The sequence below is a fragment of the Rhizobium leguminosarum bv. trifolii WSM2297 genome, assembly GCF_000271845.1.
The window spans coordinates 532,025-587,836 of record NZ_JH719395.1; the positions used below are offsets into that span (position 1 = coordinate 532,025).

General features: G+C 60.3%; 52 protein-coding genes and 2 pseudogenes (1 of these 54 running past the window's edge). 31 read left to right on the plus strand and 23 right to left on the minus strand.

The genetic code is table 11. The features are described from left to right. The 5 genes and pseudogenes from RLEG4DRAFT_RS17845 to RLEG4DRAFT_RS17865 all read left to right on the plus strand — a co-directional run. Positions 1-539: pseudogene (locus tag RLEG4DRAFT_RS17845) on the plus strand (TOBE domain-containing protein); the annotation flags it as partial. Positions 540-554: 15 nt separating this feature from the next. Continuing rightward, on the plus strand, positions 555-2,093 hold the full coding sequence (locus RLEG4DRAFT_RS17850; protein WP_003578706.1) for a GMC oxidoreductase: 1,539 nt from the start codon (positions 555-557) through the stop codon (positions 2,091-2,093). 9 nt (positions 2,094-2,102) lie between these two features. After that, positions 2,103-3,758: a GMC family oxidoreductase gene (locus RLEG4DRAFT_RS17855; protein WP_003578708.1), complete on the plus strand. Its 1,656-nt coding sequence runs from the start codon at positions 2,103-2,105 to the stop codon at positions 3,756-3,758. A gap of 12 nt (positions 3,759-3,770) precedes the next feature. Then, positions 3,771-4,940: a Gfo/Idh/MocA family protein gene (locus RLEG4DRAFT_RS17860; protein WP_003578710.1), complete on the plus strand. Its 1,170-nt coding sequence runs from the start codon at positions 3,771-3,773 to the stop codon at positions 4,938-4,940. A 5-nt stretch (positions 4,941-4,945) separates the two neighbouring features. After that, on the plus strand, positions 4,946-7,030 hold the full coding sequence (locus tag RLEG4DRAFT_RS17865) for an FAD-dependent oxidoreductase (protein ID WP_003578712.1): 2,085 nt from the start codon (positions 4,946-4,948) through the stop codon (positions 7,028-7,030). 20 nt (positions 7,031-7,050) lie between these two features. Here the strand turns inward: RLEG4DRAFT_RS17865 and RLEG4DRAFT_RS17870 are convergent, their stop codons facing one another. The 3 genes from RLEG4DRAFT_RS17870 to RLEG4DRAFT_RS17880 form a co-directional block, all read right to left on the minus strand. Beyond that, the gene (locus RLEG4DRAFT_RS17870; RefSeq protein ID WP_037093830.1) at positions 7,051-7,233 is read right to left on the minus strand and encodes a hypothetical protein; all 183 of its coding nucleotides are present in this window, start codon (positions 7,231-7,233) and stop codon (positions 7,051-7,053) included. 86 nt (positions 7,234-7,319) lie between these two features. Beyond that, the gene (gene xth / locus RLEG4DRAFT_RS17875; protein WP_003578717.1) at positions 7,320-8,114 is read right to left on the minus strand and encodes an exodeoxyribonuclease III; all 795 of its coding nucleotides are present in this window, start codon (positions 8,112-8,114) and stop codon (positions 7,320-7,322) included. Positions 8,115-8,142: 28 nt separating this feature from the next. Continuing rightward, a complete protein-coding gene (locus RLEG4DRAFT_RS17880; RefSeq protein ID WP_003578719.1) occupies positions 8,143-8,640 on the minus strand; it encodes a hypothetical protein in 498 nt (165 codons plus the stop codon). Between the two features lie 312 nt (positions 8,641-8,952). Here RLEG4DRAFT_RS17880 and RLEG4DRAFT_RS17885 point away from each other — a divergent pair, with 312 nt between their 5' ends. Then, on the plus strand, positions 8,953-9,477 hold the full coding sequence (locus tag RLEG4DRAFT_RS17885; protein ID WP_003578720.1) for a hypothetical protein: 525 nt from the start codon (positions 8,953-8,955) through the stop codon (positions 9,475-9,477). Between the two features lie 33 nt (positions 9,478-9,510). Here RLEG4DRAFT_RS17885 and RLEG4DRAFT_RS17890 read toward each other — a convergent pair whose 3' ends face one another. From RLEG4DRAFT_RS17890 to RLEG4DRAFT_RS40900, 3 genes are all read right to left on the minus strand, one after another. Continuing rightward, the gene (locus RLEG4DRAFT_RS17890) at positions 9,511-10,134 is read right to left on the minus strand and encodes a response regulator (protein WP_003578722.1); all 624 of its coding nucleotides are present in this window, start codon (positions 10,132-10,134) and stop codon (positions 9,511-9,513) included. Between the two features lie 2 nt (positions 10,135-10,136). Beyond that, positions 10,137-11,525 (minus strand): sensor histidine kinase, encoded by a 1,389-nt coding sequence (locus tag RLEG4DRAFT_RS17895; protein ID WP_003578723.1) that lies wholly within the window; start codon positions 11,523-11,525, stop codon positions 10,137-10,139. A gap of 63 nt (positions 11,526-11,588) precedes the next feature. Further along, a complete protein-coding gene (locus RLEG4DRAFT_RS40900) occupies positions 11,589-11,765 on the minus strand; it encodes a hypothetical protein (RefSeq protein ID WP_003578725.1) in 177 nt (58 codons plus the stop codon). A 162-nt stretch (positions 11,766-11,927) separates the two neighbouring features. Between RLEG4DRAFT_RS40900 and RLEG4DRAFT_RS17905 the strand changes: the two genes are divergently transcribed. The 3 genes from RLEG4DRAFT_RS17905 to RLEG4DRAFT_RS17915 all read left to right on the plus strand — a co-directional run bounded on the left by RLEG4DRAFT_RS17905 (position 11,928) and on the right by RLEG4DRAFT_RS17915 (position 16,645). Beyond that, on the plus strand, positions 11,928-12,773 hold the full coding sequence (locus RLEG4DRAFT_RS17905; protein ID WP_003578727.1) for a class I SAM-dependent methyltransferase: 846 nt from the start codon (positions 11,928-11,930) through the stop codon (positions 12,771-12,773). Positions 12,774-12,890: 117 nt separating this feature from the next. Next, positions 12,891-13,889 carry a FecR domain-containing protein gene (locus RLEG4DRAFT_RS17910; protein ID WP_003578729.1) on the plus strand — a complete coding sequence of 333 codons (999 nt, stop codon included), beginning with the start codon at positions 12,891-12,893 and terminating at the stop codon, positions 13,887-13,889. Beyond that, positions 13,886-16,645, plus strand: a complete 2,760-nt coding sequence (locus tag RLEG4DRAFT_RS17915; RefSeq protein ID WP_003578731.1) for an EAL domain-containing protein — start codon at positions 13,886-13,888, stop codon at positions 16,643-16,645. The genes RLEG4DRAFT_RS17910 and RLEG4DRAFT_RS17915 overlap by 4 nt, the downstream gene beginning before the upstream one ends. On the opposite strand, the gene RLEG4DRAFT_RS17920 is transcribed toward RLEG4DRAFT_RS17915, so the two are convergent. Continuing rightward, entirely contained in the window at positions 16,634-16,936 is a 303-nt protein-coding gene (locus tag RLEG4DRAFT_RS17920) for a hypothetical protein (protein ID WP_003578733.1), read from the minus strand. The genes RLEG4DRAFT_RS17915 and RLEG4DRAFT_RS17920 overlap by 12 nt on opposite strands. A 198-nt stretch (positions 16,937-17,134) precedes the next feature. On the opposite strand from RLEG4DRAFT_RS17920, the gene RLEG4DRAFT_RS17925 reads away from it, so the two are divergent. The 6 genes from RLEG4DRAFT_RS17925 (at position 17,135) to RLEG4DRAFT_RS17945 (ending at position 20,912) form a co-directional block, all read left to right on the plus strand. Next, positions 17,135-17,530 carry a DUF1236 domain-containing protein gene (locus RLEG4DRAFT_RS17925; RefSeq protein WP_003578736.1) on the plus strand — a complete coding sequence of 132 codons (396 nt, stop codon included), beginning with the start codon at positions 17,135-17,137 and terminating at the stop codon, positions 17,528-17,530. 147 nt (positions 17,531-17,677) lie between these two features. Then, on the plus strand, positions 17,678-17,845 hold the full coding sequence (locus RLEG4DRAFT_RS40905) for a hypothetical protein (protein ID WP_003578738.1): 168 nt from the start codon (positions 17,678-17,680) through the stop codon (positions 17,843-17,845). After that, complete coding sequence (locus RLEG4DRAFT_RS17930) at positions 17,842-18,423, plus strand: BA14K family protein (RefSeq protein ID WP_003578740.1); 582 nt, start codon at positions 17,842-17,844, stop codon at positions 18,421-18,423. Before RLEG4DRAFT_RS40905 ends, RLEG4DRAFT_RS17930 begins: the two co-directional genes overlap by 4 nt. 103 nt (positions 18,424-18,526) lie before the next feature. Beyond that, positions 18,527-18,841 (plus strand): hypothetical protein, encoded by a 315-nt coding sequence (locus tag RLEG4DRAFT_RS17935; RefSeq protein ID WP_003578742.1) that lies wholly within the window; start codon positions 18,527-18,529, stop codon positions 18,839-18,841. Between the two features lie 106 nt (positions 18,842-18,947). Continuing rightward, a complete protein-coding gene (locus RLEG4DRAFT_RS17940; protein ID WP_003578744.1) occupies positions 18,948-19,832 on the plus strand; it encodes a hypothetical protein in 885 nt (294 codons plus the stop codon). A 78-nt stretch (positions 19,833-19,910) separates the two neighbouring features. After that, positions 19,911-20,912 (plus strand): L,D-transpeptidase family protein, encoded by a 1,002-nt coding sequence (locus tag RLEG4DRAFT_RS17945; protein WP_171898219.1) that lies wholly within the window; start codon positions 19,911-19,913, stop codon positions 20,910-20,912. 45 nt (positions 20,913-20,957) lie between these two features. Here RLEG4DRAFT_RS17945 and RLEG4DRAFT_RS17950 read toward each other — a convergent pair whose 3' ends face one another. Further along, positions 20,958-21,749, minus strand: coding sequence for a phenylalanine 4-monooxygenase (locus RLEG4DRAFT_RS17950; protein WP_003578748.1), 792 nt, complete (start codon positions 21,747-21,749; stop codon positions 20,958-20,960). A 125-nt stretch (positions 21,750-21,874) separates the two neighbouring features. On the opposite strand from RLEG4DRAFT_RS17950, the gene RLEG4DRAFT_RS17955 reads away from it, so the two are divergent. Then, entirely contained in the window at positions 21,875-22,336 is a 462-nt protein-coding gene (locus tag RLEG4DRAFT_RS17955) for an Lrp/AsnC family transcriptional regulator (RefSeq protein WP_037094662.1), read from the plus strand. A 53-nt stretch (positions 22,337-22,389) separates the two neighbouring features. Here RLEG4DRAFT_RS17955 and RLEG4DRAFT_RS17960 read toward each other — a convergent pair whose 3' ends face one another. Continuing rightward, positions 22,390-22,890 (minus strand): Lrp/AsnC family transcriptional regulator, encoded by a 501-nt coding sequence (locus tag RLEG4DRAFT_RS17960; protein ID WP_003578752.1) that lies wholly within the window; start codon positions 22,888-22,890, stop codon positions 22,390-22,392. A 130-nt stretch (positions 22,891-23,020) separates the two neighbouring features. On the opposite strand from RLEG4DRAFT_RS17960, the gene hppD reads away from it, so the two are divergent. Genes hppD through maiA form a run of 4 tightly spaced genes read left to right on the plus strand, consistent with a single transcriptional unit; the run spans position 23,021 to position 27,206 of the window. Continuing rightward, the gene (gene hppD, locus RLEG4DRAFT_RS17965; RefSeq protein ID WP_003578755.1) at positions 23,021-24,130 is read left to right on the plus strand and encodes a 4-hydroxyphenylpyruvate dioxygenase; all 1,110 of its coding nucleotides are present in this window, start codon (positions 23,021-23,023) and stop codon (positions 24,128-24,130) included. Positions 24,131-24,171: 41 nt separating this feature from the next. After that, positions 24,172-25,533 carry a homogentisate 1,2-dioxygenase gene (hmgA, locus tag RLEG4DRAFT_RS17970; protein ID WP_003578756.1) on the plus strand — a complete coding sequence of 454 codons (1,362 nt, stop codon included), beginning with the start codon at positions 24,172-24,174 and terminating at the stop codon, positions 25,531-25,533. Between the two features lie 18 nt (positions 25,534-25,551). After that, positions 25,552-26,577: a fumarylacetoacetate hydrolase family protein gene (locus RLEG4DRAFT_RS17975; RefSeq protein ID WP_003578759.1), complete on the plus strand. Its 1,026-nt coding sequence runs from the start codon at positions 25,552-25,554 to the stop codon at positions 26,575-26,577. Next, positions 26,574-27,206, plus strand: a complete 633-nt coding sequence (gene maiA / locus RLEG4DRAFT_RS17980) for a maleylacetoacetate isomerase (protein WP_003578761.1) — start codon at positions 26,574-26,576, stop codon at positions 27,204-27,206. Before RLEG4DRAFT_RS17975 ends, maiA begins: the two co-directional genes overlap by 4 nt. Positions 27,207-27,242: 36 nt before the next feature. Here maiA and RLEG4DRAFT_RS17985 read toward each other — a convergent pair whose 3' ends face one another. Beyond that, the gene (locus RLEG4DRAFT_RS17985; protein ID WP_003578762.1) at positions 27,243-27,713 is read right to left on the minus strand and encodes an MEKHLA domain-containing protein; all 471 of its coding nucleotides are present in this window, start codon (positions 27,711-27,713) and stop codon (positions 27,243-27,245) included. A gap of 194 nt (positions 27,714-27,907) precedes the next feature. Here RLEG4DRAFT_RS17985 and RLEG4DRAFT_RS17990 point away from each other — a divergent pair, with 194 nt between their 5' ends. From RLEG4DRAFT_RS17990 to RLEG4DRAFT_RS18005, 4 genes and pseudogenes are all read left to right on the plus strand, one after another. Next, a complete protein-coding gene (locus RLEG4DRAFT_RS17990; protein ID WP_003578764.1) occupies positions 27,908-29,053 on the plus strand; it encodes an SH3 domain-containing protein in 1,146 nt (381 codons plus the stop codon). Positions 29,054-29,070: 17 nt separating this feature from the next. After that, positions 29,071-30,387 (plus strand): annotated as a pseudogene (locus RLEG4DRAFT_RS17995) (hypothetical protein). A gap of 83 nt (positions 30,388-30,470) precedes the next feature. Beyond that, the gene (locus RLEG4DRAFT_RS18000; RefSeq protein ID WP_003578766.1) at positions 30,471-31,739 is read left to right on the plus strand and encodes a patatin-like phospholipase family protein; all 1,269 of its coding nucleotides are present in this window, start codon (positions 30,471-30,473) and stop codon (positions 31,737-31,739) included. 156 nt (positions 31,740-31,895) lie between these two features. Continuing rightward, positions 31,896-32,429, plus strand: a complete 534-nt coding sequence (locus tag RLEG4DRAFT_RS18005; RefSeq protein WP_003578767.1) for a YegJ family protein — start codon at positions 31,896-31,898, stop codon at positions 32,427-32,429. Between the two features lie 230 nt (positions 32,430-32,659). Here RLEG4DRAFT_RS18005 and RLEG4DRAFT_RS18010 read toward each other — a convergent pair whose 3' ends face one another. The 6 genes from RLEG4DRAFT_RS18010 to RLEG4DRAFT_RS18035 form a co-directional block, all read right to left on the minus strand. Continuing rightward, positions 32,660-33,049 (minus strand): hypothetical protein, encoded by a 390-nt coding sequence (locus RLEG4DRAFT_RS18010; RefSeq protein ID WP_003578768.1) that lies wholly within the window; start codon positions 33,047-33,049, stop codon positions 32,660-32,662. Between the two features lie 646 nt (positions 33,050-33,695). After that, entirely contained in the window at positions 33,696-37,511 is a 3,816-nt protein-coding gene (locus tag RLEG4DRAFT_RS18015) for a vitamin B12-dependent ribonucleotide reductase (RefSeq protein WP_003578771.1), read from the minus strand. Between the two features lie 589 nt (positions 37,512-38,100). Beyond that, positions 38,101-38,688 (minus strand): hypothetical protein, encoded by a 588-nt coding sequence (locus tag RLEG4DRAFT_RS18020; RefSeq protein WP_003578773.1) that lies wholly within the window; start codon positions 38,686-38,688, stop codon positions 38,101-38,103. Between the two features lie 183 nt (positions 38,689-38,871). Beyond that, positions 38,872-39,366, minus strand: coding sequence for a xanthine phosphoribosyltransferase (gene gpt / locus RLEG4DRAFT_RS18025; protein WP_003578775.1), 495 nt, complete (start codon positions 39,364-39,366; stop codon positions 38,872-38,874). Between the two features lie 220 nt (positions 39,367-39,586). Further along, positions 39,587-40,429, minus strand: coding sequence for a universal stress protein (locus RLEG4DRAFT_RS18030; protein ID WP_003578777.1), 843 nt, complete (start codon positions 40,427-40,429; stop codon positions 39,587-39,589). A gap of 108 nt (positions 40,430-40,537) precedes the next feature. Continuing rightward, positions 40,538-41,311, minus strand: coding sequence for a competence/damage-inducible protein A (locus RLEG4DRAFT_RS18035; RefSeq protein ID WP_003578779.1), 774 nt, complete (start codon positions 41,309-41,311; stop codon positions 40,538-40,540). 910 nt (positions 41,312-42,221) lie between these two features. Here RLEG4DRAFT_RS18035 and RLEG4DRAFT_RS18040 point away from each other — a divergent pair. Beyond that, the gene (locus RLEG4DRAFT_RS18040) at positions 42,222-44,150 is read left to right on the plus strand and encodes a hypothetical protein (RefSeq protein ID WP_003578781.1); all 1,929 of its coding nucleotides are present in this window, start codon (positions 42,222-42,224) and stop codon (positions 44,148-44,150) included. A gap of 24 nt (positions 44,151-44,174) precedes the next feature. Further along, positions 44,175-44,393 carry a hypothetical protein gene (locus tag RLEG4DRAFT_RS18045; protein ID WP_003578782.1) on the plus strand — a complete coding sequence of 73 codons (219 nt, stop codon included), beginning with the start codon at positions 44,175-44,177 and terminating at the stop codon, positions 44,391-44,393. Positions 44,394-44,865: 472 nt separating this feature from the next. Here the strand turns inward: RLEG4DRAFT_RS18045 and RLEG4DRAFT_RS18050 are convergent, their stop codons facing one another. Further along, positions 44,866-45,222 (minus strand): hypothetical protein, encoded by a 357-nt coding sequence (locus RLEG4DRAFT_RS18050; protein WP_003578785.1) that lies wholly within the window; start codon positions 45,220-45,222, stop codon positions 44,866-44,868. Positions 45,223-45,403: 181 nt separating this feature from the next. Here RLEG4DRAFT_RS18050 and ilvA point away from each other — a divergent pair, with 181 nt between their 5' ends. The 3 genes from ilvA to RLEG4DRAFT_RS18065 all read left to right on the plus strand — a co-directional run bounded on the left by ilvA (position 45,404) and on the right by RLEG4DRAFT_RS18065 (position 48,545). Beyond that, positions 45,404-46,654: a threonine ammonia-lyase gene (gene ilvA, locus RLEG4DRAFT_RS18055; protein WP_003578787.1), complete on the plus strand. Its 1,251-nt coding sequence runs from the start codon at positions 45,404-45,406 to the stop codon at positions 46,652-46,654. A 37-nt stretch (positions 46,655-46,691) separates the two neighbouring features. Continuing rightward, on the plus strand, positions 46,692-47,018 hold the full coding sequence (locus tag RLEG4DRAFT_RS18060; RefSeq protein ID WP_003578788.1) for an HlyU family transcriptional regulator: 327 nt from the start codon (positions 46,692-46,694) through the stop codon (positions 47,016-47,018). Positions 47,019-47,276: 258 nt separating this feature from the next. Beyond that, complete coding sequence (locus RLEG4DRAFT_RS18065) at positions 47,277-48,545, plus strand: GGDEF domain-containing protein (RefSeq protein ID WP_003578790.1); 1,269 nt, start codon at positions 47,277-47,279, stop codon at positions 48,543-48,545. A 204-nt stretch (positions 48,546-48,749) separates the two neighbouring features. Here RLEG4DRAFT_RS18065 and RLEG4DRAFT_RS18070 read toward each other — a convergent pair whose 3' ends face one another. Beyond that, entirely contained in the window at positions 48,750-49,526 is a 777-nt protein-coding gene (locus RLEG4DRAFT_RS18070; RefSeq protein WP_003578791.1) for an SDR family oxidoreductase, read from the minus strand. A gap of 105 nt (positions 49,527-49,631) precedes the next feature. On the opposite strand from RLEG4DRAFT_RS18070, the gene RLEG4DRAFT_RS18075 reads away from it, so the two are divergent. Beyond that, a complete protein-coding gene (locus tag RLEG4DRAFT_RS18075) occupies positions 49,632-50,207 on the plus strand; it encodes a TetR/AcrR family transcriptional regulator (RefSeq protein ID WP_003578792.1) in 576 nt (191 codons plus the stop codon). A gap of 52 nt (positions 50,208-50,259) precedes the next feature. Here the strand turns inward: RLEG4DRAFT_RS18075 and RLEG4DRAFT_RS18080 are convergent, their stop codons facing one another. Beyond that, entirely contained in the window at positions 50,260-50,874 is a 615-nt protein-coding gene (locus tag RLEG4DRAFT_RS18080) for an FMN-dependent NADH-azoreductase (protein ID WP_003578793.1), read from the minus strand. A gap of 138 nt (positions 50,875-51,012) precedes the next feature. Here RLEG4DRAFT_RS18080 and RLEG4DRAFT_RS18085 point away from each other — a divergent pair, with 138 nt between their 5' ends. Continuing rightward, the gene (locus tag RLEG4DRAFT_RS18085; RefSeq protein ID WP_003578794.1) at positions 51,013-51,981 is read left to right on the plus strand and encodes a LysR family transcriptional regulator; all 969 of its coding nucleotides are present in this window, start codon (positions 51,013-51,015) and stop codon (positions 51,979-51,981) included. A gap of 37 nt (positions 51,982-52,018) precedes the next feature. Here RLEG4DRAFT_RS18085 and RLEG4DRAFT_RS18090 read toward each other — a convergent pair whose 3' ends face one another. From RLEG4DRAFT_RS18090 to RLEG4DRAFT_RS18105, 4 genes are all read right to left on the minus strand, one after another. Continuing rightward, complete coding sequence (locus tag RLEG4DRAFT_RS18090; protein ID WP_003578795.1) at positions 52,019-54,007, minus strand: bifunctional 2',3'-cyclic-nucleotide 2'-phosphodiesterase/3'-nucleotidase; 1,989 nt, start codon at positions 54,005-54,007, stop codon at positions 52,019-52,021. A 327-nt stretch (positions 54,008-54,334) separates the two neighbouring features. Continuing rightward, positions 54,335-54,736, minus strand: a complete 402-nt coding sequence (locus tag RLEG4DRAFT_RS18095; RefSeq protein WP_003578796.1) for a PilZ domain-containing protein — start codon at positions 54,734-54,736, stop codon at positions 54,335-54,337. Between the two features lie 84 nt (positions 54,737-54,820). Then, a complete protein-coding gene (locus RLEG4DRAFT_RS18100) occupies positions 54,821-55,699 on the minus strand; it encodes a DMT family transporter (RefSeq protein WP_003578797.1) in 879 nt (292 codons plus the stop codon). A gap of 71 nt (positions 55,700-55,770) precedes the next feature. After that, positions 55,771-55,812, minus strand: the 3' portion of a protein-coding gene (locus tag RLEG4DRAFT_RS18105) for an Lrp/AsnC family transcriptional regulator (protein ID WP_003578798.1). It continues 420 nt past the right edge of the window; the window shows 42 of its 462 coding nt (coding positions 421-462); its start codon lies beyond the right edge, outside the window — the gene reads right to left on this strand; the stop codon is at positions 55,771-55,773.

Here is a 55,812-nt window from a genome sequence, read left to right on the forward strand (position 1 = left end):
ACCAGATCGAGGCGATGACGCTGGCGACCAAGATCGCCGTGCTGAAAGACGGGGTGCTGCAGCAGTTCGGCACCCCGGCCGAGATCTATAACAGCCCGGCCAATCTCTTCGTTGCCGACTTCATGGGATCGCCGGCAATGAACCTGCTCAACGCCACCGTCGAGACCGGCACCAGCGGGCTGGAGGTCTCGCTGGAGCGGGCCAATGCCGCGCCGCTCCGGCTGCCGGTGGTCTCAGGCAATCACGGCCTGTCCTCCTATGCCGGCAAGCAGGTGATCTTCGGCATCCGCCCCGAGGCGCTGACTGATCCCGACGGCGCCGACCGCAAGGCGCGTTCGCTGACCGAAGGCGACTGCCTGATCGAGGTGGTCGAACCGGCCGGCTCCGATACCTTCGCCGTCACCAAGCTCGGCGGCAAATCCGTCGTCGCCCGCCTGCGCGCCGATGCCGGCATTGCTCCCGGACAAAGCACACGCCTTGCCTTCAATCTCGACAAGGCCGTGTTCTTCGATCCGCAGAGCCAAGTGCGGATCGTGTGACGGCCAGGTGCTGATATGAGCCGTTCACCAGACATCGTCATCATCGGCTCGGGCGTCGGCGGCTCCACCGTCGCGGCCGGCCTGGCAGCGACCGGCGCTGAGATCTTGATCCTCGAAGCCGGCGATCATATCGCCGACCTTCCCGTCAATCGCGACCAGCGCGCCATCTTCCAGCGGGGGCATTTTCGCCCGAGGGAAATCTGGTACGAGGCGGACGGCAAGGGGTTCAATCCCGGCAATTATTACAATGTCGGCGGCAATTCGAAGTTCTACGGCGCCGTCTTGTCACGCTACCGCAAGGAGGATTTCGACGTCATCCAGCATCGTGAAGGCGTGTCGCCGGCCTGGCCGTTTCCTTATGAGGAGCTGGAGCCGTGGTACTCAAAGGCGGAGCAGATGTACCAGGTTCACGGCAGCCTGGGCGAAGATCCCACCGAACCATTCCATTCGGCTGGCTACCCGTACCCGCCCGTGCCCGACGAGGCGCCGATCGCCGACATCCGGGCGCGCCTCAAGGAAAAGGGCCTGCATCCGTCTTCGTTGCCGCTCGGCCTCGACCTCGACGCCTGGCTCTCCAAGGCACCAACGCCATGGGATGCGCATCCGAACGCACGCGACGGCAAGATGGACGCCGAGACCGCCGCCCTTGCTATGGCGCTGAAACATGAAAACGTGCGGCTCGAAACCAATGCGCGGGTGACGCGGCTCGACACCGGGGCGGGGAGCCGGATCGGCCGGGTCACCTATGTCCAGAATGGGCAGACGCTGACGGTTTCGCCTGAGATTGTCATCCTTTCGGCTGGCGCGGTCCAGTCGTCGGTGCTGCTGCTGCGTTCTAGGAACGAGCGTTTCCCAAGAGGGCTGGCGAATTTCTCCGACCAGGTGGGCCGCAACTTCATGAACCACAATGCCTCCGCCGTCATCGGCGTTTCGCCACTATTCAGGAACACCGCTATCTACCAGAAGACGTTTGCCTTCAACGACTTCTATCTCTCTGACGGGGAGGGAGGACCGCCGCTCGGCAACGTCCAACTGCTCGGCCGCATCTCCGAAAAGGTTCTCAAGGGTTCGCTGCCGCAGGCGCCGGAATGGCTGCTGCGTTTCGTCACCAACCATGCGATCGACTTCTATGCGATGAGCGAGGACGTTCCCAATCCCGAAAGCCGCGTCATGGTCGATGGCGATCGGATCATTCTCCAATGGCAACGAACCAACTGGGACGCGCATCTGGCGCTCGTCGCCAGGCTGAAGGCGATCCTGAAGTCGATCGGATTTCCAATCGTGCTGTCGCGGCCCTTCGACAAGCGCACGCCCTCGCATCAGTGCGGAACGGTCCGCATCGGAAACGACCCCGCGACGGCGCCGCTGGATCCCTACTGCCGTTCCTATGATCACGAAAATCTCTTCGTCGTCGACGCCGGTTTCCTGCCGACATCGGCCGCGGTCAATCCCGCGCTCACCGTCGCCGGCCAGGCGCTCAGGGTTGCCGATCACATCGCATCGAAGGACTTGCAGGCATCAGCAGATCCACTGGCGTCGGCCGGGCACAAATAGGACGGTAAAATGGGCTTCGACTATATCATCACAGGCGCCGGTCCCGCGGGATGTGTTCTTGCAAACCGGCTGAGCGAAGATCCTGATGTCAGCGTCCTCCTGCTCGAAGCAGGCGGCGGCGACTGGAATCCTCTCTTTCACATGCCGGCCGGCTTCGCCAAGATGACCAAGGGCGTGGCCAGCTGGGGATGGGAAACCGTTCCCCAGAAGCACATGAAGGGCCGGGTGCTCCGTTATACCCAGGCGAAGGTCATCGGTGGCGGCTCGTCCATCAACGCCCAGCTTTATACGCGCGGCAATGCCGTTGATTATGACCTCTGGGCCAATGAAGACGGCTGCGAGGGCTGGGACTACCGCTCGATCCTTCCCTATTTCAAACGTGCGGAGGACAACCAGCGCTTCGCCGACGACTACCACGCCTATGGCGGCCCGCTGGGTGTCTCGATGCCGGCGGCACCGTTGCCGATCTGTGACGCTTATATCCGCGCAGGCCAGGAACTCGGCATTCCCTATAATCACGATTTCAATGGTCGCCAGCAGGCGGGCGTTGGATTTTATCAGCTGACGCAACGCAATCGCCGCCGGTCTTCGGCGTCGCTCGCCTATCTCTCGGCGATCAGGGACCGGAAGAATCTGACGGTGCGGACCGGCGCGCGTGTCGCTCGCATCGTGCTGGAAGGAAGCCGTGCCGTCGGCGTCCAGATCGCCACGGCGCGCGGCGTGGAGATCGTCCGCGCCGAACGTGAAGTCCTGGTTTCGTCGGGCGCGATCGGATCGCCGAAGCTTCTTCTGCAGTCCGGCATCGGGCCGGCCGATCATCTCAAATCGGTGGGCGTCAAGGTGCACCACGATCTGCCCGGTGTCGGCGGCAATCTGCAGGATCACCTGGATCTTTTTGTCATCGCCGAATGCACCGGCGATCACACCTATGATGGCGTTGCAAAACTCCACCGCACGCTTTGGGCCGGCATTCAATATGTTCTGTTCCGCACCGGGCCGGTTGCCTCCTCGCTGTTTGAGACCGGCGGTTTCTGGTACGCCGATCCCGATGCGCGGTCTCCCGATATCCAGTTCCATCTTGGGCTCGGATCGGGCATCGAAGCCGGCGTCGAGCGGCTCAAGAATGCGGGCGTGACGCTCAACTCCGCCTATCTGCATCCGCGCTCGCGGGGAACAGTGCGGCTGTCATCGTCCGACCCGGTTGCTGCGCCCTTGATCGACCCCAATTACTGGTCCGATCCGCACGACCGGACGATGTCCCTGGAGGGGCTGAAGATCGCCCGAGAGATCATGCAGCAGGCGGCGCTGAAACCCTATGTGATGGCCGAAAGGCTTCCGGGACCGAAGGTCATGAGCGACGAGCAGCTGTTCGACTATGGTTGCGCCAATGCCAAGACCGACCATCATCCTGTGGGCACCTGCAAGATGGGAACGGGGACTGAGGCGGTTGTCGGGCTGGATCTCAAGGTCCATGGCCTCGAGGGCCTCAGGGTCTGCGATTCCTCGGTCATGCCGCGTGTGCCGTCCTGCAATACCAACGCTCCGACGATCATGGTCGGCGAAAAAGGATCGGACCTCATTCGGGGTCTGCCTGCGCTGCCGTCGGCAATCTTCGCCTATGAACGCAACGATACCAGGCCTCGGGCCCGCGCCGAAATCCGCTAGGGAGTAACGACAATGTCTGAAGTGAGAGTTGCAGTGCTTGGTGCCTCGGGCTGGATGGGCAAGGTCCACACCATGGCCTATCAGACCTTTCCGCATTTCTTCGGCGTGTCGGACGGAACGGCGCGGATCGTGGCGCTTGTCGATAGCAACCCTGACCAAGCCGAGGATATCAGCAACAGGGCGCCGGGCGCCAGGATCTATCAGGACTGGAAGCTGGCGGTGGCCGATCCCGAGGTCGATCTGATCGATATCTGCCTGCCTGACCACCTTCACTATCCGGTGGCCAAGGCAGCCTTGCTGGCCGGCAAACATGTCTACTGCGAGAAGCCATTAGCCAACACCGCCGATGAAGCGCGGGAACTGGCCGAGATCGCCAGAGAGAAGGGTGTCATCACTCGTGTCGGACACGCCTTTCCCCGCAATCCCGTCCATGATCTGGCGAAAGACATCATAGATTCCGGCGAAATCGGCGAGATTAAGCTGTTTCGCGGCTGCCAGCATGTCGACATGTATGGCGATCCGAACGCGCCGTTCATGTGGCGCGCCGACGGCAAGCTGGCGCCGACCGGGATCGTCGGTGATACCGGCTCGCACATTTTCAGCTTCATGGATTTCCTGGTCGGCCGCGTCAGTTCCCTGATCGCCGACAATCTCATCGTCACGCCGCGCCGGCCCGTCGTCGAAGGCCTTGCCTATGGCGAAGAGGTGAAACTGACAGGCAACGAGGAATGGGCCGATATCACCAACCCCGACGCCACGAACCTGCTTTGCCGCTTTGCCAACGGCGCCGGCGGCATCGTCGATTTCAGCCGTGTCGCAACTGGCCGCAAGTTCATGCAGACCTACGAAGTCTACGGAACCAAGGGCAGTATCGCTTATAGCTATGACGAGATAAACCGGCTGCGCTTCTATTCCAACGACGACCGGACGGGACGGCGCGGCTTCCGGGAGATCGACGTAGGGCCGGAAAATCCCACCTTCAGGGCTTTCCTTCCGCTGCCGAATTTCGGCATCGGCTATAATGAAAGCAAGATCATCGAGGTGGCCGAGGTGATCCGCTCGATCGTTGCAATGAAACCGATGTGGCCGACCTTCGATACGGGCCACCACATCTGCCAGATCGTCGACGCATGCATGGAGTCCTCCCGGCAGAAGCGCTGGGTCGACATCCCGCTGGGTTGAACGAGATGGTCAAAGCTGTTCCGCAGGAAATTCTCGACGCGCTGACCGATGTCGATATGCCCAAGCTTCCCCCCGAGGCCGTCGCATCGGAAGCGATCCGGCTCGCCGGCATCGAAGTGCCGGTCTATCGCGCCGGCTGTGTCGTCGTCGGATCGGGTGCCGCAGGTCTGCGTGCGGCGGTGGAAATGAAGCGGCGCGGCGACGACGTCGTCATCGTCAGCCAAAGCGCCTGGGGTGGAACCTCGGCCTGCTCGGGATCCGACAAGCAGACCCTGCACACAGCAAACACTGCCGATCAGGGCGACAATTACAAGGCGATGGCCCGCGCCATCCGCAGCGGCGGCGCGATGAACGAGGACACCGCCTATGTCGAGGCGGTCGGTTCGTCCCGAATGATGGCGTCGCTGCAGTTCCTCGGCCTGCCGCTGCCTCAGGATCCGCTGGGGGGAACGCTGAGATACCAGACCGATCATGACGAGGTCGGCCGCGCCACCAGCTGCGGCCCGCGCACCTCGCGCCTGATGGTCAAGGTACTAGCCGAGGAAGCGATCCGACTGGGGGTGCCGTTCTACAACCAGACCACCGCGGTCAAGATCCTCACCGAAGGCGAGGGAGCGGACCGTCACGTCGCCGGCATGCTCGCCATGCGCGCTGGCGACCGTACGGAAGAGAACCCGCTGGGCATTGCCTTGTTCGTCGCTGACGTCATCGTGCTTGCGGCCGGCGGACCGGGCGAGCTCTATCGCGACAGCGTCTATCCCAATGGCTGTTTCGGCTCCCTCGGATTGGCGCTCGAGGCAGGTGTCGAACTCGTCAACCTGACAGAAAGCCAGTTCGGCATCGGAACGCGCAGGGAAGGGTTCCCGTGGAATCTGTCGGGCACCTACGTCCAGGCGATCCCGCATATCTACTCGGTCGATGCCGACGGCGCCGAACACCATTTCCTGGCGCAATATTACCGCACGACGCAGGAGATGGCGTCGAACGTCTTCCGCAAGGGTTATCAGTGGCCATTTCATGCAACGCGCATGCTGGATTTCGGCTCGAGCCTGGTGGACCTCGCCATCACATGCGAAACCGCCGCGGGGCGGCGTGTCTTCATGGACTTCAACCGCAATCCGCTGCCGGTGCCGGGCGACCTGCCGTTCAGCTTGCAGAGGCTTGACGAAGACGTCCGCCTCTATCTCGGCAAGGCCGGCGCCGACCACGACATGCCGATCGATCGGTTGAAACACATGAACCCGCTCGCGATCGAACTCTACCGCCGCTACAAGATCGACATTGCCGTTGAACCGCTAGAATTCGCCGTCAACAATCAGCACATGAACGGCGGCGTGATGGTCGACACCTGGGGCCGCAGCAATCTCACCGGCTGTTACGCTGTTGGAGAAGCAGCCGGCACACACGGCGTGACGAGGCCCGGTGGAGCAGCACTCAATGCCGGCCAGGTCTTCGGGACCCGGGCGGCCGAGCACATCAGCGCGAGTGGCAGGGCGAAGCGTGCCGCCACGGGCGATATGTCAGGTGTCGCAGAGGCCGGCATCACAGAACTCCTCGCGGTTCTTCGCACCGGGAGCCCCTTTACGGTCAAATCGATCCGCCCAGACGTGCAGGCGCGAATGAGTGAGAAGGCCGGCATCATCTGCGATCAGCAGAGCGTCGCCCGGGCCTTGATCGAGGCGCGAAAGTTGAATGCCGACATTCGCGCTCATGGCGTCGCCTACGGGCGTGCAGCCGAGGCGGTCCGCGGCGTGCAATGGCGACACATGGCGCTCGCCTCGGAAGCGGTTCTCAGCGCGCTCGACTTCTTCATTCGCAACGGCGGCGGCAGCCGTGGAGCACGGGCGATCTGCGACGCTGAGGGCGAATCCCTTCCACAGGCGAGCGCAGGCCCATTAGAGGAATATCGCTTTCGCAGGGAACGCGAAGCCGATCGGAACGAACAGATCGTCGTGCGGCTCGACGGCGATGAAGTCAGGCTGTCGACGCGTGCAAACCGCACTTTCGATGAGAGCGCCAGATCCTTCTTCGAGCGGGATTGGCCGGCCTGGCTGACAGGCCGCATCTATGATCTCGACGCGGATATCTGAGACCGCCCCGCGGCGAGCAGTCAATCGGGATTCGAAACTGGGGGCGGAACCCGGACGCGCTCTGTATCGTCGGAGCCCTCGGCGATAGCTTCCTCGCTTCTGCGCACCCGCCTCGGTGGATCCTTGCCTTCGACAGGCTTCGGCGACAACTGGTCATCCGCCTGGATTTCGTCGGTGTTCAGATAATTCTTGCTCTCGTTCATAACGGTCACTTCCCTTTGCAAGGAAACTCCCGGCGATATGACGAGGTTCCCTCGTTCCTATGGGCGCGGCGCCTGGGCATCGCGGCTCATACCCCGGTCCGAACTTCGGGAATGTCGAGTTCGATCATGACGGGCGCGTGATCGCTCGTATGCTCCCAGCCTCGCGGTTTTCTTCGGACGGTCGCCGATCGAAGCCATGGCGCGACGGCGGGACTGAGCAGGAAGTGGTCGATCCGCAGCCCGGCGTCGCGCTCGAAGCTGTTGCGCCAGTATTTCCAGAAGGTGTAGATACGCTCTCCCGGATGCAGATGCCTGACGGCGTCGGTCCAGCCCTGGCCGACGAGATCGGCATAGGCCTTGCGAACCTCCGGCCTGAAAAGCGCGTCGTCCAGCCAGCGCTCCGGCTTGTAGACATCGATCTCCGTCGGCATGACGTTGAAGTCACCGGCCAGGATCGCCGGCACATCCAGTTCGAGCAGTTCGGCGGCGTAGTCGTGCAAGCGACGGAACCAGCGGAGCTTGTAGTCGAACTTGGCGCTGGGGAATGGATTGCCGTTCGGCAGATACAGGCATCCGATCACCATGCCGTCGATGACAGCCTCGATATAGCGGCTGTGGGTGTCGTCGGGATCGCCGGGAAGACCGCGCCGCGTCAGGATCGGTGTCTTGCCCCTCGCCAGGATGGCAACGCCGTTCCAGGATTTCTGTCCGTGCCAGACGGCGCCGTAGCCGGCCCGTTCGATCTCCTTTCGCGGAAACCCGGCATCGTCGGTCTTCAGTTCCTGGAGGCAGACCACATCGGGGGCGTCCTCCTTCAGCCAGCGCAACAGGATGGCCAGCCGTCCATTGATCCCGTTGACGTTATAGGTCGCGATTTTCACGGGGCTCTCGGACGACCAGGCCGGCTGCTCAACGCGTCGCGCCGAAGACGAAGGCGATGCTGGCGACGATCGCGACCGCGGTCAGCGGCTGCCGGCGTATGCGATCCTCGAGGTCCTGGACCAAGCTGCGCGCTTCCGCCTTTGCCAGGCGGGCCGTTCCGGAAGCGAGTTCCGAAGCGGATTCCGCCACTCGGCCGGCTTCTTTCTGAAGCGCGCGCCGTTCGCCGCGATCGCCGTCGAAGCCTGCCGAGGAGCCGCCGGTTTCGCCGGTCGCGTGCAGGGCTCGGTCGACGAGAGGAAACGTCTCGTCGAGCCTGGTGGGATCAGGCTCCCGCTTGACGCGCTCAGCCGCCTCGATATCGCTGCGGCCAGCCGGAATCGAGGTGTGGGTGGCCGACACTGGGTCGGAGGCCGGGAAGGTGCCCTCGATACCTCTGTCGAGCTCACCCTTTCGAGCCTTCCTTTGTTGCTCTGCCTGCTCTTTTCGCAGCGACTGGACTGCGGGGGATTCGTTCGGGTCTACCATCGGGGTTTCCTCTGTTGCTCTTCGACAATCAAAATCGGCGACGAGGAAAGAAGTTCCAGAAAAATGCATCGTCCTAGTGGGGCGATGTATTGACGAGGAGGCGAATATCGCCAATGGCTCGCCGCGCAATAAGGTGCAGGCGACAATCTTTCGGATATTTCCTCGCTCATCGCCTCGGCAACCCGGCGGGCGGGACCAAAGTCCTGCCTGATCTGGTACCTAGGTCCGGTTGCATTTGGTCGCCGGAACGGCGAAAATTGCCGCGCATCGGATAATGCGTAAGAGACGGCGTAGAGTGGACGAGGCGATGACATGATACTCTCGAAACGGGATTTCCTGAGATTGGGCGGCAGCGCGGCTGTTGCCCTCGTCGCTGCCTCGTCGCCGGCCACATTCAATCTCGACGGCTCCCTTCCTGTTCTGGCGATAGAACGCGCCCAGGCCAAAGACGGCAATAACGGGAATGGCAACGGCGGCGGCAACGGTAATGGAAACGGCAACGGCGGAGGAAATGGCAACGGCGGCGGTAACGGCAACGGGGGAGGGAGCGGCAACGGTAATAGTGGCGGCAATGGAAACGGCGGTTCGGGGAATGGCGGCGGTGGAAGTTCCGGCAATAGTGGCGGGTCCTCTTCCTCTGCTACTGGGGCCTCACAAGGATCGGCGGCAAGAGCGACCGAAGCGTCCGATGGATCGATCGACGTCCGCCACGCGAACGGCATTACCGAAACCCTGCGGCGTGGCCGCTACGTGATGAAGGACGGAAAGGGCCGGACGATCATAAGCCGGCAAGCGACGGCAAACGATGCCCGCCGGCTAGGCCGCTACCTTCGCTAAAGGCCGCAAAGCGTGATGCGGTCAATTCCTGGTCTAGCGCTGTTCGCGCCATTGGAGAGCCGCTTCAGTCCTGTTCGAGACGCCGAGTTTGCTCAGAATCTGTGTCATATGATGCTTCACCGTCTTTTCCTGCAGGCTGAGACGCAAGCCGATATGCTTGTTTGACAAGCCCTGAGCGACCAGATCCATTACTTCGCGTTCCCGAGGCGTCAGACTGTTCTTGTCGGGCGCGCCGCCATTCAAGGAATTCTCCATGACCTTCGTCGACATCGTCGGCGAGATATACCGTGATCCGCTCAGCACCGTCTGGATGGCTTCGGCGAGACCACGCGAGCCGACACCTTTGAGAACATAGCCCATTGCGCCCCGTTGCAGGGCTGCCATCAGCGTGTCCACCTCCTCGGACACCGTCAACATCAGCACTTTGGTTGCCGGGCTCAGCGTCAGCACGTCACTGATCGCCGACAGTCCACCGCCGGGCATCGACACATCGAGGAGCATGATGTCGGGACGGTTGGTCGACGCGATCATTGCCGCATCATCGCTGCTGGCGCCTTCGCCAACGACGGAAAAGCCTGTGATTTCCGACAGGCTGCGGGTTACGCCTTCGCGAAAAAGCGGATGATCGTCCACGACGCCGATGGTGATGGATGTCATTTCTAATCTCCCACTTCCATAGGCTCGAATGTCATGGTCACCGTTGTTCCTCCTTCGCCGGTCTTGACGTCGAAGGAACCTCCCAAGCTGTCGATCCGTTCGCGAAGTCCGACCAGGCCGAGGCTCGCCGGCCTCACCTCCATCGGGTCGAAGCCATCGCCGCGGTCGCTGACCTCGACATCAACATGACCATTGTGCGAGACGGCTTTTACCGACTGCTGAATACCGCCGCCGTGGCGATAGGCATTGTTCAAGGCTTCCTGAACGAAGCGATAAATACAGATCTTTACGGCAGGCGCGGGTTCGGGTCCATCATCGTCGATAATTGTTTCGACACGGGTTTCGGTTTTGCGCTGATGCGCTTCGACCACCCGGGTTACGATCTCGGTGATCGAGGATTTCTCGATCTGGGGGAGTACCAGTCCGCTGCAGATACTACGGATCTCGGTCATCGCCTCGGCAAGGCTCGAGCGTATCCACGCAAGTTCCTTTTCGCGCGCTTCGGGCGGGGTCGACGCATTGACCAATAGATCGCTGTCCAGCCGCAGTGAGGCATAGGCAATGTGCTGGGCCGGGCCGTCGTGCAGATCGGCGCCGATGCTGCGCAGATATGTTTCGTTCAGCGCCGCCACGCGCTGGGAGGCGCGCTGAAGCCGCCGCTGCAGCCCGCGGTTTTCCGCCAGCAGCGCAGACAGGTCGCTGACCCGTTCTTTGAGATCCTTCCGTTGCGCTTCGATCGTACGGCTGACCCGAAACACCAGGACGGCGAGAATAAGGAAAAAGATTGCTGTGAGAGCGGCGACCGCGGCCCAGCTCCGGAGCCTGGCATGCGCCAGACTGTCGCTCAATCCTTCTGCCGTCTCGTAGAATTCGATGACGGCGACCGCCTGTCCGGACCATGGCTGGAGCACAGGATTGTAGATTTCCATCAGCGGCTTGCCGAGGGCGCGCTCTTTGTCGCTTTCAGGATCGTCGGCGATTTCGTAGCGCGCAACGAGAGACCCTGCGAAGGCTTTTCGAAGCTTGTCGTTGACCGCAAACGTCTTGCCGACCAGCCCCTTTTCGTTCGAGTAGAGGATGGTGCCGTCGCTTCGCCACAGCCTGAACGAGACAAGCCGCCTGCCGAGCGCGCCCTGGCCGAGCGTTTCGTCCAGAGCCTGAGCGCTGCCTTCGTCGAGGAATGATGCCGTCTGCATATCTGGAAGCAGCGGCGCGACCACGCTATCGACATAGAGCGCCGTCGCAGCACCGGAATTGTGGATGACCGCCTCTTCTATGAGATGGGTAACGAGAATGCCCACCAGGAACATGGCGGCAATCGAGATCAATCCACCCGCGACGAAGAACTGGGAGGCGAGTGAGCGGGCATTCCAGCGGCGAAGCCAATTCATTGTGATACCGGTAAGAGCTTTGCCGCCTAACCTATCGCTTCCTCGAAATTTTTCCAGACAGCATCAGGGCAGATCCCTGGTATCGAAGATTTCGGCGCCTCTTATGCTTTTCGTCAATTGGAGCGTATCGCCTGACATGGCTGCACCGAAAACGTAGAGAAGGGCAGCCAGAACGACGACAAGGGCGACGACGGACAGGTTGCAGGCGTCATTGACACGGGATCTGTTAGTCTGGGCCATATCAGGATCTCCTTCACCCCTTCGAAACGACGCGATAGGGCGCGCGTTCCACCGCCGGGACTTCGGTCTGATGGGCCTGGGACCTAGGTCCGAGCCCCGTGGACCTCAGCAGATTCAGTCATATTTCAGGACTGAATGGCTCGAGGGTTTGGAGATTTGCGAGTGACAATTTCTGCCGATATCGAAGACAGCGCCCACAGCGCATTTGCCCCGCCTCCATTCGAGGAGGGTGTCGCCGACCTTTACCAGACCCTTCTCGTGCCGATCCTCTTTGAGCCCTATGCGGCGGAGATGGCAATTCTTGCCGACCAGTCGAAACCAGGCAGCGTTCTCGAGGTTGCGGCAGGGACGGGCGCCTTGACACGAGCGCTGCGTGCGACGCTTGATCCGCCAACGGAGATCGTTGCCACCGACCTCAGCCAGGCGATGATCGACATCGGCGCGCCGTCGGTCACGCTGTCGCGGACACACTGGATGCACGCCGATGCCCAAAATCTCCCATTCGCCCCCGAAATGTTCGATCTCGTCATCTGCCAGTTCGGCGCAATGTTTTTTCCGGATAAGGTGAAGGCCTATAGCGAGGCTGGAAGAGTATTGCGCGGCAAAGGCCGCTTTCTGTTCTCGACGTGGGATTCACTTGCGGCCAACGACTTCGCAAGATGTGTGGACGAATGTCTGGCGGGCATCTTCCCCTCCGATCCCCCGGATTTTCTCAGACGCCTGCCATACTCCTACTTCGACCCCGGCCCGATCAAGGCGCAGATGTCGTCGGCAGGGTTTGAGGCAGTGACCTGCGACCGGCTCGAATTGACCTCCGTCGCGAGCGGCGCGCACGACGTGGCACGCGCCTTCTGCCAGGGCACGCCACTGCGGGGGGAGATCGAATGGCGGGCGCCGGAACGCATGTCCGAGATCGTCGACGAGGTGGCGGAGCGAGTGGAAGCGCGGCAAGGAGCTTGTCCCAGCGGCAGTATGAGCGCGCTGGTCGTCACCGGCCACGCTGCGTAATTGCCTTCGGCCCAGGCCGGCGCATTAATCACACAATTCCTACAATCACCGCGGCGTTTTATAATCATTCTTAATTGGAACATGCTTCACTCGTCCCAAGGCCGAGGGATAGCATTGATGTCGACAATATTTCGAATTCTGACCGCAGCACTGATCTGGCTGTCGGTCGCCGCCTTTGCAGCTGCCGACGACTGGCAGGTCGTCAAGGCGACGGATCAGGTGAAGTATACCGTCGACAGGACGAATTGGCTGGACCTGCGCGCCGGCGAGGTGGTCCCCAACCGGGCATGGGTCTCGACTGGTCCGCGGGGGCGAGTTCAGCTTTCCAGAGGGGTGGAGAGCGTCACCTTCCAGCCAAACACGCTTGCCGCCATCAGCACCAACGAATCCGCTGCCATGAAAACGCAGATCTACCAGCAGGTCGGTGCGCTGGACCTTGAAATCGAGAAGCGAAGCCAGCCGCATACAACAGTACAGACGCCCTATCTCGCGGCGGTCGTTAAAGGAACGATCTTTCACGTGACCGTCGGTAAGGCGAAAGCCTCCGTCTCGGTGGATCGCGGCCTGGTCCAGGTCACCTCCTTTGCCAGCGGCCAGCGGTCGAATGTGGCGCCGGGTCAGAGCGCGACCGTCGACAAGCAGGCCGGCATGACGGTGGCGGGCCGGTTATCAAAGCCCGAAATCACCTCGGTCGCACCGTCGCTCGCCCAGATTCCGGCCGTCGGCACCACGAAACTCGCCGGCGCTACCTCCGAGGCCAAGAGCAGCTCTTCGGCAACGAGCAAGAACAGCAGTTCCAGCGCCAGCGACGCCGACGACAGCGGCAATGGCAAGAGCAACGGCAAATCCAGCAGCAGCAACAGCAATTCCAATGACAGCGGTAACAATGGGAATGGCAACGGCCACTCCGGTGGCAACGGAAACGGCAACAGCGGCGGCAATGGGAATTCCGGAGGAAACGGCAGCAGCGGCAATTCCGGTGACAGCGGTAACAATGGGAATGGCAACGGCAATTCCGGCGGCAATGGCAATGGGAACAGCGGCAAGGGCGACAACAACAGCGGCGGCAATGGTAACGGCAATTCCGGCGGAAACGGTAAAGGCAAGGACAAGTGAGAGATAGCAAGGCGGCTGGGGACTATCTCTCCAACGGCATCGGCACGATCACGGTTCGTCTTCTGCTGATCGCCGTGATGCTGGCGCTGCCGGCGGCGGGATCCAGCGTCGGCATCATCCGGGGAATCAACAACAGCCTTTTTGCCAAGCGCTTCCAATGGGCGCCTCGCGCCGCCACCGGCAACGTCGTCTTCGTTGCGATCGACAAGCACTCTCTCGACGCCGTTGGGACATGGCCCTGGCCGCGGCGCATCTACGCGACACTGCTCGACAAGCTGGTCGCCTCAGGCGTCAAGGACGTCTTCCTCGACGTCGACTTCAGCGCATTCTCCAGCACTGAGGAGGACGAGCTTCTTGCAGCGGCGCTGGCGAGATCCGGAGGAGGGGTTCTTTTGCCGGTGTTCCGGCAGCGGGAGATGGCGTCATCGTCTGAGACCGCCGTGACGAGACCAATCCCGCAGCTCCTTCAGAATGCCTGGCCTGCATTCGCCAATGTCGCGATGGATGCAGACGGGATCGTCCGCCGTTTCGATCTGGGAAGCCAGCTCGATGGCAACCCCACCCAATCCGCCGCAGCAGCCCTTGGCAGGATCGACGGCAGTTCCGGCTCTCTGCTGATCGACTATTCGATAAGACCCGACACCGTTCCGACATTCTCCTTGTCGGACGTGCTGAACGGGACCGTGCCGGCCGAAGCAATCAGAGACCGCTCGGTCGTGGTGGGAGCATCGGCAGCCGAGCTGAAAGACATTTTCGCCGTTCCCGTCTACGGCGCAATCGCCGGCCCGCTCATTCACGTGCTGGCGTCGGAGACGTTGCTCCAGAACCGTTTCCTCAGAATGGTCGATGAGATTCCGTTGGAACTCTTGTTTGCGGCCTTGCTGATCGTCGGCGTCGTCTGCAGCCGTTCAACCCGCCTGGTCACGATGATGGCGGTCGCACTGACCATCGTTGCCGTCGGCGAGATCGGCGCATTCCTGCTGCAGTGGCGGTACGCGATCCTTGTCGGAACGGCGGTGCCGTGGTTGACGCTGCTGCTTGCGTGGATGCTCGCTCTGAACGAACGAGTCGATCTCGGGCGTATGCTGGTCGCCATCGCCAATACCGAGGCTCGAAACACCCGACGGCTGATGAGAAGGATCATCGCCGACAGTTCGGACGGTGTCGTTGCATTCGACAGCAATCTGAAGATCGTCGAGGCGAGCGAATCCGCAAAGGCGGTGCTGCGAGCCGAGATCGGCGCTTCGCTTCTCGGCAGCACGGACGCCGCGGTTATCGACATCGTGCGCAGGCTGGTCTCGGAGCACGAGGCCGAACCGGGCAAGGTGCACACGGCCCTTGTCGATTTCGCCGCGCAGGCTGGATATTACGAGGCCTCCGTCACGATTTCGCCAATTGAACAGCCGGATGCGCATCTAGCCACGGCGCGGTCACGATTTGCCGGTTGCCTCATCATACGGGACATCACCGCGCGATATGATTATGAAGAGCGGTTGAAGACGCTGTCCGAGCTGGACGAACTGACCGGACTACTCAATCGTCGGGAGTTCGCGTATCGGCTGGCAACCTTCCAGGGTGAAGCTCTCGTCTCTGTGCTGGATATCGAACGTTTCTCCTCGCTTTGCGCCACGCTTGGGCGCGACGTCGGTGACGAACTCCTGAAAGCCGTGGCGGCAAGGCTCGGCAATGCATTCGCCGGTGATTTGCTGGCAAGACTGGATCGCGACCATTTCGGCATCGCCACCTCGGCGACGCATGCAGGTACGATTGACAGTTTTGCAGACGGACTCTTGGCGCTGTTCGGGGAACCCCTGCACCTCAGCGGCTCGGCTGTTCCGATCTCGGTCCACGTCGGGCTAGCCAGCTCGAATGATGCCGCCCCAGGCGCTCTCCTGAACGCCGCCGAGTCCGCGCTTGATGCGGCGAAGGCTCTGGCGGGCCGGCGATGGTCCTCTTTCGATCCTTCCACCGCGGTTCGCCAAGCCCGGTCACGCCGGCTGGAGCGGGACATGCGCGATGCTCTCCGGAACCGGCAGTTCTTCCTGCTGTTCCAGCCGCAGATCGAATTTGCGAGCGGACGCCTTTTAGGTGCGGAAGCCTTGATCCGATGGAACCATCCCGAATTCGGCTTGATATCTCCGGCCGAGTTCATCCCGATCGCGGAATCCTCCGGCTTGATCTGCGATATCGGCCGCTGGACGCTGTTCGAGGCTTGCACCGAGGCTGCCGGCTGGCCCGGTGAATTCGGCGTTGCCGTCAACGTCTCGGCGCTTCAGTTCGAGCAGTCCGATATCGAGGCCGATGTCAGGGAGGCCCTGTCCTTCAGCGGTCTTCCTTCCGCCCGGCTGTGCCTCGAGCTGACGGAATCCGCCTTCCTCCGCCAGGGCGGCCCCGTGACCGCCAAGATGCGCGCGCTTCGCGAAACAGGGGTCGTGATCGCCCTGGACGACTTCGGCACCGGCTACTCTTCGATGAGCTACCTTGCCGATCTTCCTGTCGACAAACTCAAGATCGACCAGTCTTTTGTCCGGCGAATGAACGGAAATCCAACCGTATTGGAAATCGTCCGCGCGATCATTTCGCTGGCGCACGGCCTGAAGTTGCAGGTCGTCGCCGAGGGCGTTGAAACCGAGCTCGAGGCCGAAGTGCTGCAACGGCTCGGATGTCAGACGGGGCAGGGCTATCTCTTCGGGAGGCCGGACGAGGCTCCTCGCATGCTTTCCAAATGGAATGCTGAAAAACGTCTATCCGCCTAAATCCGATGGCTCGCCGGGTTTGCTGTGAAGAGCCGCATCTCCGACGGAAGGTTCGTGTATGGTGCGGATGACGTGTTTCTCGATCTCGAAACACGTCTCGTCATATTCTTGCAAGAGCTTCGAACTGACCCGTCGCCTTTGAACGGCGTCACGTGCTTCGACGGCCATCTGATAGGCCTCGAAAAGCTCGAGCTGCAACGGGTCGCGCGCTTGCATGATCAGCGTCCGCATCTCCGGCAGACGCATCGCCAGGCGCCTGCGTCCTGCCTCCCTGCGGTTGGATCGTGCCATCTCCTTCAGTCTCCTGCCTAAGCCCGGAACGACAAGGCCCTTCAATCTGAACGTAGCGCCGGCAACGAACATTGACATGGATTTAAGACCAAAGGCCGGGATCCATCGGACTGAGGTCTGGTGCGTGGAACGACCGCGCCTCCAACTAGTTGGTTTGGCAGCGGTCGCCAAGGCCGCCTCAAACAGAAGGAGGAAAACATGCTCTCCAAGCTTATTGTAAGCGCAGCAGCCGTGACCATGATGTCGGGCGTCGCATTCGCCCAGTCATCGACCGTCAATGGTGCGGCCGGTGGTGCGGTCACCGGAGCGATCGTCGGTGGTCCCGTGGGTGCTGCCGTTGGCGGTGTTGCCGGCGCAATCGTCGGCACGGCAATCGATCCGCCGCCGCAAAAGGTGGTCACCTATGTTCGCGAGGCTCCGGCCCCGTCGGCGCGCGTGGTCGTGAAGGAAAAGATTGTCGTCGGCCAGCCGCTGCCCGAGACGGTCGTCGTCACGCCTATTCCCGATGACCCGACCTATGCTTATGCGGTGGTCAATGACCAACGTGTCATCGTCGAACCCTCGTCACGCAAGGTGATCCAGGTCATCAAGTGACCTGATCCTCTACGCGGCGCCCTGCCGCGTCTCCCTTCCTAAGATTAGAGCTTGAGAACCGCCGCACGACGGACGGCAATGTCGTCGTGCGGCCAAAGCAGAGAGATCGTTATCAGGCGGCGTCACGCCGAGCACGAGGAGAGAAACATGACCTATTCAGAAGAGAAATCCGCTGGCCTGGCCGTGCCTCTGATCGCCATCCTTCTGGCCATCGCCACCATTCTCGCCACGCTCGTCGCGACCGGCGGCAGAGAAAGCAGCGCTGCCGGACGCGTCTGGGTTCCGCTGGCTCAAGAGCAGGGGGCGGGAAAATGAACGCCGTCGCATCCGTCGCCTTCGGCATCGTCAGTTCCGTCGGGGCCTGCATCGCCGCCGCATCCGTTGCCTCCCATGTCGTGGCGGATTCCGAACCTCATGCCTTCCAGGGCCTTGCCGAGCCCGACCTCTGGACGACGCAACCCGTGAAAGTCGACCCTCAGCGGCAAGGTTACGAACGGATTGCGCCTCTCTATTCCAGTTACGTCACCGAGGCGCCGGCCATGATGGCGGCAAGGGCGAAGCCGGAGCCCGCGGGCCCTTCAGCGGCACCTCAGGCGCCGCAGCCGAAATTGTCGGCCGAGCATCTTGCCTGGTGCGCGCAACATTATCGTTCCTTCGATCCGGCGGCAAACAGCTATCGATCCTATAGTGGCGAGATCCGCGCCTGCTCTTCGCCGTACCAGCAAAATGTCGCCGAGGCAGGTGAAGGCGCCGGCACGAAGGTGAGTACACAGTCGGCTACCTGGTGCGCTGCTCGTTACAGGTCGTATCGACCGGAAGACAACAGTTATCAACCATGGGACGGGCCGCGGCGCAGCTGCGACGCACCGGTTATCCTTGCTGGGAATAATTGATTGGAGCCGGTGCTGCTACTGCGCTGAGTTGCAGTCAGACCAAAGTCCGTATTACAAACGCTGCGGTTGTGATACCCGGTAGTATTGGGTCGGAGATCAGGGGATGGCGACGACACTGGTGACGGAAATTCAACGGGCGCAGACGAGGCTGCGGTTCTTGAGCAGGGCCGAGCGGGGAGCGCTGATCATTCGCATCCTGCACGAGCTGAAGACGCATCGGCAGGAGGTTCTCGGCAATGTGCCGGCAGAGCGTTGCATGTGGATCGACAGGCTCATCGCATCCGTTTCCTCGACGATATCGGAAATTGCCAACATGCAGGATGTCGAGTTCAATCGTGTCCTGACCGAATTCGAAAAGCTTATGGCGACGCTCCAGGCCATCTCGCATCCGGAGAAGTCGCCAAACACTATTCACTGAGCAGAGATCGCCTGCGCTCTTATCGGGGCTGCGACCCCGGCGTCATCAGGTCAATAAGCCGACTGCCTCAGCGGAAACCGTCACCCCGCGAGAGCGTTCTCCTTCCATGACCGAAGCGAAATCCCGCGCTGATCAAGATGAGGCGCCGTCCGGCGATGACGACGCCAAGCCCGGCGCCGATATTGCCTTCCCTTACGACAGGATGACCGTCGAGCAGTTCCGAAGGCGTTTCCCGCGGGCCCGTTGGAGCGACGCCCGCAAAGCCTGGTTCGTTCCCGGCCGGACGGCCTCCCGCCGCATCGGGCGATGGCTTGCCGAGCTGGACGCGGAAGCCGACGTCCATGCGGATGCGAAGGGGCGCGACGCCTTCGCCTTCGATCCGATCGACAGCCCATATCTTGAACTCGGCAAGGCCGGCTTTCGCATCCGCACGCCCTATTCGAACACTGTCGTTGACGAACTGCGCGAGGTGCCGTTCTCACGATGGGACGGCGATCTGAGGATATGGCACGTTCCCTTTCGATCCTATGAGGACCTCAGACGGAGATGGTCGGATATCGAAGCGGCGGCTCGCAGGAACGAGCCGGAAGAGAGACGGCGCCGGGCCGAGGAGCGGAAGGGGACCGAACAGGACATCCGCAGCAAGCGCCGCTCCGCCGAACGAAAGCGTCACCGTTACCCGCTTCCAAGCCACGACCTGCCGCCGATCGGGCGGCCGGTGGTCATCGCCTATGGCATCGTCGTCTTTACCGAGATCACCGGCGAACTGATCGATCCGGACGTCGTTACCGACTTTTATCCGGGCGCGACCGAAGATCACGTCTGGGGATATTGGCGGGTGCCGACGCTGGAAGAACTCGTCCGCACCTGGCCTGCGAAGATGCCTCCCGCTCAGGAGACCGAATGGTGGCTGCCGACGATCGAGGAACTGAGACCCGCCCGCCGCACGGCAAGATCGCGCGAAGTCAGGAGGAGCGCAAAGGCGCCGTGATATCGAGCGGCACATGAGCGACTAAGCCCGAAAGCCCAAGTCCTCTTACCCGATGGAACAAGTTTCGGCGCCGGCCATTTGTTGTCCATGAAAACACCGCTGTCGATGTCGCTGCTCGCCCTGGCCATCTCCGTTGGCGGCGCCGCCGCGCGGGAACTTCGACCGGAAGAGATCAATAATGCTTCGATTGCCTCTCTTGGGGCGGAGAAGCGGTCACCTACAGATCCAGACCCGGCGATCGTCCGCCTCCAGGTCCTGCTCGACCGGGCTGGCGCGTCTCCCGGCGTGATCGATGGCCTCTCCGGCGAGAACGTCAACAAGGCCGTGGCCGGCTTCGAGGCCATGAACAAGCTTCCTGTCGATGGGCGGCCGGATCCGGAGGTCGTCTCCCGCCTGGAAGGCGGTACGCCGATCGTCGAGAGCTACGTGATCTCGGCAGAGGACGCCAAGGGTCTCGTTGACAAGATCCCAGAAGATTATGGCGAGAAGGCAAAGATGCAGAGCCTCGGATATACCAGCGTTGCGGAAAAGCTATCGGAGCGGTTCCACATGGGTATCGATCTTGTCGGGGCGCTCAACCCGGCTTCGCAATTTGCTCCTGGCGATACGGTCTGGGTGGTGAACCCCGGTCCTCCAAGGCAAGGAAAGGTCAAGAGCATCGAGGCTGACAGGAAGGCGGGGCAGGTGCTGGCCTATGCCGGGGACGGAACTCTGCTAGCCGTCTACCCCGCAACCATCGGCAGCGAAGACAATCCGGCGCCGTCGGGCAAGCACAAGGTCAAGGGCGTCGCGAGAATGCCGGTCTACCGCTATGACCCGAAGCTGAACTTCAAGCAGGGAAAGAACGACAAGGTCCTGACCATTCCGAAGGGACCGAACGGCCCGGTCGGCACAGTGTGGATCGACCTGACCGAGCCGACCTATGGAATACACGGCACACCTGAGCCGAAGCTCATCGACAAGGTCGGCTCGCATGGTTGCGTGCGGCTGACGAACTGGGACGCCGAAGAACTGGCCGGCATGGTCAAACCAGGGGTCCTGGTGGATTTCGTCAGCCGAAGTTCAGCCACACCGAAGTGAGTGGGACTGCGACAGCAATCCCGCTCTCTTCGCCTCGTCAAAGATTTACGAAGCCTTGGCTTCGAAGGCGGGGGCGAAATCACCGAGCGATTTCGCCTTGAGGATCATGCCCTCGATATCCTGGTTCACGATCGCTTCCAGATCGGCGAAGTCGTCAATGACATAGTAGATCGGCTGGAGGATGTCGATGCGGTAGGGGGTTCTGAGCACGCTCAGCAAATCGAACGGCCGAAACTCGCATGCCTTACCTTCCATCGCCGCCTTCGCTTCGCTTGGCGAAGATACGATACCGGCGCCGAAACAGCGCCGGCCCTCAGGCGTGTTGATTAGCCCGAATTCGACGGTAAACCAGAAGACCCGGAACAGATGCCAGGAATAGCCCTTGCCGAGGCGAACGGCCGTCTCGCCGAAATGCCTGACAAAATTGGCGTAGCTCTGGTTGGTCAGCAGCGGGCAATGGCCGAAAACCTCGTGGAACAGGTCCGGCTCCTCGATATAGTCGATATGCTCGCGACGGCGCAGGAAAGTTGCGAGGGGGAATTTGCCTTGCGAAAGAAGCTCGTAAAAGCGCGATGGCGGAATGAGCGCCGGCACGCCTTCGACGCCGAAGCCGGTGGTCTCGTTGAGCCGCCTGTTGACGTCGAGAAGCTGCGGCACCTTCTCGGGCTTGAGCCCGAGCATTTTGACGCCGTCCAGATATTCGCGACAGGCCGTATCGGCCAGGATCTTCATCTGACGCCGGTAGAGTTCGCCCCAGATCGCATCTTCATCTGCGCTGTAGTCATAGAGGCCGTCCGGGCCGGGTAGTTTGGCGGTGTAGCTGCTTTCCTTGGTCATAGGCTGATCCTCCCAGGCGCATGACGATATTCCTGCCATTATCCTCCAGCTTTGGAGGATTTTCTTTTCATTCATCCTGGCTATGGCCATAATGGTGGCAAGTATTCCCGAATATGGTGCCGAAAATGAAAGAACCTGGGAATTTCCGTCGCACCCTTCTGAAGCTCGTTCAGGCCGACGGCAGTCTGTCGCTGGCAGACCTGTCCGAGAAGGCCGGCATGTCGCAGAGCTCCGCCTGGCGGAAGATCCAGGAGTTGGAAGCCGACGGTGTCATCCGCAAGCGGGTGACCTTGCTCGATCCCGGCAAACTCGATCTCAAGCTCTGCGTAATCGCGCATGTCACGCTGGAGGACCACCACGAAGAGGCGGTCGCATCTTTCGCGTCGGTGGTGCTGGAGCGGCCGGAGATTATGGAGTGCTACGCCCTGTCAGGCGCCTTTGATTACATGCTGAAGATCCGGGCGAGAGACGTCGAAAGCTACGAGGTCTTCATGACCCGCTACCTGCTGCGCAATCCGCATGTGCGCACTGTGGTCTCGAGTTTCGTGCTGCGCGAGCTGAAATTCTCGACCGAACTGCCGCTCTGACACGGTTTGGTCACCGATTGGTGATGGCGAGACGGCAAGGGGTGTCGTCAAGATCACCGGGTGCTGTCGCCATGCCGGCTGCCTGGGATGTGCACCGGAAAGCCTTCGAAAGTCTTCAACGTATCGAGCACGATCGACGTCTTCACATGCTGCACCGACTCGTGCGGCAGCAGCACGTCGTTGACGAATTTCGAGAGGTCGGCGAGCCCGCGGGTCGCCACCGTCAAATGATAGTCCATTTCACCGGTGAGAGCATAGGCTTCCAGAACTTCCGGCAGGCCGTTGATCAGCTGGGAAAATCTGCGGGCATTGTCCCTGTTGTGGGTGGCGAGCGTCACGGAAATGACCACAAGCATATCAAGCCCGAGTTTTTCCCGATCGAGGTGGGCCCGGTAGCTGCGAATATATCCCTCGGCCTCCAGCCGTGTGCGCCGGCGTGAGCATTGCGACGGTGAAAGTGCTATCCGCTCCCCCAGATCGTTGTTCGTCAACCGGCCGTCTTTTTGCAGTTCCTGCAGCAGGCGCAGATCCAATTTGTCGAGCGGTTCATCCATTGCGTAAAACTCCAAAAATGCTCACAGATCGTGCATAATATCTTCCTGAGGCATAGAGAATGCAAGGATTTTGCGCGCGTTTTGGACCACACTTTGCACAGTCAAAGTCCGATCTTCTCAGGAGGAGAAAATGGGTCCTTTCCCGCATGATGCACCGCCGTCGGAAATTACCGCCGACAATCCGGCCGGCACCGATGGCTTCGAATTCGTCGAGTTCGCTCATCCCGAGCCCGAGAAGCTCAGCGAGCTTTTCACGCGCATGGGCTATGTCACTGTCGCCAGGCACAAGACCAAAAACATCACCGTCTGGCGCCAGGGCGATATCAACTATGTCGTGAATGCCGAACCCGGCAGTCACGCAGCCCGCTTCGTCGAGCAACATGGTCCCTGCGCCGCATCGATGGCCTGGCGTGTCGTCGACGCCAAACACGCTTTCGACCATGCGGTGGCGAAAGGTGCTGTTCCCTATGAAGGCGACGACAAGATGCTCGACGTCCCGGCCATTACAGGCATCGGCGGTTCGCTGCTCTATTTCGTCGAGACCTATGGCGCAAAGGGTTCGGCCTACGATGCCGAGTTCGATTGGCTGGGCGAGGGCAACCCGCATCCCGAGGGTATCGGCTTCTATTATCTCGACCATCTGACGCACAATGTCTTCCGCGGCAACATGGACAAGTGGTGGGATTTTTACCGAAACCTGTTCAATTTCAAGCAGATCCACTTCTTCGATATTGATGGGCGCATCACCGGTCTGGTCAGCCGCGCCATCACTTCACCCTGCGGCAAGATCCGCATTCCGCTGAATGAATCGAAGGACGACACCAGCCAGATCGAGGAATATCTGAAGAAATACCGGGGCGAGGGCATCCAGCACATCGCCGTTGGCACCGAGGATATTTACGGCGCGACCGACAAGCTTGCCGATAACGGACTGCGCTTCATGCCGGGTCCTCCGGAGACTTATTACGACATGTCCTATGAACGCGTGAACGGCCATAGCGAGCCGCTCGAGCGCATGAAGAAACACGGCATCCTCATCGACGGCGAAGGGGTGGTGAATGGCGGCATGACGAAAATCCTGCTGCAGGTCTTCTCCAAAACCGTCATCGGCCCGATCTTCTTCGAATTCATCCAGCGCAAGGGCGACGAAGGTTTCGGCGAAGGCAATTTCCGGGCGCTTTTCGAGTCGATCGAGGCCGATCAGATCAAGCGTGGTGTCATCGGGACCGCAGCGGAGTAAACTCCGGGCGTGGCGCTTGTAAGCTTTGGGAGGAGTTGAGCATGGACCAGACATCGATCCAGGCTGCCGACGCGGAAGCCGCGGCGGCAAACACGTTGAAATACATGCCGGGCTTCGGCAATGATTTCGAAACAGAGTCGCTGCCCGGCGCGCTGCCGCAGGGCCAGAACAGCCCGCAGAAATGCAACTACGGTCTTTATGCCGAGCAGCTTTCCGGTTCGCCGTTCACGGCGCCGCGCGGGACCAACGAAAGGTCCTGGCTTTATCGCATTCGCCCGAGCGTGCGCCACACACGCCGCTTCTCCAACGCTTCCTATCCGCTCTGGAAAACCGCGCCCTGCCTGGACGAGCATTCGCTGCCTCTCGGCCAGCTTCGCTGGGATCCGATCCCCGCGCCTGAGGAGAAGCTGACCTTTCTGCAAGGGGTGCGGACCATCACCACGGCAGGCGATGCCCCAACCCAGGTCGGCATGTCGGCCCATGCCTATGTCTTCAATGAGGACATGGTCGACGACTACTTTTTCAACGCCGACGGCGAATTGCTGATCGTGCCGCAACTCGGCGCCATCCGAGTGTTCACCGAAATGGGCATCATGGATGTCGAGCCGCTGGAAATCTGCCTCATCCCCCGCGGCATGATGTTCAAGATTCTGAAGAGCGGCGAGCAGACGGTCTGGCGCGGTTATATCTGCGAGAACTACGGCGCCAAATTCACGCTGCCGGACCGCGGGCCGATCGGCGCCAACTGCCTGGCAAACCCGCGCGACTTCAAGACGCCCGTCGCCTCTTTCGAGGACAAGGAAACGCCCTGCCGCGTCCATGTGAAATGGTGCGGCAAATTCTATGTCACCGAAATCGGCCACTCTCCGCTCGATGTGGTGGCATGGCACGGCAACTACGCGCCTTACAAATACGACTTGCGGACGTTTTCGCCTGTTGGCGCAATCCGCTTCGATCATCCCGATCCGTCGATCTTCTCGGTACTTACCGCGCCGACCGAAGACGCGGGCACGGCGAATGTCGATTTCGTGATCTTTCCGCCACGCTGGCTGGTCGCCGAGCACACCTTCCGTCCGCCCTGGTACCACCGCAACATCATGAGCGAGTTCATGGGCCTGATCCATGGCCAGTATGACGCCAAGGAGGAGGGCTTCGTGCCGGGTGGTATGAGCCTGCACAATATGATGCTTCCCCACGGGCCGGATGCGCTGGCCTTCGAAAAGGCCGCCAATACCGAGCTGAAACCCGTAAAGCTCGATCACACCATGGCCTTCATGTTCGAGACCCGATATCCGCAGCAGCTGACGAAATACGCCGCCGAGCTTGAGACGCTGCAGGACAATTACCTCGAATGCTGGGACGGGCTGGAACGCAAGTTCGACGGAACCCCCGGGATCAAGTGATAACATCGGAATTGGAACATGAAACTTGCGACGTTAAAGGATTCCACCAGGGACGGCCGCCTCGTCGTCGTTTCCCGCGACCTGACCCGCTGCTCGGAAGTCGGCCATATCGCCCGAACATTGCAGGCGGCGCTCGATGACTGGGAGCACGTGGCGCCGAGGCTGGCGCTGATTGCCGAGGGTATCGAGACCGGCGCTCAGCCGACGATCCGGTTTCACGAGCATGACGCAACGTCACCTCTACCGCGGGCCTACCAATGGGCCGACGGTTCCGCTTACGTCAACCATGTCGAACTGGTGCGCAAGGCGCGCGGGGCCGAGATGCCAGCAAGCTTCTGGACCGATCCGCTGATGTATCAGGGCGGTTCGGATAGTTTCCTCGCACCGCGCGATCCGATCGTCGCGGCTGACGAAGCCTATGGGATCGACATGGAGGGCGAGGTCGCCGTCATCACCGGCGACGTTGCCATGGGTTCGAGCCCGGAAGCGGCGCGGGGCGCCATCCGCCTGGTGATGCTCGTCAACGACGTATCGCTGCGCGGCCTGATCCCCGACGAACTGGCGAAAGGGTTCGGTTTCTTCCAGTCCAAGCCGGCCTCGGCATTTTCGCCTGTGGCGGTGACGCCGGACGAGCTGGGGGAGGCGTGGGGTGGCGGCAGGCTGCATCTGCCACTGCTCGTCAGCCTGAACGGAAGGCCGTTCGGCAAGGCCAATGCCGGCATTGATATGACCTTCGATTTCGGCCAGTTGATCGCCCATGCCGCCAAAACCCGCAGCCTGACGGCCGGAACGATCATCGGCTCCGGCACGGTTTCCAACAAGCTCGACGGCGGAGCGGGCAGGCCGGTCGAAGAGGGAGGCGACGGTTATTCCTGCATCGCCGAGATGCGAATGATCGAGACGATCGAAACAGGAGCGCCGAAGACGCCCTTCATGCGGTTTGGCGACCAGGTCCGCATCGAGATGAAGGACCGTGCCGGCCATTCGATTTTCGGAGCGATCGAGCAGACCGTCGAGCGATATGGGGGAGCGGGGCCGCAATGAGCGAGGTCGTTCTTTACGACTATTGGCGGTCGTCGGCGAGCTATCGCGTCCGTATCGCGCTCAATCTCCTGGCTGTCGACTACCAGACAGTGCCGATCAACCTGCTGGAGGGAGCGCACCGGGAGCCGGATTATCTCACGCTCAATCCGCAAGGCCTGGTGCCGACCCTGGTGATCGGAGGGAGAACGCTGACCCAGTCGCTCGCCATCATCGAATATTTGGCCGAGTTGCGGCCGGAATGCGGATTGCTGCCATCGGATAGTGCCGACCGCCAGCACGTGCGGGCGCTGGCCTATGCGGTCGCCATGGACATCCATCCGATCTGCAACCTGCATGTCGTGGCCCATCTGATGTCCGTGACCGACAAGGCCGACGCCCGCGAGGAATGGATGAAGCACTTCATTGCCGACGGGCTTCGCAAACTGGAGACGATGATAGGCGGACGCGACGGAGCCTTCAGCTTTGGCGACGCGCCGACGATGGCAGACCTTTGCCTTATCCCGCAAATCTACAACGCCCGCCGCTGGGGCGTCGATCTGAGCGATTTAAAGCGCATCGCCGATATCGATGCCCGGTGCGCAGAACTGCCGGCCTTTCAGGCGGCGCATCCCGACCGCGTGAAGCCGTGACTTAACCGCCGGCGAGGCAGGTCAGGCGGGAGCCTTCTAGGCGTCCCGCCACGAAGGAAATGTCGCAGCCTGGCCCAAACGCTTGCCCGTTTCATCGATCAGCTGCCAGACGGTCACTTTCTCGATCCAGAAACGGCGCCCTGATTTCGCGATTCTGAGGCCGCGGCCATTGTCGACGAAGCCGTCGCGCGTAACGCTATCCAGCAGCCGCTGACGCTCGGCGCGATCGGGCTGCTCGGCTGAAAGCCGCGATGGCAGCGTGATGAATTCCTCCCAGCTATATTCGAAGCAGTTCTGCGCGGTGCGGTTGGCGTAGATGAAGCGCGGATCGGGATCGGTATTGTGCGCAAGGACCACGAAAGGCGCGTGGTTGTAAAGCCAGTCCGGTCCCTGTCCGTCCTGAACAAGGTGACGGCCGACGATCCGCATGTAGCTTCCGGTGAGGAGGGCGAAGAAATCCGGGTCGCTCTTCAGATCGAGAGCGTAATTGTCGTAGGTAGAAGTCACGGAGTGCCTCACTGGTCAGATGCCTCGGTGCAGCGACATAGCCGATATTCATCGCATAGGTCTACGATGCCATCTGAACCGCAATCCTTCCCGGCGCGCATCGCCGTTTTACCGTGTCTCAATGCTTCTGATTGTGCCGCTTGCCAGAAGATCGCCCCTTGTGCATTGATCGGATTTTGCTGGGGTAGGGTGAAATGTTCTCTTCGAAGCTATTGATCTTCGGACTCGTCGTTTGCGCATGGTTGGGCGCCGATGAGGCCGAGGCGCGTCTCGGCTACACCCTGCAAAAAACCGACACCGGTTCGGCCTTTGTCATAGTCGCAGGCACCTTCGAATACAGCGACGATCTCGCGGGTTTTCGTGAAGTCGTCGCACGGGATCGTCCAGTTGTCGTCAGCTTCGACAGTCCAGGTGGCAACGTCACCAAGGCGATGGAGCTCGGCCGGCTAGTTCGTTCGTTGGGGCTTTCGACCTTGCAGGTCCGGGCCGCCGAATGCGCCTCCGCCTGTTCGCTGGCGTTTCTTGGTGGGGTCCATCGGTTCGCGCAGCCGGGCTCGATCGGCGTGCATAAGTCATCATTCAGTGACACCGAGGGTATGCCTGTCAATGACGCCGTCTCGGCGGTCCAGCAGATCACGGCGGAAGTGATCGGCTACATGTCCGAGATGGGCGTCGATCCCGGATTGTTGCAACTTTCCTTGAGCTATGACAGTGACGATATTCGTTATCTCTCGGGCAGCGAGATGACGAAGTACAAGGTCACGACCCCGACCTTGCCGCCGCTTCTTTCGACGGAAGTCGAACCGGAGCCTTCCCGTGATATCAAGACGCCGGACGGCGTTCAGGCGAAGGCGGAAAAGTCGCTGCAGGTGCCGCTTGCGCGAAGCGGCTCGGTACGACATCCAAAGGGCAGGGCGCCAATAAAGGCTTCGGAAAACCCGGACTCGAAAACCATCGGCGAGGCGCAGAACGGAAGCAGCGTTCAGATACTCGATATCGATGGAGATTGGTACCGGGTCACCGTCTCCGGAAATACCGGATATATGCACTACTCCTGGGTTCACGTGGCGGAGTTCGAGGAAGATGCCGGCGATCGACGCTATGTGCAGGTGAAAAGCTTCAGCTCCCTATCTGAGGCGGAGGCCTTCGTCAAACAATCACCCGTTCCTCTCGCCGCTCATCTGGCCGCCAACGGATGGTTCGCCGTGACCTTGCGCGACGTCTACGCCGAGCAGGAAGCCAAAGACGTTTCGAATGCATTGAAGGCTCACGGGCTCATTGCGAAGGACGCGATGATCACCCTCGGAAATACATATGTTCGCCAGCTATGCTGCAAATGACGATCAAAGAAATACACGTGCTCAAGGGCTGGAGAAGAATGCTGAAATCCGTCTCGTTGATATCGATGCTGCTGGCGTTCGTCGCCATGGCCGGAGAGGGGCATGCAGCAATTTCCTACCAACGTCTGGACGGCGCCCCGGGAGAGCGTGGCCTGGTGATAAGGGGCGTGTTTGAATTCTCCGACGATCCGACGCAGCTTGTCGACGAATACAGGCAGTCCCAAGCGGACTACATCAGCTTTGACTCGCCCGGCGGAAACGTAGTCACCGCGATCAGCTTCGGCCGCGCCATCCGCGCACTCAATGCAAAAACGCTCCAGATCAGAGCCATGGAATGTGCATCGGCTTGCGCCTTCGCTTCGTCGGTGGCGTCGAAAGGTTCGCCGAGCCGGGCTCCATCGGCGTGCATCGGGTTTCCCTCGATTTCCCCATGGACAACAAATTGGCAGTCTCGACCGTTCAATTGCTGACCGGCGAAATCATCGGCTATCTCACCGATATGGGGGTAAGCCCCAATCTGCTGCAGCTCAGCCTGTCGATCGACAGCACCGATATACGGTATCTCACCGCTGCGGAAATGCGGGACTGGAACATCAACACGCCCGAGGACATGCCCTCGGCACAGGAAAGCGCGCCGCCCCCGCCAGGCGCCGCGCCGCCGGAGAACGCAACACCCGCCGACATGCCGTCAGACCCGAGCGATTCCGAGGAGGAGGTTGCCCCCGAACCCGGCGACCTGACCACGGAGGCGGTTGATTTCGTCAACCGATACAATGACGAATGGTCGAAAGACAGTGCCTCGGCATTGGCCTTCATGAAGGGCGTCTATGCCGACGAGGTCTCCTTCTTCGGAAATTCGGTCGACAAAGACGCTGTCCTGAAGGAACAGGCAGCCTTCGCGGAACGTTGGCCGGAGCGCATCTACAGCGTCAAACCCTGCGAGCTGTGCCGGGAAATGCAAAATGTCGGGAATTGTCGAGTGGTTTGCCCGAAACAAGGACACGGGTAAGACGTCCGCCGGGATGGCGGAATTCTCTTACGTCTGGAACACGGCCTCTCTGCAGATCGAGTCCGAGACCGGAAAGGTGCTCGCCACGGACAAGGAAGCCAAGGCGCCGGATCGGTTGATCCATCAGTGGACAGGACTGGACGACACCTGCCGCACGAGTGTCGATCCCGCGGGGGCCGATATGCTACGGGCATGCAAACGGCGCGACGAACTCGGTCCGCTGCTCAATCGCGCCGATTGGTGCTATGGCGATAGGGACAAAGCCGAAATAAACTGGGAGTGGCACAAATGCGATGCCAACTCCCGCCGGTATACGAGTAAGTAGCGCGCAGGGCCCAAGACGAGCGACCGTTGGTTTGCCCGGGGGAAGAAATGTTGGGAAACTCAGATTCCTGAGTGAGGCCGAGCATGTCGGAAAACGAACATTCCCGATCGAACACCGTCCTGCCGGGTTCTGACGAATCCGACAAGCCGGCCGAGCGCTACCAACTCGGGCTTTGCCTTTCGGGTGGCGGCTATCGGGCCATGCTTTTCCATGCGGGGTCGCTTACAAGGCTGAACGAGGCCGGCCTTCTGGCGAAGCTCGATATGATCTCTTCGGTATCGGGCGGATCGATTGCCTCCGGCCTTCTGGCCTATGCGTGGCCGCGGCTTGTCTTTCAGAACGGGGTCGCCGTCAATTTCAAAGCCGAGTACCTGGATCGCATCCTGGCCTTCAGCCAGGTGTTTGCGGATGGGCCGAGCTTCCTGAAAGGCGTGTTCAATCCCTTTTCGAGCGCGGCGGCGGAGGCCGCGAAACTCTATGAGCGGCATCTGTTCGACGGAAAATCGCCAAGCCTCAGAGATCTTCCGAACGCGCCCTGGTTCGTTTTCTGCGCCAGCAATCTCAGCACCGGTTCACTCTTCCGGATGTCGAACCGCTATATCGCCGACTACCGGATCGGCCTGTCGTTCCACCCGACGCTTTCGCTCGCGACCGCGGTCGCCGCTTCGGCGGCATTCCCGCCCGTGCTGTCACCGTTGCGATTGGATCTGTCGCAGTTTTCCTGGAAAAGGGAGAAACTCGACGACACCGTTGGTGACCCCGTTGCTCCGGGCAGGGCAATATTGAGCGACGGCGGCGTCTATGACAATCACGGCATCGAGCCGGCGCTGAAACGCTGCGACTGCCTGCTTGTCAGCGATGCCGGCGCGCCCTGGCGCTCCTCGACCCGCGGATATTGGAACTATCTCTCCCAGCTCAAGCGCGTTCTCGATACCACCGACAATCAGGTGCGGTCGTTGCGGCGCCGAGACCTGATCTCCGGCTTCAAGGCTGCAGAACGGGCCGATATGCTTGGCCTCGACGATCTCGCGAAATCGGTGCTGCGTGCACGAACGCGTGGCGTCTACTGGTCGATCGACAGCAAGGACATGGAACTCAAGCCCTATGCGTCTTACACGCTGCCGCCGTCATCGGTCGTTCGCGCGGAGGTCGGCACCTACCTTCATTTCCTCGGCGCTGAGGAAACCGAGCATCTGACGAATTGGGGGCACTACGTCTGCGACGCAATGCTCAACCGGTTTTATCAATCGCCGTTGGCGCCATCGCTGGGCCCGCCGTTGGCGGCCGGGACGGTGCAACCGTCTTTGGCGGCGAGGCTGAGCAAGCGCGTGTCAGACTTTCTGCCGTTTTGACGAAAGCAAGGAGGTTCCGGTGGCAAAAGCGAAACCTTTTCCTCAGGAAATGCAACGTGCTGGAGCGGTCAGAGCACTCATCCAGTTCTAGGTCAAATGTTGACCAAGGTAGCTATATTGCCTCGGTATAGCAACAACAGTTACGGACCTTATCGAATGTTGCGCACCAGCATATCAGTCTTCTCGATGCTCGCACTATCCATTCTTGTCATTCCCACCGAACTCGCTCTGGCCACCGACAATCCAAACGTTCAAATGATCGCGCCCGGCGATCCGGCCATGGCCAAAGCCCATGAGAAGTCTAAAAGCGAGTTGGACGGGTTCCTCGAGAAGCTGCGCAATCCACCGGCGGGAACCGAAAATTACAGCATCAAACTGGGCTTCACCGACAAGGCCAAGGGCGTGGCACTGACCACCGATCAGATGGCGCCGAATGTGGAATTCATGTGGGTCTATCAGATCAAGACATCAGGCGACCATTTCACCGCTCTGCTTGGCGATACGCCGGAATACATCCACAACATCAAGCCCGATGATCGCGTCGAGTTCGAACGGTCGGATATTTTCGACTGGATGTATATCGAGAATGGGAAAGTGAAGGGAAACTATACCGCTTGCCCGCTGCTCTTGGCCGCTCCGAAAGAGCAGTTGGACCAATATCGCGAAATCTACGGCATTGTCTGCGACTGATCGCAAGGTAACTCGTACGCGCGCCATCGACATGATCTCGATGATGTTGACGGGTCTCAACGATAGATAGTTTAGTTAGGCTTTTCGCTTGAGGATCTGAGCGTGAGGATGTCCACAGTCATGTCTTTGCGGGGCAGCCGAGGCCTTCGGGGAGGCAGGGGGCTACGTGGCGATAGCGGTCTCGGTTAACTCAGCGATAAGTATACCGAAGAACCAGCCGAAACTCGCATTCAGCTCGCTATCTTCGGAAAATCTCGGACGTGCACCCTGTCTTTTGCGGCCATTTCCAATGCCGAATGATAGGCGTTTTTTTGCTTCTCTTCGAATACCTGCTCGCCTAACGTTCGAGTAACTTCCTGAAGAACATCAACAAGTTCAATAAAGTCGGGGCAGTTTGATCCGAAACGATTTTTTAGATTTCTTATGTAGAAATTTTTAAAGCCTTTTAGCTTAAATCCCACCAGGGAACGATCTTCCATTGAAAGTATCAGTGTCAATATAGTATCAATTCTCCTATAAATTGCCGGAGAAGAGACGCGCAAATATTCTAGGCTATCCGAATCCTCGTAATAGATAGCTGTAGGCTGATAATCCTTAGAAGCTACCAAGTCTAGTTTCATTGTATTCTCGTTTCTCTACCACATTTGGCGGCGATAACGGTGTTGATGATCGACTGGTAGCAGGCCACTTTCATCGGCTTCAACAAGTTCCCAGTGTGTAACCACGCCACGGCTAATGGGTGCGCCTTTGTTTCGCGGCGTGTGGCGTCCATACGGATAATCCATCCTTACATATATAACGCAGACCAGGTCTGGCGGTATTTTAGCAAGTTCAATCACACATCCCATTGACGGTGCGTATTTAAATAGCACGCTAGGTTTTGTGACGTAGGCGTAGACGTCATATCCCTGATCATCGTCACCGACAGGTCTCTTGATACCACGAAAGCATGCATGAGCGCTACTCATAGACCGGAGAGCGTTTCTTACCTCTCCAGATCCCCATTTGATCAACGCATTATAAACAGGTGGTATTTGCCCAATAACAAGACTCCAAAGGTCTAAGAGTGGTTGCCTATGACCAAGTTCGAGCGCCTTTCGGGCGCTCGAACTTGCAATTCGAAAAGTTGTTGCATCCGAACGGTTTGCTGGCGATGGGCAGATAACTGTCTGAGGAACTTCGATCCATGCGGAGGGCTTGTGCCCTCCACCGTCGATCACAAAAAAGTTATGGTTTTCCACAGACCGGCGCATTCGGTGCTCCTACTTATGAGCACCCGCTCGTCGCGCCACAAGTGTCGCACTTCTCGCAGGTGCCATTGCGCACCATCGTGAAGTTCTGGCACTCCGAGCACATGTTGCCGGTATAGCCCTGCATGATCGAGCGCTGGCGGCGTTCGGCTTCGAGTTTCTTCGCTTCGGATTTCGCCGTTGCCGCGTCCGCTGCCGCCTTGTCGGAGAAGAGGGCGGTGGCGTCGCTGGTGATTTCCTCGGTCACCTCTTCGGCGATCTCTTCGGCCAGTTCCTTGGCGCGCTCCTCGTAATCGCGCTTGAAGGCGACGATTTCCGAGGTGGCGATGGCAACCGTCGGCTCCAGCTTGCGGGCAGCGGCGCCTGCAAAGGCGGTTACGGTGCCGGTGGAAGCGGCGCGGGCAGGCGCAGCGGTTGCCGCACCCTTTGGCTCGCCTGCCTGGCGTTCGCCGCCGGTGCCTGAAACCAGCGTCGGCTTGTAGCCGCGGGTCCAACCGGTGGAGAGCAGGTTGGTCTTGCCTTCCTGGATGCCCTTGCCGAGCGCGGTGTTCGAGAAATCGGACGTGTCGACATGCGCGAGGTCGTGGCGGCCGAGATAGGAGACGGCCAGCTCGCGGAAGACATAGTCGAGGATCGAGGTGGCGTTCTTGATCGCATCATTGCCGATGACCATGCCGGCCGGCTCGAACTTGGTGAAGGTGAAGGCCTCGACATATTCCTCGAGCGGCACGCCATATTGCAGGCCGAGCGAGATGGCGATGGCGAAATTGTTCATCATCGCGCGGAAGGCAGCACCCTCCTTGTGCATGTCGATGAAGATCTCGCCGAGGCGGCCGTCGCCGAATTCGCCGGTGCGCAGATACACCTTGTGTCCGCCGACGGCGGCCTTCTGGGTATAGCCCTGGCGGCGGTTCGGCAGCTTCTCGCGTTCGCGCGAAACACGTTCGATCACCCGCTCGATGATCTTCTCGGTGATGGTGACGGCCTGGGCGGCGACCGGCGCCTGCAGCAGTTCTTCCAGCGCCTCCTCGTCGTCCTCATCTTCGATCAGCGAGGAATTGAGCGGCTGAGACAGCTTCGAGCCGTCGCGGTAAAGCGCGTTGGCCTTGAGGCCGAGCTTCCAGGAGAGCAGGTAGGCGTTCTTGCAATCCTCGACGGTCGCGTCATTCGGCATGTTGATCGTCTTGGAAATCGCACCCGAGATGAAGGGCTGGGCGGCCGCCATCATGCGGATGTGGCTTTCCACCGAGAGGTAGCGCTTGCCGATCTTGCCGCAGGGATTGGCGCAATCGAAGACCGGCAAATGCTCGGTCTTGAGGAAGGGCGCGCCTTCCAGCGTCATTGCACCGCAGACATGGATGTTGGCAGCTTCGATATCCTTCTTGGAGAAGCCGATATGGTCAAGCAGGCTGAAGCTCATGTCGGCGAGCTGTTCGTCGGAAACCTTCAGCGTCTCCTTCAGGAAGTCGGCGCCGAGCGTCCACTGGTTGAAGACGAACTTGATGTCGAAGGCGCTCTTCAGCGCGGCGTTGACGGCTCCCACCTTCTCGTCGGTGAAGCCCTTGGTCTTCAGCGTCGAAGGGTTGATCGCCGGCGCCTGGTTCAGGTTGCCGTGGCCGACGGCATAGGCCTCGATCTCGGCGATCTGGCTTTCCGAATAGCCGAGCGTGCGCAACGCGTCGGGTACGGCGCGGTTGATAATCTTGAAGTAGCCGCCACCGGCGAGCTTCTTGAACTTGACGAGGGCAAAGTCGGGCTCGATGCCGGTGGTGTCGCAATCCATGACGAGGCCGATCGTGCCGGTCGGGGCAATGACCGAGACCTGCGCATTGCGGTAGCCATGCTGTTCGCCAAGTTCGAGCGCCTTGTCCCAGGCCGATTTGGCATGGGCGACGAGATCCTGGTCCGGGTTTTCCGAATGGATCAGCGCGACCGGGTTGATCGACAGCGCTTCATAGCCGGAGCTCTCGCCATGCGCCGCACGGCGATGGTTGCGAATGACCTTGAGCATGCTCTCGCGGTTCGGCGCGAAATTCGGGAAAGGCCCAAGTTCGGCAGCCATTTCAGCCGAGGTCGCATAGCAGATGCCGGTCATGATCGCGGTCAGCGACCCAGCAATGGCCCGGGCCTCAGTCGAGTCATAGGGAATGCCCGAAGACATCAGCAGGCCGCCGATATTGGCGTAGCCGAGGCCGAGCGTACGGTATTCGTAGGAGAGTTCGGCAATGCGCTTCGACGGGAACTGCGCCATCATGACCGAGACTTCGAGCACGACGGTCCACAGGCGGACTGCGTGTTCATAGTCGCCGATATTGATGCGCTTGGTGGCCTTGTCCTTGAACTGCAGCAGGTTCAGCGATGCAAGGTTGCAGGCGGTGTCGTCGAGGAACATATATTCCGAGCACGGGTTCGAGCCGCGGATCGGGCCGCCGGCCGGCGAGGTGTGCCAGTCGTTCATCGTCGTGTTGAAGTGGATGCCCGGATCGGCAGAGGCCCAGGCGGCGTAGGAAATCGTTTCCCAGAGATCGCGCGCCTTCAGCGTCTTCATCACTCTGCCGTCCTTGCGGGCGGTCAGGTTCCATTCGCCGTCATTTTCGACGGCGCGCAGGAAGTCGTCCTTGATCGAGACGGAGTTGTTGGAGTTCTGGCCTGAAACCGTGAGGTAGGCCTCCGAATCCCAATCCGTGTCGTAGGTCTTGAATTCGAGATCCTTGTAGCCCTGGCGGGCGAACTGGATGACGCGCTGGACGTAGTTCTCCGGAACCTGATCCTTCTTGGCGGCGCGGATTTCGCGCTTGAGGGCAGGGTTCTTGGTCGGGTCGAAGCAATCGCCATTGTCGCCGCCTTCGCAATTGAAGCAGGCCTTCATGATCGCCTTCAGGTGCCGGGCGACGATCTTCGAGCCGGTGACGAGGGCTGCGACCTTCTGCTCTTCCTTGACCTTCCAGTTGATGTATTCCTCGATATCGGGATGGTCGATATCGACGACCACCATCTTGGCGGCGCGGCGCGTCGTGCCGCCCGATTTGATGGCGCCGGCGGCGCGGTCGCCGATCTTCAGGAAGCTCATCAGGCCGGAGGAGCGGCCGCCGCCGGAGAGCTTTTCGCCTTCGCCGCGCAGCATCGAGAAGTTGGAACCGGTGCCGGAGCCGTATTTGAACAGGCGCGCCTCGCGCACCCAGAGATCCATGATGCCGCCTTCGTTGACGAGATCGTCCTCGACCGACTGGATGAAGCAGGCATGCGGCTGCGGGTGTTCGTAGGCCGACTTGGACTTGGTCAGCTTGCCGGTGAAGGGGTCGACATAGAAGTGCCCCTGGCCGGGGCCGTCGATGCCATAGGCCCAGTGCAGGCCGGTGTTGAACCACTGCGGCGAGTTCGGCGCGACGCGCTGGGTAGCGAGCATATAGGCAAGCTCGTCCTTGAAGGCGGCCGCATCTTCCTCGGAGGAGAAATAGCCGCCCTTCCAGCCCCAATAGGTCCAGGTGCCGGCAAGACGATCGAAGACCTGGCGCGCATCGATTTCGGAGCCGGTCTGCTCATCCTTCGGCAGGCTCTTCAGCGCGGCATCGTCGGGAACGGAGCGCCACAGGAAGGAAGGAACGTCGTTTTCCTCGACCTTCTTCAGCCGGGTGGGGACGCCGGCCTTGCGGAAATACTTCTGCGCCAGAACGTCGGTCGCGACCTGGGAGAATTGGGCGGGAACATCGATATTCTCGAGGCGGAAGACGATCGAACCGTCGGGGTTCTTGATCTCGCTCGTCGCCTTGCGGAATTCGATATCCGCATAGGCGCCTTGGCCGGCCTTCGTGAAACGACGTTCGATGCGCATGGTCTTGACCTCGTGTTGGCACCGGGTCCCCACGACCTCGGCGCAAAATTCCTATCCGGCGGCACTTTGTCGTCGTGCAGCCAGTCTCGTTTCCGTATTGTCACAGGGGTGTCATCCGGAGATGTCCTTCCTGTATCTTGTGGTGATGGTGGCTGCAAACACTAAATATAGTATTAACAGCTTATTATCGCCAGTCCCGATGCCACTTTTTTTGGAGGCTGAAAATCGCGCAGAAATCCCCTCAGGCCTGATGCCGTTCCGGCATATCACCCTGATTCCGCGTCCAATTTTTCAAAAGGAAACCGGGCTCGTTACCTCCGGTCCTGTCGCCGCCGCAACATCAGGGACAGTAAGTTTGAATCGGGTGATTCCGTCAAGGGCTGGATCTTAATTGATTGCTAACCACAACATCTTGTGGATGCGCCTGTGAAGATTGGGGAAAGCCGGGGAGCCCTGAAATTACAATGGCTTGCGGGCGCTTCCGGCTAAGGAAAATGCTGGAATTGCAAAAAAGCGTCCTGCGGCAAATCTTGTGATGGCATTTCCGCCGCAAATGCGCATGCCGATTCGCTGCCACAACTGGCGCTATTTAGAGCGCATCGATGGCGATGGTAACGGTGGCGACGCCGATCGGTCTGTCCTCTTCGTCCATGACGACGAAGCTCGCCTGTGTCTCCAGCGTCTGGGTGGATTCGTTGCGTTCCGCCCGGTCGATGAAGATGTCTGCCGAGCCGCTGGCGAAGGTCCTGAGATATTTTTCCTCGTCGCCCTGCCAATAATCGGCGGTGATGGTGCTTTGCCCGACATTCAGCCCATGACTGTCGGTCACGAAAAATTCGACGATCGCGCCCTGTGAGGCGTCCTGTCTGGTTTTCAGATAATGCGACACGGATTTGTCGAGCAGCAGCGTGACCATATGCAGGTGGTGCTGATCGACTTCTGAGCGGTATGTGTCATCGAGCACCCGCATATCCATCTCGCTGACATTGCCGAATTCGATATTCTGTTCGGCGATGGCTTTTAGCACCAGCGGCGTTTCCACCATTGGCCGGATCCGCGTCTCGACATAGTCGCGCACCAGGGGAATATAGGCAGGCTCGGCGCGGGCAGGGATCAGCGGAAGCACACATGCCGCCAGCCCGACGGTCACAACCTCAATATGCCCCCACCGCCCCATCTTGCTTCCTTGCACTGCATCGTTCGTTGCACGTTCTAGGCGCAACCTGACACGATTCTCATGCTGCCGGGTCCATGGCGCTAAAAGATCCCCAAACCCTGATAGCGGATTCGGGAGTCCCGGCCGACGAAATCTGGAACAATTTCAGGTCGTAAATATGAAAGTCGCACGCCTGAGCGGCGATCAGCGTGGGCCCTTGGCGATCGGCTCCTGGTAGGTGAAGCCCATGTCCCAAGGGAAGTAGATCCAGGTATCCTGGCTCACCTCGGTGATGAAGGTGTCGATCGTGGGCACACCCTTCGGCTTGGCATAGACGCAGGCGAAATGCGCCCTCGGCAACATGGCGCGTACCTGGACGGCGGTCTTGCCGGTATCCGTCAGGTCGTCGACGACCAGCACGCCTTCACCGCCATTTTCCTGAAGTTCGGGCGCTATTCCCTTGAGCAGCAACATGTCGCCCTGGTTCACGTAGTCATGATAGGAGGCGACGCAGACGGTTTCGATCAGCCGGATGTTCAACTCGCGCGAGATGATCGCGGCCGGGACCAGGCCGCCGCGGGTAATGCAGACGATCGCCTTGAACGTCTGGTCAAGGCCGGCAAGCCGCCAGGCAAGGGCGCGCGCATCGCGGTGGAACTGATCCCAGGAAACGGGAAAGGCTTTATCGGGAAGGGACATCGGGGCTGCTCCGCGGCATGAAAACAACACGCCGTTTGCCGGCGACCGGACGAGCTTGAGGCGGCGATCGGCAAAACGCAAATCGCGCGAGCTGCACTGCGCGAGAGATCGCGAGCTGCACTGCGCGAGATGCGGCCGAGGCTCGAAGCCGTCATCGGTCGCCGCAATTAACGGAATTTGCCGGCAAAAGGCAAGAGCGCCGATGATCGCGGCAAAAGAGTCAGCGCGACAGCAGCGTCAGCGCCGTCATCGATTGCAGCAAGGTCTTGGTCGTACCGCCGAAAATCATCTGCCAGAGCCAGGAATGCGTATAGGCGCCCATGACGAGAAGATCGATGCTGTCGTCGGAAAGCCGGTTCGCGATGACGTGCGATGTGTTCTTATCGACGCTTCTGGCCGTCGCAAGCGTCGTCTTCACGCCATGGCGAGCCAGTGTGGCAGCGATCTCGGCGCCTGCCGTCAGCGGCGACTGCGGCGCCGTCTCGGCCGGGTCGACCGAAAAGATCTCGACCTCGTCGGCCGCCTTCAGGATCGGCAGCGCGTCGAAGGTGGCGCGCGCCGCCTCCTTCGAGCCGTTCCAGGCGATCAGCACCCGCTTGATCGGCTTCGGCTGGCGGATGATATAGGGGATGATCAGCACCGGCCGGCCGGTTTCGAAAAGGAAGTTGTCGACGTCGACATGGCTGTCGGAGGCTTTAGCCGGGTCGGCCTGCGAGGCGATCAGCAGATCGGCGCTGCGGGCGCTTTCGATCAGCGGCGCGGAGCCGTAGCCGGTTGAGGTGGTAAAGCTGCGCCATTCGGAGGAGCGGCCTGATGCATCCGCCCTGGCGCGAAAGATCCGTTCCACCGCGACCGTTTCGCTATGCGCCATATCCTGCAGCGCCTGCACGGCGACGGGATCGGGGATTTCCATCGGCGCCACCAGCGGCACGGCGGAGATGGTTTCGGCATGCAGGCCGATCACATGGGCGCCGCTTTCGGCGGCAATGGCAAAGGCGAAATCGGCAACGGCGGCGCTATTGTCTGCTGTATCGAGAATGGCGAGAATGGTTTTGTAAGACATATCAATTCTCCTTGCGCTGAAATGGCCTGCGCGAGGGAAGGAATGCCACCGGACCGCTCCTCCGGTCCTGACGGGAATCAAACCTGGTCCCCGGTTCCGGCATTGTCCTCAAGCCTCGGCGGAATGGTTTTCGGCAATGTCCTTCCTCTGGCGGATGGCGTCGATCATTGCGTGCACCTCGGCGCCGGCCGCATCGATGGCCGCCTGCGAGCGGCCGCGAACAACGATCTCGGTCGAGAATTTCTCGCCGATGTAGCGGGGGTAGGAACCGATGCTGGTGTCGGGATGGGCTTTTTGGATCGCGGTCAGCGGCGTGCCGATCTCGCCTTCGCCGTAAGGGCAGGCGATCGCCAGCGAAAGCACCGGCGTGCCGGTTCGAAGCGTCGGCAAGACATTGTCGACCATCGCCTGGAAAACCTGCGGCACGCCGGCCATGACATAGACGTTGCCGATGATGAAACCCGGCGCGGTCGAGACCGGATTGGCAATATGGGCAGAACCGCGCGGCATGCGCGCCATGCGCTGGCGCGCCTCGGTGAATTCCATCTCGCGGCGGCGATACATCTCGGCAAGCAGCGTCATCGCCGTTTCGTCATATTCGCAGGGCACGCCGAATGCCTTGGCGATGGCATCGGCGGTAATATCGTCATGCGTCGGCCCGATGCCGCCTGATGTGAAGACATAATCATATTTGCCGCGAAGCGCATTCAGCGCCTCGACGATCGCCTCCTCGTCGTCGGCAACAATACGCACCTCCTTGAGGTCGATGCCGGAAAGGGTGAGCAGATCGGCGAGGTGGCCGATATTCCTATCCTTGGTGCGGCCGGAAAGAAGTTCGTCGCCAATGGCGAGCATGGCGGCGGTGACGATGGCATGGCTCATGGGATGTTCCGTAAAGTGAGGCTGGTAAATAGGTAGCGCCCTTCGGCCGCTTTGCAAACAGCTGAGCATGATGGCTGAAAAGTGAAAGCGGTTATCGGACGATATCAGGCTCTGTGTGAACGGGCCGATGCAATAGCTGCGATATTTATTCAAACCCGTCCGCCTTCGTTCCCGACGGAACTACGGCGCGACAGCCTTCGCTTGGCTGCTCTCTTCGGCTCGCCGAGCCGAAGCTCATAGAGCGTAGGCTGGTGCGGACGGCGGGGGTCGAACCCGCATAGCCTAGGCCGAGGGATTTTCTTACCGCTACGGCTTTCGCCGCCGCCTTCCGGCGTTTGTGGTCTGGACTATACCTTCACCTTAGCGTCTGCCTTAGGTGCTGCCCGTCTAGTCTCTACACCTTCCCCTTGCAGGGCTTGGCTCGGGATTGCCATCTGACAGGTTTCCCCGACTTTGAGCAGTTCTACATCCGGCGTTTCCGCCGGTGCACTCAAATTTGCTTTAAGTCCCTTGTGTCTACCGATTCCACCACGTCCGCGTGGTTCTCCCTGCTAACAAAGAGAGGCGGCATTCTCAACCGATATTCAGTGGTCAGGTGCAATTCCGTTTCAAAGTCTGAAAGCCCTCCATCACCTGGTCGCCTCGAACATCCAGCTGAAGTCGGGAGTAAGCGACGATCCGGTGTGTCGATCAAAACTTCGGCAAGCAACTGCGCATCAGGAAGTTTCAAATTGACATTGCAGGCAGCGTAGAAAACCTAATGCAACCCCTGCGACAGAAGCTTGTTGAATTTCCCCGGACATTGGGACAGAGTGCTGGCAGGGGTAGAGTTTGCGATTTTTACTGTTGCTATACGTGCGCTTCACTTTTCAGCGCGAGCGCCGGGACATGGGGTGACTTGAAGGGCAAAATGGCTTTTGTTCTGAAGACCTTCGGGAGGCTGCAGCTCGTCGACGAGGAGGGGAACGCTGTCGCGTTTCCGGAGAAAGGCCTGCTGCTTCTCGCCTATTTGTTTACAACCGATCAAGGTTCGGCGGATCGAACGACTTTGGCTCGCTTCCTATGGGGCGAAGCCGACAGGGAGGTTGCACTTTCGACTTTGCGGAAAGTGATTTCGAGAGTTAAGGCCCGCCAAATCGATCTCGGGGTAAACATCCTATCATCTCATGGCAACGTGCTCACTCTCGACCGGGGTTCTCTGTCTTCCGACATTCTGCTGGCCGACGAGGAGGAGGTTGAGCCGTTCTCCCGGCTGAGACAGCTGGTGGCGCTGATGAACCAGCCATTTCTCGGGCCGGTTCACAGCCATAGCCGTCACTTCCAGCGTTGGCTCGCCGAACGTGAAAATTACCATATCGAGCTTCTCGGAAATACATTGAGAACGGCTTCCCAATTGGCCCAGTCGCGAAAGGAAGCCGAACTGCTGAGGAAGGCGGCGGTTATCCTGTTTCGGACCGAGCCGAAGGATCCGGAAACGCTGCAGCTGCTGATACGGATCTTCAATGCGGAAGAGGAAGTCGAATCCCTTCGGAGCTATTTTGAACAGCGGCGCAGTTTGACGTCTGGAGGCATCGCCGCGCGCACCGGATCCGATGATGGTGACGCGAAAACCCTGCGTCCGTCATCCGTGCCGTCAAAGGCGAAACTTGAGGCTTCTCTTCCCCTCGAGCCCGAAGATATCCGCATTGCCATTCCCCGCCTGGTGCTGCTTCCCCCCAAAAATCAATCCGCTCGGCCGCAAGCCGGTTTTTTAGCTGCGTCTTTGGTGGAGGATATCACGATCGGATTTTGCGTCTTCAACAGCCTGGAGGTCATAGCCCCGTATTCGGCGGTTCAAATCGGCCACCAGGTGGAGACGCAGAAGGCCTTCTTCGAGCGGCATCGCGTGAACTACATCCTCGATACCCGGATCAGCAATACGGACGACGAAGTGACGCTGTTCGCCCAACTGATCTTTTTCGATCAGAATCAGATCGTTTGGGCGGAAAGGTTCAGCCTCGATCATATGGATCTCGCCAGGGATAGGAGAGTTGTTGCCCGGCAGATCGCTCTCTCCGTATCCAGCGAAATCGAGCGCCATGAGGCGTTGCGCGAAGATCTGAACCCGGTCGCCTACCACAGATATCTTGTCGGCAGACGGCACCTGGCGCGGTTGACGCTCCCGAACCTGCGGCGCGTTCGCAAGGAAATGAAAGCCGCGCTCAGCGTAAGCCCGGATTTCGCACCGGCGATGAGTTCGATGGCGCGAACCTACTCCAAGGAATGGTTGCTGACGGCTCGGGGGGATATCGATCTTTTGCGAGTGGCGGAGACATTCGCTAAGCAGGCCACCGGTACGCGTGCGGACTTCGCCGATGGCTATCGCGAGCTCGGTGTCGCCAAATTGTTGCAGGGCGCGTTCGATGAAAGCGCCGAAGCAATGGAAGTGGCGGAAAGCCTTGCGCCACACTATGCCGACGTGATTGCCGACTACGCCGACACCTTGGTTCATTGTTCGCTCCCCGCCATGGCCTTGCGAAAGATCGAGCGGGCAATCGAGCTGAATCCGCTCGGTCCCGATACCTATTTCTGGACCGCTGCGGGAGCAAACTATGCCCTCGGCGAATTCGAAGCTTCGCTGGACTATATCGGGCAGATGGCCGATCCTCATTTAGCGGATAGGTTGTCCGCCGCAAGTTGGGCCATGTTGGGTCATCCGGACAAGGCGCGGATCTTCGTACGAAGGTTTCGTGAAGGCAATCCGGACTTCGATGTGGACAAGTGGTTGTCCGCAGTTCCAAGTAAAGAGCAGTGGCATAAAGATCTTTATCGCGAAGGCCTGAAGAAAGCTGGATTTTAAACATCAATGGTTAGAGGGCGAAACATGGCTACAGTTGTTGTTATTAGTGTTGAAGGTCAAGAGGGGCTCTGGGTCGCTGATCTGGACGCCGGCACTGTACTGCCGCTGCCGGTCCCCAAGTCAGGCGGCTTGAAAGTCGTGACCGATCTTCGCGCCACCGGCGCGACGGTAACGAAGGGCGTGAATGTGGCTGTCACCGTCAAGTCGGCGGAAGCGGCATTCTCCGGCCATTATGACGGCTAGGCGTGAATGATTGGCGCCATAGCGCCATTGCGTACCGGATTCTGATCTCAGGAATTGCGCGAGACGGCGAGCGGGGCATTGACCTGCTCGCCGCCGAGCATCAGCTGCTGCACTGGAGGGATCATAGTCGTTCCCGGTGCCGATCAAGTGTAGCGGATCTCAGCGATAATCTATCGGCCCCGGTTGTGCTGGTTCGATTGGGGCTTGCCCAGATAGCTTCATAATACCGTTTGAATATGCATGTATATTGTGGATAGAAGCGGGTTATTGCTTGACAATCGCATTTTCGGTGTAAGGATTGCGCCGCGGCGGTTGAGTAAGTGTTGTCTTTTGGGAGTAAGGCGATGGTTTACGATTGGACTGGGGCCAGGGTTCGGCGCGTCCGGATCTTCAAGACCAGTGTCGCGCTTGTTCTGGGAACCGCGATGGCTGCAATACCGCTGTTCTTCTGGGCCGTGGAGTTTCGCGGTTTCTAACCTGAGATAATCTGCGTCTCGCGCCACCTGTTGATCACCCAGCCGGCCAGCAGTCCGATGGCGGCGCCCATGGCCTTGATGCCGGCATCATGCAAGCGCGGATGGCGCGTCGGCGAGAGATACTGCAGATATTCGATGGCGACGGTGCCAGCGATCAGCAGCACGGCCACCAATTTCCACTGTTTCGGATAGGCGAGCGCAAAGGCGAGGCCGACAAGAATATAGGCGGTCGCGCGGTCGGTATCGACTGTCGTCACCGTTTCCGGCCTCAGCCCGATCGGCGAAACCGTGACGAAGATGATGAAGGCGAGCAGCAGCCAGGCGAGCGGTCTTGCGATTTTGAGTATTGTCATATCGTCATATTAGTGGCCGCTCTTTTCATTGACAGTTAAAATCAGTCCATGTGGCGCTAATTTCTGGATTGGTTTAAGAAAGCCTTTCTCCGGAGCGAACCGGAGACGGCCGAAACGGGCTTTCTTTTGCCGGCCTGCCTGTGCCATAGCGGCGGGGCTAACATGAGAATGGACCACGCCCGTGACGAGACTTGATGTCGACAGCGCCGAAGAAGCAATGCGGAGCCTCTTTCCGGCGACACCGCTGCAGCTCAACGATCATCTCTCGGCGCGCTACGGCGCCGATATCTGGCTGAAGCGCGAGGATCTGTCGCCGGTGCGCTCCTACAAGATCCGCGGCGCCTTCAATTTCTTCCGCAAGGCGATCGGCCAGGGGGCAGCCGGCAAGACCTTTGTCTGCGCCTCGGCCGGCAATCACGCCCAGGGTTTTGCTTTCGTCTGCCGCCATTTCGGCGTGCCGGGCGTCGTTTTCATGCCGGTGACGACCCCGCAGCAGAAGATCGACAAGACCCGCATGTTCGGCGCCGAATTCATCACTATCCGGTTGTTCGGCGATTTCTTCGACCAGTGCTATCAGGCCGCACGCGACCATGTCGAGGCAATCGGCGGTGTCATGGTGCCGCCCTTCGACCACGCCGATATCATCGAGGGGCAGGCGACTGTCGCCGCCGAGATCATGCAGCAGCTGCCTGAGGGAACGGTGCCGGACATGGTCGTCCTGCCGGTCGGCGGCGGCGGGCTTGCCGCCGGCATCACCGGTTATCTCGACGGCACCGTGCCGAAATCGGCCTTCGTCTTTACCGAGCCCGCCGGCGCGCCGAGCCTGAGGCGCAGCATCGAGGCAGGCAAGGTGACGCCCCTTGCCAAGGTCGACAACTTCGTCGACGGCGCTGCCGTCGCCCGCATCGGCGACCTGAATTTCGCCGCCCTTCGCGATTTTCCGGCCGAGCAGGTGCAACTGATGCCGGAGAACGCCATCTGCGTCACCATCCAGGAGATGCTGAATGTCGAGGGTGTCGTGCTGGAGCCGGCCGGCGCGCTGTCGCTGACGGCGATCGCCGCGATGGACGCCGAAGCGATCCGCGGCAAGACTATCGTCGCCGTCGTCTCCGGTGGCAATTTCGATTTCGAACGCTTGCCCGACGTAAAGGAAAGAGCCATGCGTTACGCAGGGCTGAAGAAATACTTCATCCTGCGGCTCGCCCAGCGCCCCGGGGCGCTGCGGGATTTCCTCAATCTGCTCGGTCCGGACGACGATATCGCCCGTTTCGAATATCTGAAGAAATCGGCGCGCAATTTCGGCTCGATCCTGATCGGCATCGAAACCAAGGCGCCTGAGAATTTCGCCCGGCTGATCGGAAATTTCGAAGCCGCCGGCATGGGTTACGAGGATATCACCGAAAACGAGATCCTCGCCAATCTGATCATTTGACTTGGCGATAACAACACCATCGTGCTAAAGGCGGATCATGGCTTCGTTCCTTTCAAATCTCTTCTCGATGTTCTCCGGCGGCGGCAAACCGGCTTCCGAAGCGGCAGGTCCTTCCGGCGAGCCGCAGCGTTACAACGATTGCACGATCTATGCCGAGCCGCGTAGGGAAGGCAGCCAATATCGCCTTGCCGGCCGCATCGAAAAGAAAGTCGGCGACGAGGTGCTGGTGCGCAATTTTATCCGCGCCGATCTGTTTTCCTCTTCCGACGATGCGCTCGAATGCACGGTGCGCAAGGCGCAGCAGATCATCGATCAGCATGGTGCGTCACTCTTTGGTGACGGCGAGAAGCTTCGTCAGGTCTGAGACCGGGATCCGTCGCATCAATGCGTGATGCCCGGCCGCAATTATTCTTGTTTTTCAATCCTGTGACGCGGCCACGCCGCCGCTGATCGGTATCTCGCTCACGCAATCTTAAAGGATTGCAGTCAAAGCTGTCGCCTGCAGCATTTGCGGGGCCGCCCTCGTGTTTGACTTTTTCGGACGATCGACCAAAGGATCCGCTGTCGCGACCGTTGCGCCCGCGTTCCCTTCAGGCCGCGCCCCTGAAGCCGGGGTGTCGTAATGGAGACGCTCAACCTCGCTCTTTTCGTCGTCGAAGCCGTCGCCTATTTCGCGCTGATGGTGACGCTTCTGCATTTCCGTCATCGGCTCGGCCTCGGGGTCTTTCTGACGGCGCTCGGCGTCATGCATTTCATGGAAACCTATCTGGCGGCGGTCTTCTATGTCTCGCTGCCGTTCGGCGATGTGTCGCCGGGGTCGTCGATCTTCTTCTCCGGGAAGCTGATGATGATCCTGATGCTCTACCTGCAGGAGGATGCCGCGACGGTTCGACAGCCGATCTACGGGCTGTTCCTCGGCAATCTGCTCACTGTCGGCATTGCCTGGGTGCTGCAGCTGCACGTGCCGCTGCAGATGTCGCCCGGCCACACGCCGGATGTCGATTTCCTCCAGGAGATGGGCTGGCTGATGGTCTGGGGCACAGCGCTGCTCTATGTCGATTCACTCGGGATCATTCTGCTTTACGAAAAACTCGGCGATTTCTTCCGCCGGCGCGTCGTCCTGCGTTTCCTGATTTCGGGCTTCGTGCTGCTGACCTTCGACCAGATCGGCTTCTTCTCTGCGCTGAAATATTTCCTAAATGTGCCGATCGCGGCATTCTGGGCGGGTTGGAAGGCGAAAATGCTTGCCGTCTGCCTCTATGCGACAATGTTTGCAATCTATGAATATCGCATTCGCCGGGGCGGGGCGGCCGTGTCCGCACGCTCGATCAGCGACGTGTTCGGCGACCTGACGTTCCGTGAGCGTTACAACGATCTTCTGGAGCGCACCGGCCGCGACATGCTCACCGGCGTCTACGATCGAACGCGCATGGAGTTGGAAGCACCGCTGATGCTGCGCGAGGCGCTAAGGCAGGGGCTGTTCACCACCATTCTCATCCTCGATGCCGATCACTTCAAGGATGTCAATGACGGCTACGGCCATCTCCAAGGTGATGAGGTGCTGAAGTCGATCGCCGCCCGATTGGGCACGACCTTGCGCTCGAGCGACCGTGTCTTCCGCTTCGGCGGTGAGGAATTTGTTGCCGTCTGTCCGGGCACCGACCACGAGGAAGGTCTGCTGCTTGCCGAACGCCTGCGTTGGACGATCGCAACCAGCGTCAAGACGCCGGACGACAGGCCGGTTACGGTCAGCATCGGCGTGGCGACCGCCGACGAGGACGGCGTCGATTTTACCGCGGTGCTGACGGCCGCCGACGGCAGGCTCTACGCGGCAAAGAAGAGCGGCCGCAACTGCGTCGTCGGCCGTTCCGGTGTGGTGAACCTCGCTTAACCCCGGCTGGCCTCGTCGATCAACGCATGTCGGCTGCAGGTGTTTAGGATGTTGCGCAAAACCGAAACGCGCGTCAGGCAATGCTCTCCGTCTTGCTGCTGCTTGCCGTCGCCAATTTGGCAATCGTGCTGTTTCGTGTGGCCCACCGCGCAAGGAACGGCTGAGCCGAGGCTGGGCAAATCCGACTTGCCCAGCCTCGCTGGCTTATGCGGCGCGGAAGATCTTGGCGCCGGAGGGGGCGCTGGTCATGCCGCCGTCGACGGTGATCTCGATGCCGGTGACATTGGCGGAATCATCCGAGGCGAGATAGAGCGCGGCCTTGGCGATTTCGTCGGCTTCGCTCATCCGGCCGAGCGGGCTCAGGCCGCCCATACGAGCCTCAAGCGCTGACATCGCATCTTCCGTTGGTGCCATCGGCGACCAGATCGGCGTCTTCGTGCCGCCGGGGGTGACCTGATTGACGCGGATGCCGCGCGGCGCGAGTTCGGAGGCCATATTGCGCGTCATGGCGCGAACCGCCGCCTTGGTCGCCGCATAGGCCGACCAGCCGGGAGCGCCGAGCACGGCATGTACCGAACCGTTGAGAATGACCGAGCCGCCGTCGTTGAGATGCGGCAGGGCCGATTGCACGGTGAAGAAGACGGCGGTGAGATTGGTGCTGATGATCTGATTGAACTGTTCCGGCGATGTGTCGCCGAGCGGTGTCGCGCCGCCGATGCCGGCATTGGCGAAGACGATGTCGAACTTGCCGACCTTTGCGGCGGCTTCTGCAAAGGCCTTCTCGGTGGCGGCGGCATCAGTGACATCGACCTTCAGTGCGACGACACCGGCCCCAAGCGCCTTTTCGGCGGCGGCAAGCGTTTCCGGGTTGCGGCCGGTGATCACCACCTTTGCACCCTCGTCGATGAAGACCTTGGCGGTCGCAAGACCGATGCCGCTGTTTCCGCCGGTGATCAGGGCGACCTTGTTTCTTAGACGCATGACTCATGCTCCTCTTGGAAATGATAACGATCTGGATTATGATCGTTATCTATAAGGATTATGATTGTAATCTACGTGAGTCAAGAGGCAATACGGGAGAGTCCGATGGGTCGTTCGCAGCTGGAAAAACAGAAGACGCACGAGAAGATTGTCGAGACCGCGTCGAAGCGGCTGCGCGAGGAGGGGCTTGAAGGTATCGGCGTCGCCGATCTGATGAAGGAGGCCGGACTGACTGTCGGCGGCTTCTACAAGCACTTCGCCTCCCGCGACGATCTCGTCGCCGAGGCGATCCAGTCGGCTTTCGATTCATGGGGACGCAAGCTGGAGGCCGAGGGCGTAGACCCGGCGAAGATGACGGCTGCCGATGTCGCCGACCGTTATGTCAGCGCCTATCATCGCGACAATCCCGGTGAGGGCTGCCCTTTTGCCGCGCTGACCTCGGATATAGCACGCAGCGGCGAGAAGGCGCGGGGGATTGCGACGGACGGGCTCAGGCGGAATTTTGCGTCACTGGCGAGCAAGGCTGCGGGAGCGGACGAAGCGGAAAGACGGCGCAAGGCGATCATCGCCTTCGCAATGATGGCCGGCGGCGTCGGGCTTGCCAGGATTTCGTCGGATGAGGCTCTGTCGGCCGAAATCCTCGAGACGGTCCGCGGTTTTGTCGCCGCTATCGACAAATGACAAACGGCCGGCGAATGCCGGCCGTTGTACGCAGCAAACGTTTGAGAGCCGATCAGGCGGCGAGCGCGATTTCCTGGACGCGCGACTTGGCGGCGTCGATGGCCTTTTCGGCAGCTTCGGGACCGAATGCGAGACCTTCGACGTAAATGGTCTCGATATCGCTGATGCCGAGGAAGCCGAGAACCGACTTCAGGTACGGCACGGCATGGTTCAACGGAGCGGCCGGTCCCTGCGAGTAGACGCCGCCCGAGGTGAGCACCACGTAAACCTTCTTGCCGGTGAGCAGGCCGACCGGGCCGCTTTCCGTGTACTTGAACGTCACGCCGGCGCGGGCGACGTTGTCGATCCAGGTCTTCAGCGACGAATAGATGTTGAAGTTGATGAGGCCGGTGCTGATGACGATCGTGTCGGCGGCAAACAGTTCGGCGACGAGTTCGTCGGAGGTCTTGACGGCGGCGACTTCCTCGGCGGTGCGGGCCTCGGCCGGCTTGCGGATCGCGCCGGTGAAGAGGTCGTCGATATGCGGCAGCGGGGTGGCGGCAAGGTCGCGGCGAACGAGGACGCTGCCCGGATTCTGGTTCTTCAGCTTTTCGGCGAGTTCGACGGCGATCGGCGTCGAGAGCGATTCGGCACGCGGGCTGGACGTCAGGAGAAGGATGGACGACATGGTGCATTTCCTTTCGAATTGGATTTGACGGCCCGTTGCAGGGAGGTGAGCCGCGCTGTCGAAACGGAAAATAAGTCTGGCCTGCTATCGAAAAAACGGTGATAATGTCGATCGAAATTATCGATGGAATGGATGGATATGCTTCCGAACCCGACCCTGGACCAATTGCAGGTGTTTTTGACCGTTGCCGAGACCGGCAGCTTTTCGGCCGCGTCGCGGGCGCTGAACCGGGCTCAGTCGGTCGTCAGCTATACAATCGCCAATCTGGAAGCCCAGCTTGAAATGCCGCTTTTCGAGCGCTCCGGCGCCCGCCAGCCGAAGCTGACGGAGGCGGGCAAGGCGATGCTGGAGGATGCGCGGCGAATTCTCGGCGACCTGCAGGTCATGCGGGCGCGCGTCAAGAGCCTGAAGGAAGGGCTTGAAGCGGAGGTCTCCGTCGCCATCAGTGTGATGGTGCCCTCACAGGCCATGGTGGACGTCTTGCATGAGTTTCGCGAGATGTTTCCATCCGTTTCGTTGAGCCTCAACGTCGGGGAACTCGGGATGGTCATGGATCTCGTCCTCAATGGCAAGGCGACGATCGGGATTGGCGGCGCAGTGCTGAAGCCGGACGATTCGGTCGTCACGGAGCGCATCGGTCATTCCTTCATGTTGCCGGTTGCCGCACGCAATCATCCGCTTGCCGGGATCGACCGGCCGCTGACACTCGGCGACGTGCGCGAGGAAGTGCAACTTGTTGTCACCGATGCGTCGGGCCTGACGAAAGGGCGCGATTTCAACGTTCTGTCCTATAAGACATGGCGCGTCAGCGATATCGCGACGAAACATCAGCTGATCAAGGCCGGGCTTGGCTGGGGCGGGCTTCCGGCGTCGCTGATCCATGACGATCTCCTGAGCGGCGCGCTCGTCCATCTCGATCTGGATGCCTATGAGCAGGGGGAGTATGCCATTTATTCGATGCGCCAGCTCGCCAACCCGCCCGGACCTGCCGCCACCTGGATGATCGACGCGTTCCGCAACCGGCTATCCCATTGCCCGAGCCAGGCGGATTTCCACGCCCGGATCGCGGAACTGCGTGAACCCGCCATGCCACTTGCGGCCGAATGAGGCAGGCGCGGCTCCCGCGCCTGCCTCGGCTCTCCGTTTAAAGAACCAGTCTGAACTTCGAGAAGCCGTCGGCACCGTCGCCGGCATCCTCGATCTTGACGCTCTTCACCGCTGCGAGGAACTGCTTTGCCTTCGGCCCGCTTTCGAAGGTCGCCGTCGTGCCCGGCAGCGGCTTGAAGGTCCAGTTCGCATCGGCCGACGGATTGATCGTGCCCTGGTCGTGGACATAGCGGACGATGACGTCGCGGTTGGTGTCCGGCGCCTGGAAGATCACCTTGTCGGCTGCAATCTCCGGGAAACTGCCGCCGCCGCTGGCACGGTAATTGTTGGTGACGACAATGAATTTCTGGGCGGGATCGATCGGCTTGCCGTCGAAGGCGAGGTTCTGGATGCGGTTGGCATCCGGATTGATCGCCTTGCCGGATGAATCATATTTCGGCGGCTGCGACAGGTCGATCTGATAGGTCACGCCGTCGATGACGTCGAAATTGTAGGACGGGAAGTCGTTGTTGAGCAGCGGCGCATCCTTCGAGCCGGCGTCGATATGATTGAACATGCCCGCCGACATTTCTAGCCAGTTCTTCACCTGGGCGCCGGTGATGGCGACAGCCTGCACCGTGTTCGGATAGAGGTAGAGGTCGGCGACGTTCTTGATGGCGATATCGCCGGCCGGGACATCGGTATAATAGTCGGCGCCGCCGCGGCCACCGGCCTTGAAGGGGGCAGCGGCCGAAAGCACCGGCAAATCCTTGTACTCGGTGTCGGCCAGCATCTGCTTGATGTACCAGGTCTGGGCCTGGCTGACGACCTGCACGGAGGGATCGTCGGCGACCAGCGCGAAGTAGGAATAGAGCGGGGCGGAGGTCTTGCCGACCGGGGTGCGGACATAGGCGAGCGTCGCCTCATGCTCTGATTTGGCGGCCTCGACCACGTCCTTTTTGTCGGCGTAGTCGGCAACCACCTTCTTCTTGTCGTCACGGTGATAGATCGGCCGTGCTTCCGAGGTGAAATCGACGATCTTCCAGCTGTTGCCGTCCTTTTCGAGCAGCAGGTCGATGAGGCCGAGATGTGAGCCCCAGAAGCCGGCCATCACCGCCGGCTTGCCGTGCAGCGTGCCCTTGACGGCATCAGCATTGGCGATGCCGTCCCAGCTCTTCGGGCCGGGGAAGACGAGATGCTGGTGACCAGTGAAGATCGCGTCGATCCCCTCGACGGCGGCGAGATGCAGCGAGGCGTTTTCCATCTTTTCGGACGGCGCGGCTCCGTCGATGCCGGAATGGGAGAGCGCGATGACGATATCGGCGCCGGCTTCCTTCATGGCGGGAACCCAGGCCTTGGCCGCCTCGACGATGTCGCGCGTTTGCGCCTTGCCTTCGAGGTTCTTGATGTCCCAGAGCATGATCTGGGGCGGTACGAAGCCGATGAAGCCGATCTTGACGGGGCTTTCATTGCCGGCGCCGTCCTTGATCTGTTTTTCCACGATGATGTAGGGCTTGAAGAAAAGATCGTCCTGCTTCGGGTCCGAGGCGAGCTGGCCCTTGGTCAGATTGGCGCAGACGAAGGGGAAGTTCGCGCCCCCCAGGACCTTGAACATGAAGTCGAGGCCGTAGTTGAACTCGTGATTGCCGAGCGTCCCCACGGTGTAGCCGAGTGTGTTCATCGCCTTGATCACCGGATGGACGTCGCCGTCCTTCATGCCGTGCTGATAGGCCATGTAATCGCCCATCGGATTGCCCTGCAGCACGTCGCCATTGTCGATCAGCAGCGAGTTGACGGCCTCGGCGCGGATATTGTCGATGATCGTCCCGGTGCGGGAAAGCCCCATCGTGTCGTTCGGCTTGTCAGCATAATAGTCATAGGGGAAGACGTTGACGTGAATATCGGTCGTCTCCATCAGCCGGAGATGCGCCTGGTTGGCGCTGGCGCGTGCGCTGAAAGGGTGCAGCAGCACCAGGGCGGAGGTAGCAGCGAGACCGCTGAGCAGGGAACGGCGGCTCATCACGCCGACATCGAAAATGGAAGACATCGAAACTCTCCTTGAAGGATCATGCATCGTCCGGCCCGTCAGAATTAGGACGATTTGGCGAGGAGTACACTGCAAAAATGACAGGACGGCAAAACAATCGGTAGCAAAGGTGATGGGGTTTTGAAATGCAATTTATGGTGCAGCGTTCCGGCTGAAATCCATTGGGGCCGAGATCATGCGCAGGTCGCCATCGCGCACCGCGCCGTCGACATCAGCAACCTCGGCGCCAGGCTGGCGCAGGCACCAGGCCGGTACCCTCGACGTCAATGTTAACCGCAGCTACCGAAACGATTTCGGCCGCTCCTTCGGCGCAAAAGCGGTGCCGCCTTAGGATTTCGGCGTCGACGTCGCCAAATGAGGTGGGCGGTCGCTGTTGGTCGCGGCTCTCAGTTGACGCACCGCCAGCACCGGCCGGATTTCCTTATGGAAAAAGCGGAAATAGGAGGAGACCTGTGCCCGCGCATTCGAATTCACGTCGAACTGGATGCCGACACGGCCATTGTGCTTCCAGCGGATGATGCCTTCGAGCAGACCGAGGTTTTCAGCTTCGATGCGCACCTTGCTGCCGGAAGCAGCATGGAGCGGCGTCTTGGTCTCCAGGGCGGCGCCGGTCGCCGACAGGTTGAGAATGCGGACATCTATTTCGCTGTTCAGATATTTGACGCTGCCGAAGACGCGGCAGTTTTGCCGGTCGGCCTTCCGGGCCGTGATTTTCAAATTGCGAGTCATACGTTCTCCCTCGAATATGGAGAGCAGCATAGCGCCCGAAAATTGAAATGGTTTTAGGGGCTTGGCTAAAATTGCATCGAATTGTCAATTGGCTGCGGCCCTGCGCCCGACCACATGCTCGCGCCAGACCGTGAAGATACCGGCGGCGACCACGATGACCGAGCCGACGATCATGTTGAAGCTCAGCGTTTCTCCATAAATCACCATGCCGATGATCGAGGCGTAGACAAGTGACAGATAGGTCAGCGGCTGGACGGCGGCGGCATCGAGAATATCGTAGGCGCGGATCAGGAAATAATGGCTGGAAATGCTGGTTATGCAGACGAGCGCCATCCAGCCCCAGTCGGCTGATGACATCCAGCTCCAGTAGAACGGCCCGATAAGCGTCATCGTCACACCGCCGACGACGCCGGTATAAAAGAAGCTGGTCATCGACGAATCATCGCGGCTGACGAGGCGGGTGGCGATGACGTAGAAGGCGAAGTTGAAGCAGGAGGTGACGGCGAGAAGCAACTTCACGTCGAAAAATTCGCCTTCCGGCTTCAGGATTAGCAGCACGCCGAAAAGTCCGGCGCCGATCGCTGCCCACCGCCGCCACCCGACCCGCTCGCCGAGGATCGGCATCGCCAACAGCGCGATCAGAATCGGCGTCGCGGAAAAGATTGCCTGTGAGCGGGCAAGGCCGATCACGGCAAAACAGGTGATGGCCAGGACCACCTGGACCGCAAGCAGCACGCCGCGCGTCACTTGCAGGAGGGGGCGTTTGGTGCGGGCCGTCGCCTTGATGCCGCCGCGCATCTTCGAAGCGAGGATGATTGTGAAAAGCGCGAAGGCCCAGTAGCGGATCATCGTCACGAAGATCGGCGGATAGGTTGCTGCCAGATGTTTCGAGATGGCGTCCTGCAGCGAAAAGATGGTGAGCGCCGAGAGAGCGAAAATATAGCCTTGGGTCTTCGATGTCATGACGTGCCATTGAGCGGGAAACGCCCGCGCGCATGGAAGTCTGGGCAGGCTTTCGGCAAAGATGCAAGGGCTCAAAGCCCGACATTCGGCTTGTCGATGATCTCTCTGAGGGC

Coding starts and splice junctions, on each gene's coding strand:
- RLEG4DRAFT_RS17975 (WP_003578759.1), top strand. CDS start 25,552: ATGAAACTTGCGACGTTAAAGGATTCCACCAGGGACGGCCGCCTCGTC.
- RLEG4DRAFT_RS17860 (WP_003578710.1), top strand. CDS start 3,771: ATGTCTGAAGTGAGAGTTGCAGTGCTTGGTGCCTCGGGCTGGATGGGC.
- RLEG4DRAFT_RS18100 (WP_003578797.1), bottom strand. CDS start 55,699: ATGACATCGAAGACCCAAGGCTATATTTTCGCTCTCTCGGCGCTCACC.
- hmgA (WP_003578756.1), top strand. CDS start 24,172: ATGGACCAGACATCGATCCAGGCTGCCGACGCGGAAGCCGCGGCGGCA.
- RLEG4DRAFT_RS17990 (WP_003578764.1), top strand. CDS start 27,908: ATGTTCTCTTCGAAGCTATTGATCTTCGGACTCGTCGTTTGCGCATGG.
- RLEG4DRAFT_RS17910 (WP_003578729.1), top strand. CDS start 12,891: ATGTCGACAATATTTCGAATTCTGACCGCAGCACTGATCTGGCTGTCG.
- RLEG4DRAFT_RS17935 (WP_003578742.1), top strand. CDS start 18,527: ATGGCGACGACACTGGTGACGGAAATTCAACGGGCGCAGACGAGGCTG.
- RLEG4DRAFT_RS18095 (WP_003578796.1), bottom strand. CDS start 54,736: ATGACTCGCAATTTGAAAATCACGGCCCGGAAGGCCGACCGGCAAAAC.
- RLEG4DRAFT_RS17930 (WP_003578740.1), top strand. CDS start 17,842: ATGAACGCCGTCGCATCCGTCGCCTTCGGCATCGTCAGTTCCGTCGGG.
- RLEG4DRAFT_RS18015 (WP_003578771.1), bottom strand. CDS start 37,511: ATGCGCATCGAACGTCGTTTCACGAAGGCCGGCCAAGGCGCCTATGCG.
- RLEG4DRAFT_RS17960 (WP_003578752.1), bottom strand. CDS start 22,890: ATGGATGAACCGCTCGACAAATTGGATCTGCGCCTGCTGCAGGAACTG.
- RLEG4DRAFT_RS18035 (WP_003578779.1), bottom strand. CDS start 41,311: ATGAGCCATGCCATCGTCACCGCCGCCATGCTCGCCATTGGCGACGAA.
- RLEG4DRAFT_RS18005 (WP_003578767.1), top strand. CDS start 31,896: ATGTTGCGCACCAGCATATCAGTCTTCTCGATGCTCGCACTATCCATT.
- RLEG4DRAFT_RS17895 (WP_003578723.1), bottom strand. CDS start 11,525: ATGAATTGGCTTCGCCGCTGGAATGCCCGCTCACTCGCCTCCCAGTTC.
- RLEG4DRAFT_RS17925 (WP_003578736.1), top strand. CDS start 17,135: ATGCTCTCCAAGCTTATTGTAAGCGCAGCAGCCGTGACCATGATGTCG.
- RLEG4DRAFT_RS17890 (WP_003578722.1), bottom strand. CDS start 10,134: ATGACATCCATCACCATCGGCGTCGTGGACGATCATCCGCTTTTTCGC.
- RLEG4DRAFT_RS18020 (WP_003578773.1), bottom strand. CDS start 38,688: ATGGGGCGGTGGGGGCATATTGAGGTTGTGACCGTCGGGCTGGCGGCA.
- RLEG4DRAFT_RS18085 (WP_003578794.1), top strand. CDS start 51,013: ATGCTTCCGAACCCGACCCTGGACCAATTGCAGGTGTTTTTGACCGTT.
- RLEG4DRAFT_RS18050 (WP_003578785.1), bottom strand. CDS start 45,222: ATGACAATACTCAAAATCGCAAGACCGCTCGCCTGGCTGCTGCTCGCC.
- RLEG4DRAFT_RS18010 (WP_003578768.1), bottom strand. CDS start 33,049: ATGAAACTAGACTTGGTAGCTTCTAAGGATTATCAGCCTACAGCTATC.
- RLEG4DRAFT_RS18080 (WP_003578793.1), bottom strand. CDS start 50,874: ATGTCGTCCATCCTTCTCCTGACGTCCAGCCCGCGTGCCGAATCGCTC.
- RLEG4DRAFT_RS17955 (WP_037094662.1), top strand. CDS start 21,875: ATGAAAGAACCTGGGAATTTCCGTCGCACCCTTCTGAAGCTCGTTCAG.
- RLEG4DRAFT_RS18030 (WP_003578777.1), bottom strand. CDS start 40,429: ATGTCTTACAAAACCATTCTCGCCATTCTCGATACAGCAGACAATAGC.
- RLEG4DRAFT_RS18060 (WP_003578788.1), top strand. CDS start 46,692: ATGGCTTCGTTCCTTTCAAATCTCTTCTCGATGTTCTCCGGCGGCGGC.
- RLEG4DRAFT_RS17865 (WP_003578712.1), top strand. CDS start 4,946: ATGGTCAAAGCTGTTCCGCAGGAAATTCTCGACGCGCTGACCGATGTC.
- RLEG4DRAFT_RS40900 (WP_003578725.1), bottom strand. CDS start 11,765: ATGGCCCAGACTAACAGATCCCGTGTCAATGACGCCTGCAACCTGTCC.
- RLEG4DRAFT_RS18065 (WP_003578790.1), top strand. CDS start 47,277: ATGGAGACGCTCAACCTCGCTCTTTTCGTCGTCGAAGCCGTCGCCTAT.
- RLEG4DRAFT_RS17950 (WP_003578748.1), bottom strand. CDS start 21,749: ATGACCAAGGAAAGCAGCTACACCGCCAAACTACCCGGCCCGGACGGC.
- RLEG4DRAFT_RS18075 (WP_003578792.1), top strand. CDS start 49,632: ATGGGTCGTTCGCAGCTGGAAAAACAGAAGACGCACGAGAAGATTGTC.
- RLEG4DRAFT_RS17940 (WP_003578744.1), top strand. CDS start 18,948: ATGACCGAAGCGAAATCCCGCGCTGATCAAGATGAGGCGCCGTCCGGC.
- maiA (WP_003578761.1), top strand. CDS start 26,574: ATGAGCGAGGTCGTTCTTTACGACTATTGGCGGTCGTCGGCGAGCTAT.
- hppD (WP_003578755.1), top strand. CDS start 23,021: ATGGGTCCTTTCCCGCATGATGCACCGCCGTCGGAAATTACCGCCGAC.
- gpt (WP_003578775.1), bottom strand. CDS start 39,366: ATGTCCCTTCCCGATAAAGCCTTTCCCGTTTCCTGGGATCAGTTCCAC.
- RLEG4DRAFT_RS18090 (WP_003578795.1), bottom strand. CDS start 54,007: ATGTCTTCCATTTTCGATGTCGGCGTGATGAGCCGCCGTTCCCTGCTC.
- RLEG4DRAFT_RS18045 (WP_003578782.1), top strand. CDS start 44,175: ATGGCTACAGTTGTTGTTATTAGTGTTGAAGGTCAAGAGGGGCTCTGG.
- RLEG4DRAFT_RS18070 (WP_003578791.1), bottom strand. CDS start 49,526: ATGCGTCTAAGAAACAAGGTCGCCCTGATCACCGGCGGAAACAGCGGC.
- RLEG4DRAFT_RS40905 (WP_003578738.1), top strand. CDS start 17,678: ATGACCTATTCAGAAGAGAAATCCGCTGGCCTGGCCGTGCCTCTGATC.
- RLEG4DRAFT_RS18040 (WP_003578781.1), top strand. CDS start 42,222: ATGGCTTTTGTTCTGAAGACCTTCGGGAGGCTGCAGCTCGTCGACGAG.
- RLEG4DRAFT_RS17870 (WP_037093830.1), bottom strand. CDS start 7,233: ATGAACGAGAGCAAGAATTATCTGAACACCGACGAAATCCAGGCGGAT.
- RLEG4DRAFT_RS17880 (WP_003578719.1), bottom strand. CDS start 8,640: ATGGTAGACCCGAACGAATCCCCCGCAGTCCAGTCGCTGCGAAAAGAG.
- RLEG4DRAFT_RS17885 (WP_003578720.1), top strand. CDS start 8,953: ATGATACTCTCGAAACGGGATTTCCTGAGATTGGGCGGCAGCGCGGCT.
- RLEG4DRAFT_RS17920 (WP_003578733.1), bottom strand. CDS start 16,936: ATGGCACGATCCAACCGCAGGGAGGCAGGACGCAGGCGCCTGGCGATG.
- RLEG4DRAFT_RS17855 (WP_003578708.1), top strand. CDS start 2,103: ATGGGCTTCGACTATATCATCACAGGCGCCGGTCCCGCGGGATGTGTT.
- RLEG4DRAFT_RS17850 (WP_003578706.1), top strand. CDS start 555: ATGAGCCGTTCACCAGACATCGTCATCATCGGCTCGGGCGTCGGCGGC.
- RLEG4DRAFT_RS18000 (WP_003578766.1), top strand. CDS start 30,471: ATGTCGGAAAACGAACATTCCCGATCGAACACCGTCCTGCCGGGTTCT.